Source organism: Halorubrum sp. Atlit-26R, from assembly GCF_003666015.1.
GTDB lineage: Archaea > Halobacteriota > Halobacteria > Halobacteriales > Haloferacaceae > Halorubrum.
On sequence record NZ_QPLT01000012.1, the window covers coordinates 54201 to 107978 of the forward strand.

Below are 53778 nucleotides of genomic sequence, written 5' to 3' on the forward strand. Positions count from 1 at the left end.
TCGCGGCTGGGGCTTTGGAAGCGTTCGGTGCTGATCTGCTATCAATCATTTATAAGCGAGCGGCTGGGGCTTTGGAAGTGTTCGGCGCGGATCCGCCATCAACCATTTATAACTGAGCGGCTGGGGCTTTGGCGGTGTTCGCCGCCGATCCGGAATCAACGACTTATAAGCGAGCGGCTGGGGGTTCGGGGGTGTTCTCAATCCGGGCCCGACCCTCTATTTATAAATAGCAACGACAATCGACGGGAAAAACGGAGTCACGTTCCTCGTATCACGCGTTCACGAACGGCTCCCACCCCTCCCAGCGCAGGAGCGTCTCCGCGCGGTCCGCGTCCGCCAACAGCACGTTCCGCCGGTCCGGGAGCGTCTCGTCGGCGAGTTCCTGAGGAATCGCGAGCGTGCCGCTGGGTACGTCGTCGTCGCCGCCGACCGGGATGTGGCCGCCGTCGACTTTCATCACGAGCGGGGCGTCGAGCCGCTCGACCCCCTCGCCGTCCGCGTACAGCTGCTCGTTGACGCGTTCGTGGTCCGCCCGCTGGATGACGGCGCGCTCGCCGTCGCGGGGTTCCACGTACAGTTCCCCCAGGTAGTAGCCGCTCGAGAATCGCTCGAACATTCTATGCGTGGTATCCTCTACCACGACCATACATAAGCCTTTCTCGGACGGGATCAACCGTGATAATCGGGGCAAGATACGGGCCCCAATGGAACATTCATTGGACGTCGCGTCCAATATTTCATCCGAATCAGCCGGGAGAACGAATCTACTTATAAATCGTAGATCAACACGGACACGTCCGAAGCCCTAGCCGCTCGCTTATAAATACTCGACCGGAGATCGACGGCGGACACCTCCAAAGCCCCAGCCGCGAGGACTCGGTGCGCTCGCTGCGCGCCTCAGTCGCTCACTCCGTTCGCTCCCTCGGTGCTTACGTCGCGCGCCTTCGCCCTCGCGGCTGCCCCTTTGAGTCCCGCCCTGCACGGCGACCGCGCCTCACGCCTCCCCAGCCTCGTCGGCCTCCCTCCGCTTCGCTCCGGTCGGCCGACTCCCTCGCGCGTGCTGACTCGCGCCCGAAGGGCGCTCGCAGGCACGCGCCACCGCACCGCGGATCGGTCGTCGCTTTCCCCGTATTGGGTTGATCTCGGTTCGGCGCGAGAGCCGTTCGGCGACGCCCACGTACGAGACCGATGCCACGTGGTCGCCGTCCGCCCGCCACCTGCCCTCAGTCGCCGTCTGACCGCCGCGCGACCTCGTGACGGCCGAACCCGTACCGGAGGCGGTTCGCGAGCCGCCGAGAGAAGCGGCCCTCGTTGCGGGAGTCGAACCGCTCCGCGAGCGCCTGATAAATGATCGGGACGGGCACCTCCTGTTCGAGCGCCTCCTGGACCGTCCACGTGCCCGTCGAACCGCCCGCGACGTGGTCCGCCACGTCGCCGAGGTCCGACCCCTCCTCGCGGAACGCCTCCTCGCAGAGCTCCAAGAGCCACGACCGGATCACGGCGCCGTTGTTCCACGTGCGCGCCACGGACTCGGTGTCGAGGTCGTAGCGCCCGTCGGTGAGCAGCTCGAACCCCTCGCCGTACGCCTGCATCAGCGCGTACTCGACGCCGTTGTGGACCATCTTCACGTAGTGGCCGGCGCCCGACTCGCCCATGCGATCGTGGCCGTCCGGCCCGGTCGCCACCGCGTCGAAGACGGGCACGAGCGCCTCGTAGGCCCACTCGGGGCCGCCGACCATCAGCGAGAACCCGGCCTCCGCGCTGGCGGGCCCGCCGGAGGTGCCGCAGTCGAGGTAGGCGGCGTCCGTCGCCTCGGCGCGGCGCACCGAATCCTCGAAGTGCGAGTTGCCGCCGTCGACGACGACGTCGTCGCCGTCGAGGTGCGGTTCGAGGTCAGCGAGCGTGGCGTCGACCGCGTCGCCCGCGGGCACCATCAGCCAGATCCGCTTTTCGCTCCCCAACCGGTCACAGAGGTCGCCCACCGAGTCGGCCGGCTCCGCGCCCGCCTCCGCCGCCTCCGCGGTCGCCTCCGCGGAGAGGTCGAACGCGACCACGTCGTGGCCCGCCTCCAGCGACCGGTTCGCGACGATCTGCCCCATCCGCCCGAGTCCGATGACGCCGAGTTCCATGCGCGAGGGGTGGCGACCCCCCGCCGTAGTGGTTCCGGTTCGGGGGCCGAGCCGCCACGCGACTACTCGCCGGCCTCTGCCTCGGCCTCCCGCTCGCCGAGGTGCGCCCGAAGCGCGTCCACGTCCTTGTTGCCGGCGCCGGTGTTCAGGAGGACGACGGTGTCGTCGGGGCCGAACTCGCCGGACTCCGCGAGCGCGAACGCGCCGGAGACGGCGGCCGCGCAGGTGGCGCCCACCTCAAGCCCCTCCTCGCGCGCGACCTCGATCGCGGCGTCGAGGATCTCCCGGTCCGTCGTCGCCACCGCGCCGCCGTCGGACTCGCGGATCGCCTCCAGGATGAGGTGGCTCGCGCCCGGGTCGGGGATCGCGATCCCGTTGCACGCCGTGTCGACCTCGTCGTCTGCGAGCGGCTCGTGGCGGTCGGCGCCCGACTCGTAGGCGCGGACGACCGGGGCGCAGCCCGCGGCCTGCGCGGCGTACATCGGGACCAGCTCGTCGGTCCACCCCAGCTCCCTCGCCTCCCGGGCGGCCTTGTGCATCCCGACCAGCCCGACGCCGCCGCCGGTCGGGTAGACGACGCCGTCGGGCGCCTCCCAGTCCAACTGCGCTAGCAGCTCCAGCGCCATCGTCTTCTTCCCCTCGTGGCGGTACGGCGTGACGAACGTCTTCGTCGAGTACCACTCCGGATGCTCCTCCATCGCCTCGGCGTACGCCTTCCCGGCGTCGCCGATCTGCGAGTTCCCGCCGACGGGGTCGGTGACGGTGAGGTCCGCGCCGTGAACCTCCGTCATCGCCTTCTGCGTGAACCCCGCCCGCGAGGGGAGGAAGACGTGCGCGTCGAGGTCCGCGCGGGCCGCGTACGCCGCGGCCGCCTGCCCCGCGTTGCCGGCGCTGTTGAGCGCGACCTCGCTCGCGCCGTGCTCGCGCGCGGCCGTCATCGCGGCCGCCTGCCCGCGGTCCTTGAACGTCCCCGTGGGGTTCGCGCCCTCGTCTTTCAGGAGAACGCGGCCGACGCCCATCGCGTCCGCCAGCGCCGGGCACTCGACGAGCGGCGTGGCGCCCTCGCCGAGCGACACCGCCGTCTCGGCGGGGAAGGGAAGTAGTTCGGCGTACCGCCACATCGACCCCTCCGGGCGCGCGTCGAGCGTCTCCGGCGTCAACTCGACTTGGTCGTAGTCGTACTCCGGGTCGAGGATGCCGCCGCAGTCGGGACACCGGTGCGTCGCCGTCTCCGCGTCGAACGTTTCCGCGCAGTCGACGCAGGCCAGGCCGACGAACGCTTCTGTCGTTTCCATGGGGCCTCGCTCGCGTGCCGGGAACTTCGGTGCTGCGGTCGCGGCGGGTACTTAGGGTCGAAACGTATGAAGGGGTACTCCGAGGGGGGCCGCGGTCGTAACAGCGAACGAGATGCTCGCTTCAGCGACCGCGTCCGATCCGCCGGGGGAACCGAGGTGGGACCGATGACCCGAACCGACCTGCGGTTGGACCTCCCGACCGGATCGTGGCTCGGGGACGTCTCCCGGCGCGTCCCCGCGGCGACGCTCCGGGTCGCGGAGACGATCGCGGTCGACGGCGACGACCGGCAGCCGACCGACGGGGATCCGGCGGTGGCCGCGACCGTCCGCGTCGGCGGCACCGACAGGGACCGCGTCGAGGCGGCGCTCCGCGACCACGAGCACGTCTCGCGCGCGACGGCGGTCGAGCGCCGCGGCGACGTCCGCACGCTCCGGGTGGTCGGCCGCGCCCCCGCGTACCTCCCCGCGGCGCGGGCGGTCGGCCTCCCGATCGAGTCGACGGTGGAGGTCGTCGACGGCCGCGCGGCGGTGACCGTCGTCGGCGACCGGGGCCGGATCGAGGCGTTCGGCCGCCGGCTCGCGGGCGACGGGATAACGGTCGGCGTCGCCGCCACCGGAGGGGACGACCCGGACCGGACGCTCACGGAGGCGCAGCGCGACCTCGTCTTCGAGGCGGTTCGGGCGGGGTACTACGACACGCCGCGCCGGTGTACGCTCACGGAGTTAGCCGAGGCGAACGGGATCGCGAAGTCGACGTGTAGCGAGACGCTCCACCGCGCCGAGGGACGGGTGATGCGCCGGTTCGTCGACGGAGAGGGGCCGTTCTCGGAGTCGAACGCCGGAGCGGGCCCGACCGGCGAGACCGGGCCCTCCGAGACGGCGGCGCTCGACGGCGAGGAGTTCGACGCGAACGAGCGCGACGCAGAACGGGCCGACGAGTTCGAGGCCGCCGACCGCGAGGAGCCGGTCCGGTCCGCGGCCACCGAGCCCTGACGCGGCCGGGCTCCGTTCCCAGACCCCCCGCTACTCCCCGTCGAGCGCCTGCCACGAGAGCCGCGGGTTCCGCGCGGCGCCGACCTGATCGATCCGGCCCGCGGCGGTCCGGTTCGGGGCCGCGTCGAGCGCCTCGTCGGTGTCGGCGTACGCGAGGTTGAACGCCTCCGCGAGGTCGTCGAGCGAGGACTGCCCCTCGATCTCGGTCGGCTCGGTCAGCATCGCCTCCGGCACCATCTCCGGCCACTTCGTCGTCGGCGGGTGGACGCCGAAGTCGAGCATGCGCTTGGCGACGTCGGCGGCGTCGCGGTCGCCCGCGGTCGCGGCGAACTCGTGGTGGAACGGACCGAACGGCACGTCGAGGTCGATCCGCTCGGCGAGGTAGTTCGCGTTGAGGACGGCCTTCGCGGCCGCGTCCGCGAGCCCCTCGTCGCCGAGGCGGGCGACGTACGCGTACGCCTTGATCGACACGAGCCAGTTGCCGGCGAACCCGTGGACCTTTCCGATCGTGTGGGCCGGCTCGAAGCGCTCGTACCCCGACCCCTCAGCCGCCTCGCGGACGCGGGGCGTCGGGAGGAACGGCGCCAGCTCGTCGACGACGCCGACCGGCCCGGCGCCGGGACCGCCGCCGCCGTGGGGCGTCGCGAACGTCTTGTGGACGTTGTAGTGCATCACGTCGAACCCCATGTCGCCGGGACGGCCGCGACCGAGCAGCGCGTTGAGGTTCGCGCCGTCGTAGTAGAGCAGCCCGCCGGCGTCGTGGACGACCTCGGCGATCTCGGTGATGTCGCGCTCGAAGAGGCCGACCGTGTTCGGGTTCGTGAGCATGAGGGCGGCGGTGTCGTCGCCGACGGCCGCCTCCAAGGCTTCGAGGTCGACCCGGCCGTCCTCGCCCGAGGGGAGCTCGACGACGTCGTAGCCCGCGGTCGCGGCGGTCGCGAAGTTCGTCCCGTGGGCCGACGCCGGGATCACGACCTCCGAGCGGTCGTTGCCGTGGTGTTCGTGGTACGCCTTCGCGACGAGGATCCCCGTCAGCTCGCCGGCGGCGCCCGCGGGCGGCTGGAGCGTGACGGCGTCCATCCCGCCGATCTCCGCGAGGACCTCCTGGAGCCGGTACTGGAGCTCCAAGTTCCCCTGCGCGGAGCGCGCGGAGCGGTCGGGGTGGATCGCCGCGTTCGGGTCCGCCGCCACGTCCTCGGTGAACTTGGGGTTGTACTTCATCGTACAGCTCCCCAGCGGGTACGGCCCCGCGTCGATCGCCCAGTTCATCTGCGAGAGCCGGGTGTAGTGGCGCGCCGTTTCCGGCTCCGAGGGGTTCGGGAGCGTCAGCTCCTCGCGGGTGAGGTCGTCGGGGAGCGGGGAGTCCTCGCGCACGTCGACGGTCTCTTGGCCCTTCTCCGAGAGCAGCGGCTCGCGGACGTCCTCTCCCTCTCGCTCGTAGTTCGCTTGGTCGTGGATCATCTCAGAGCACCTCCTCGAAGGCGGCGACGAGTCCGTCCGTCTCTCCCGCGTTGAGATCGGTGACGCACACCTGGAGCAGGTGGTCGTCGATCGCGTGGACCGCGAACCCCTCGCCTTCGAGGTCGGCCGCGATCGCCTCGGCCGGCTGGTCGACGCGCACCGCGAACTCGCGGAAGTGGTGGCGGTCGTGGACGGGCGCCGCGGCGCCGGAGAGGTCGTCGATCCGCTCTGCCAGCGCGGCCGCCTCCCGGACGGAGTCGTTCGCGAGGTCGACGAGCCCGTCGGGCCCGAGCGTCGCGGCGTGGATCGCCGCGCGAAGCGCGACCCATGCCTGGTTCGTACAGATGTTCGAGGTGGCGCGCTCCTTGCGGATGTGCTGTTCGCGGGTCTGGAGGGTCAGCGTGTACGCGCGGGCGCCGTCCGCGTCCTCGCTCGCGCCGACGAGCCGGCCGGGGACCTGCCGCAGGAACTCGTCGCTGCAGGCGAAGATCCCGAGTCCCATGCCGTAGGCTGTCGGCAGGCCGAGCGAGCCGGCCTCGCCGACGACGACGTCGGCGCCGACCGCGGCGGGCGATTCGAGCACCGACAGCGCGACGACGTCGGAGCCGAGCGCGAACAGCGCGTCCGTCTCGTCGGCGAGGTCGCCGATCGCCGCGAGCCGCTCCTCGATACAGCCGCGGACCGTCGGGCTCTCCGCGTACAGCATGACGACGTCCTCGCCCGCGCGGTCGGCGAGCGCGTCGACGTCGGCGGTGCCGTCGGCCATCGGGTACGTCTCGACGGTCAGGTCGGCGCCCGCACAGTAGTTCTCCAGGACGGCCCGCTTCCCCTCGCGGAGCTGCTCGGGGACGAGGACGGTGTCGCCCGCGGTCGACCGGACGCGGTCCGCGAGCGTCGCGGCCTCGCCGAGCGCGGTCGCGGCGTCGTACATCGAGCAGTTCGCGACGTCGAGCCCCGTCAGCTCGACCAGCATCGACTGGTACTCGAAGAGCGCCTGAAGGAACCCCTGCGAGACCTCCGGCTGGTACTGGGTGTAGCTCGTGAGGAACTCGGCGCGGTCGGCGAGGTGGTCGACGACGCTCGGCACGTAGTGGCCGTAGTGGCCCCGGCCGAGGAACTCCGTCAGGTCGTCGTTGCGCCCGAAGATCCGGGCGCACTCGTCGCGGATCTCGCGTTCGGTGCGCGGTTCGATACCGAACTCCCCGTCGAAGGCGACCGCCTCGGGGATGTCGAACAGGGCCTCCTCGTCGTCGACGCCGATCGCCGCCAGCATCGCCGCGGTCTCGTCGTCGGTGTGGGGCGCGTACGGCGTGCCGTTCGCCCGGCTCATCGGTGCGTCTCGCCTCGTCCGCGGCGGTTCGGTCGTCCGTCGGCGGCCCGTTCGGCCGCGGCTCGTCGGTTCGGGGGAGAAATGGCGTCGGAAGGTGGCGTGGTCATGGTCGTGTGTCGGATGGGTGTGTGGTCCGGTGTCCGCGGTCTGTGCCCGGGGAAACTCCCGGCTGTCACGCGATCTGGTGGTCGTACTCGTCGGCGTCGAGGAGCCTCTCGGCGTCGCCGCCGTCGGCGGGCTCGACCTCGAGCATCCAGCCGTCGCCGTACGGGTCCTCGTTGACGAGCTCCGGGCGGTCGAAGAGGTCCTCGTTGACCGCGACGACCTCGCCCGAGACGGGCGCGTACAGGTCAGAGACGGCCTTGATCGACTCGACGACGCCGAACGACTCGCCGCCCGCGATCTCGTCGCCGACCTCGGGGAGCTCGACGAACACCACGTCGCCGAGCTCGTCCTGCGCGAAGTCGGAGACGCCGATCCGAACCGTGTCGCCGCCGGTCGTCGCCCACTCGTGCGATTCCAGGTACCGTCTGTCGTCGGGAACGTCGAAGCTCATTGGTCAGGGTCGCCGCGGTCCGCTCGGGATCCGGCCCGCGACACGTGTGATTGACCCTTCCCACGACGAGGAAATAAAAGGTGTGTTCGCGGCGGTCTCGACGGCGGACGACCGTTCGACGCGCCCCGTCAGGTCCACCGGTCGAGCCCGGTCTGGACCTGCGACTCCGCGATGCGCTCGAACCCGCGCTCGACCTCGTCGGTGTCGACGCCCCACTCGTCGACGACGTACGCGCGGGCGGCCTCCACGTCGGGGTTCACGTCGGCGTCGACCGCGACGTCCTCGGCCGGGGGGTCCATGAACAGCTCGCGGATCGCCTCGGCGTTCGGGATCTCCGCGTCGCGGGCCTCCAGAACGCCCCACAGGTCGCCGTGTTCCTTCACCGCCGTCACCGCCGTCTTCGGCCCGATCCCGCGGACGCCCTCGTTGAAGTCGGTGCCGCAGAGCATCGCGACGTCGACGAGCCCCTGCCGGTCGAGGTCGAGGTCCGAAAGCGTCGCCGCGAGGTCCATCAGCTCCGGGTCGCCCTTGCTCGTCAGCTGGCGGAGCGTCGTCGGCGCGCCGAACAGCAGGGTGTCGTAGTCCTCGCTGCCCGCGTGGTCGACGCTCCCGGTCGCCGCCATGTGCGCGCACTGGGCCTCCCCCTCCGCGGGCGCCTCGACGATCGGCACGTCGAGCAGTTCCAACAGCTCGCGGGTCGTCTCCTGGATCGTGTCGGTGAGCCGCTGGGTGCGCGCCTCTAAGCGCGCGGCCTCGACCGCGTCGCCGCGCTCCTCGGCGGCGGCCCGCCGCTCCTCGGCCTGCTCGCGCTTCTCGCGCCGTTCGGCCACCTCGTCGGCCTTCAGGTCGGTGACGGCGCCGTCGAACACCATCACGGGGATCAGGTCGTGCTCGAAGAACTTCGGGAGCCCCTGAACGATCCCGATCAGGTTCGCGACCTCGACGCCGTCGGCGGTGGTGTACTTCTCGTCGCTCGTCCACTTGACCGTCGTCGTGAGGTAGCGGTACAGCCAGTTGTGCGCGTCGACGGCGACGACGCTCCCCTCTATCTCCTCGAAGGGGACGTCGCGGATCGACGCGAGGTCGCGCAGGTCGGCGTTTCCCATTACCGACCCGATCGAGGCGCGCCGTAATAAACGGTCCAGACCGACACCTCCGGAGCCGAGACGGACCTCCCGGAGGGTGGAGGCGGGCGACCCCGAGGGGCGAGACGAACGCCCGAACTCAGTCGGTCGACTCCTCGCCGCCGTCGGGCTGCCCCATCGGCGCCGGCTCGGGACCCGGCGCGCGGCCGGGGAGCCACTCGCCGATGTTGGCGGCGACGTAGTCGCGGCCGCCGAGGCCGAAGGCGATCCCGACGGCGAGCGCGATACCGGCGGCCAGCCCCCACGCCGCGGCCTGCGCGAACGTGTTGAGGATCTGAACGTCGACGCCCATGGTGCCCAGTCCGATGACGGTCACGACGAAGTAGAGGAACACGCGCAACCCGTCGGCGAAGATCTCCGTGTAGCCGGTGTCCGTGACGGTCTCCGTGTGCGCGGCGAGATCGCCGACGAAGTCCGCGAGCACGAACCCGACGACGATGATGAGGGCGCCGGCGACGAACGCCGGGAGGTAGGAGACGGCGGCGGCGATCCACTCGGACAGGAGTTCGACGGCGAGCGCGTCGGCCGCCGTGAGTATCGCCAACGCGAACACGAAGTAGCCCGCGACGCGCCCGAGCGTCCGTGAGATCGCCTTCTCGCTCCCGCCGAGCGTCCCGCCGAGCGGGGTGTTCATGACGAGCCGGTCCACGTCGGTCCGGTCGACGACGCGCCGGACGCCCCCCGCGACGAGGCGCCCGACCAGCCAGCCGACGAGCAGGATGACCGCGGCACCCAGGAGCCGCGGCAGGAAGGCGACGACTCCCGCCACGCTCTCTTGTAGATACTCCGGGATACCGATCTGAAGCACGGACGGCGCTTTGAGTACCATGATCTCACCGATGACGACCCGAGAGCCTTGTAATACGCAGCCTATCTCTCGGCGGCGAAGCTTACCGACGCCCCGCGGGACGCGGGCAGTCCGTTCCCCGAAATATGGTCGGCGTACCGATCGGGTCGTCGAGCCCTCTCCGGGTCGATCGGCCGGGCGTCGGTCCGGTTTCGACGGTGAGCCGAACCGGTCGTCGCCTCGCGGCGCGCCACTCCGCACCCGATACCGGCGAGACGGGAACGTAGTGGGACGTTTATGCCTCTCCTCCGGGTAAGGGACACACCGAATGGTCTCCCCGTTCGAGGTGTTGGAGGTCGACGAGGACGCCGACGACGAGGCCGTCGAGCGGGCCTACCGCGAGCGCGTGAAGCGCGCCCATCCCGACCAGGGCGGCTCTGTCGAGGAGTTCCAGCTCGTCCGCCGCGCCTATCGGGAGCTGGAGGCGCGCGACGAGAACGGCGACGGGGACGACGGCGAGGCGACCGCGGCCGCCGACATCGACCTCGGCGACGACGGCGAGGCCGCCGAGGTACAGCCGACCCGCGTCGAGTTCCTCGACTACGAGGCGATCGTCGACTACGGCTGGTCGCTCGACGACGACGACCTCTTCCGGAAGGCCTCCCACGCCGACCTCGCCCCGGACGCTCACGGCCGCCTGCTCGTCCAGCCCGACGAGAGCCTGCTGGAGGCCGCCGAGCGGAGCGGGTTCGCGTGGCCCTTCTCCTGTCGCGGCGGCGCCTGCGCGAACTGCGCGGTGTACCTCGCCGAGGGGGAGCTCTCGCAGCCGACCGACCACATCATGCCCGACGACCTCGCCGAGCGCGGGTTCCGCCTCTCCTGTAACGGCTACCCGCTGACCGACGAGCTGTCCGTCGTGTTCAACGTGAAACAGCGACCGGAGCTCGACGACCTCATCCTCCCGCCGGGGCCGTTCACGCGTCGCTGACCGGGTGACGAACGACGGAGATCGGAAACGATCCGGTCGGGACCGTCGGCCTCAGAACGACTCGGCGACGGCGGCGACGACGGCGTCCTCGACGGCGTCGCGTTCGCCCGAGAGGAACTCGATTTTCCCCTCTCGGACGCCCGCGGTGGCGACGTCCGCGTTCGGCGCGAGCTCGGCCGCGCGCTCGGCCACGTCGCGGACGGAGACGTCCGCGGTCGTGCGCACGTACAGCTCGTCGGTGCCGACGCCGACCGTCGCGAACGGCTCGCCGTCGGCGCGGCGCCGGTGGAGGTCGTCGAGCAGGAGCGGCGTCGGCGGGAAGTCGTACCGGTGGGTGTAGCCGTCGGTGTCGAGCAGCGCGAACTCGACGCCGTCGACCGCTTCGGTCACGACGTTCGCGTCCGCCGTCTCGATCTCGGTCTCCAACTTCTCGCGGAACTGCTCGGAGACGTGCGCCGCGAGGTTGCCGCCGTCGGAGAACAGCAGGTCAGCGATCAGCTCCCGCTTGTCCTGATACGACTGGTAGTACGCCTCGAGCGCGACCGCCTCGCGGAGCTCCGCGACGCGCTCGGCGTCGTAGCCCGCGTCGCGCGCGAGGTCGACGTACCGCTCGGGGGCGTCCGCCCAGTAGCTCACGGCCGGCAGGTGCCGGAGGTCCGCGCGGACCTCGTCGTTGATCGCGGACGCCAGCGAGGCGACGAGCGCGCCGGTCGAGAGCGTCTCGTCGCCGCCGACGTCTTCGAGCTCCGGCGAGACGAGGGTGTCGACCGCGTCCCGGGTCTCCGGGTCGGCGACCGCGGCGTCGACGACGACCGCGTCGACCCCGTACACCGACAGCAGGTCGATGCCGTCGGCGGATTCGGTCGTCGAGCCGGCGCCGACGAGCAGGAAGAGGGGGAGCTTCTCGTCGTGGCGGTCGCGGTCCTGGAGCATCCGCGTCGCGTCGTTGGTGGCCGCGTCCATCCCGTACACCGGCTCGTCGAGCGGGCGGCGGGTGAAGTAGTGGTACTCGGCGTCGCTCTTCGCGTGCTCGTCGCGGATCAGCGGGAGGACGGCGCGCTCGACCGCGGCGCCCGCGACGTAGCCGTCGGCGGTCGCCGGGTGGCGGACGACGATCGGCCGGGATTCGAGAATCGCGCGGCGGACCGCCTCGGCCGCGTCGAGCAGGCCGTCCGCGAGCTCGGCGACCGTCTCGTCGCCGCCGAGCGGCTGGAGCCCCTCGGGACGGGCCTCGTCGGTGAGCGCCTCGGCGATGCGGCGACGGACCGTCTCGGCCGCCTCGCCGTCGAGGAGGACCAGCGCCTCGGACTCCACCTGGACGTCGCCGCGGTGGCTCTCGACCTCGCCGTCGACCCGCACCGCGTCGCCGACCTCGACGTCCGGGTGCGCCCGGACGCCCGGCTCGACGAACGCGGCCACGTCGACGGCGCCCGTCTCGTCGCTGACCTCGAACACCGTCGGACCGCCGGTCTGGCGGACGCCGACGACCTCGCCCTCGATCCGGACCGACTCGCCGACCGCGTCTCCGAGCGTGGTGATCGACACGCGCTCGGGTTCCGCGTCGGACTCGTCACCCTCGGTCGCTTCGGGCTCCTCGGACGCCCCGACTTCCTCGTCGTCTCCGGGCGCGGCCGCTTCGCTCTCGGCGGGCTCGGACGCTTCGCCGTCGTTCCGAGCCGCTTCGGGCTCGTCGGTCTCCTCGACGTCGGCGGGCTCCGCGTCGACCGCGGCGGTCTCGTCCGCCGATTCCTCGGATTCCCCGTCGTCGTCGGTGTCCCGATGAGTCGATGGCTCGGGCTCGGCGGACGTCCCGCTCGCCGTCTCCTCGGGCTCGTCGGCGTCGTCCCCGCCCGGTTCCTCGTCGGGGAGGTGCTCGCCGTCGGACTCCTGGACGAGGACGCCGCGGAACTCGCGGCCGGCCTGTCGGATCGACCAGCCGAGGTCGACGTTGCCGTTGTCGCGGACGCCCTTCACCTGGACGAACACGTCGTCGCCCGGCTCCCAGTCGAGGCTGTCGAGGCGGCGGTCGAGCTCGGAGCGGTGGAGCAGTCCGGTGACGCCCGGCGCGAGGTCGACGAACACGCCGAACTCGGCGTACCCGTCGACGACGCCTCGGTAGAACCGGCTCGGAACAAGATCGTCGGGTGAGTCGCCGCGGAAGTCGAACACGACGTCCTCCTGGTGCGAGTCGCAGACGCGACCGCCCCCGACGTCGGTGCCACAGATGATACAGGATCCCATTTGAGTACACCGAGAGTCTCGGGCCTAAAACGGTTGTCGAAAGCCCGCTAGCCGATTCGACGAGAACGCGGCGAGCGCTCGGCCATCGCGCCACGAGCGCCCCGCGCGTCACGCGCCGAGAAGCGTCCGCGCCGCGGCCACGACGCGGTAGCCCACGCCGTAACCGAGGGCGGCCGGCGGGAGCGCGGCCGCGGCCGTCCGGACCGGTCCCAGCCCGTGAACCGCGCGGAGGCCGACGAACAGAAGGATTGCCGCGTACGCGCCGCAGGCGACCCTGAGTTCGGGGATCGCCGGCCCGCCGAGCGCCATCGGCGAGCTCGCGTACGCGACGGCCTGGACCGTCTCGCTCACCCCGCCGCGGTCGCGAAGCCCCAGCCCGCCGTCGAACTCGACGCTCGCCAGCACGACCGAGACGGTCGCGGCCGCGGCGGTCAGGTGGAGGCCGACCGGCGCCGCCAGCGCGACCACGACGAGGAACACCACGACCCCTGACAGCGCCCGCGAGGAGGGGACGACGACGGGCATCGCCGCGGGGTCAGAGGCGATCCACCCGAGCGTGAACGCCGCGGCGACCGCGACCGCGAACGTCAGCGCGGGCGCCTGGTCGCCGGGCGTTATCCCGTTCGCGAACGCCCGCCGCGGCCGGACGAGGACCTCGACCCACGTTCGCGCGATGCCGCGCGGACCGCGGGGGCGACCGCCTGCCGACTCGCTCATCCGAGACGTCACGGGCGGAGTTGGGCCGCGCGGAATAACCCGTTTCCGGTTCGGTGCGCGGGGGCCCGAACTCGGTCCGGTCGCTCGGCCCCGCCTTCCAAACTTATCAGCGCTGATACGCGGCGCGCAAACGCTTATATCGGTCCCGTCTGAGTGACGGTCGAATGGTTGGGTTCCGGAACGACGAGCGCGGGTTCACCCCGCTGGCCGGGACGGGGCTGCTCGTCGGCGTCGTCGTGTTACTGCTCGCGCTCGTCGGCGCGGCGGTGTTCGGGCTCATCGACGGCGTCGCCCCGCCGGACGCCGAGTTCGAGGGGCAACAGGAGGGCGGCGACCTCGTCGTCGTCGCGCTCGGCCCCGAGCCGGTCCCGGCCGAGGAGCTGTACGTCCGCGGCGAGGACCCGGACGGGAACGTCCAGTTCGGCGCGTGGCCGGGCGACGGCGTCGTCAGACCGGGCGATCAGGTCGTCGTGCCCAACGCCACCGGCAACGAGAACTTCGAGGTCGTCTGGGAGCCCGTCGCGTTCGACACTCGCGAGACGCTCGGCAGCTACGACGGCGAGGACTCCGCGATCCAGGAGTGGAGCGAGGAGAACGGCGGCGGCACCCCGGGCGGCGCCGTCGGCGTCTGAAGCCGGTCCGGGCGATAATCGGGGAACCGAACACGAACGCTCGCGAGCGTTCGCTCGGCCGCGACGCTACTCGACCGCCACCCACTCCCCGCGCTCGTCGGCGCGCTCGATCGCCGCGAGCGCGCGCTGGACCTCGTACCCGTCCTCGAACGACGGCTCGAACGACTCGCCCTCGGCGACCGCCGAGAGGAACTCGTAGTCCTCGTGGACGAACGTGTGCTCCCACCCGATCACGTGTCCGGGGGGCCACCAGCGGTCGACGTACGGGTCCGACTCCTCGGTCACCAGCACCGTCTCGTAGCCGCGGTTCCCCTCTCGGAGGACCTCCAGTTCGTTGAGGCGCTCCAAGGAGAACTTCAGGCTCCCCTTCGATCCGTGAACCGCGATCGTGTGGTCGTTCTTGTGCCCCTCGGCGACGCGGCTCGCCTCGAAGCTCCCGGTCGCGCCCGACTCGTAGGCGACCTGCGCGCCGTACGCGTCGTCGACCGTCACGTCGCGGTACTCCTCTATTTCCCCCTCGTCGTCGTAGACGGGCCGCTCGTCGACGAACGTCGTCAGCTGGCCCGAGACGCGGTCGATCCCGCCCACCCGGTCGCCGACGAGGAAGTTCGCGAGGTCGATCGTGTGCGCGCCGAGGTCGCCGAGCGCGCCCGACCCCGCCAGCTCGGCGTCCATCCGCCACGCCCACGGCGCCTCGGGGTCGACGAGCCAGTCCTGGAGGTACCGCCCGCGGACCTGCCGGATCTCGCCGAGCTCCCCGTCATCGATCAGCTCCTTCGCGTAGCGGATCGCGGGGACGAACCGGTAGTTGAACGCGGCCCCGGCCGTGACGCCCGTCGCGGCCGCCGCGTCACGCATCGCCGCCGCCTCCTCTAAGGTCGGCGCGAGCGGCTTCTCGCAGAGGACGGGGACCCCCGCTTCGAGGGCCGCGATCGACGGCTCCGCGTGGACGTGGTTCGGCCCGAGGTTGTAGAAGACGTCCACCTCGTCGAGGGCCGCCTCCCAGTCGGTCGCGGTGTGCGAGAAGCCGAACCGCTCGGCCGCGTCCGCGAGCGCCGCCTCGTCGCGCCCGACGAGCGTGTGGCGCTCGATCTCGGGCGCGTCCGGGAAGAACATCGGGAGGCGCGCCATCGCGTTCGCGTGCGCCTTGCCCATGAATCGATACCCCAGAACGCCGATCTTCAGTGGTTCGTCTGTCATTGTGGTGAAATCCGCGGTCGCCGCCGCCTCACTCCGCCCAGTACGCGTCGCCCGGTTCGGTCTCGAAGACCGCGCGGTCCAGCACGTCGACCGCCTTCTCTAACCCCTCCCGCGAGGAGGTGAGCGAGTCCTCGTGTTCGATGGAGAGCGCGCCCTCGTAGCCGACCATCCGGAGCGTCGAGACGACGTCCTTCCAGTGTCCCTCGTCGTGGCCGTAGCCGATCGAGCGGAACAGCCACGAGCGGTCGGCCTCCTCGGCGTAGCCCGTCGTGTCGAGGACGCCCTTCACGCGGGCCTTCGCGTCGTACACCTTCGTGTCCTTCGCGTGGACGTGGTGGATCGCGTCGCGCTCGCCGAGGAACCGGATCGCCTCCGTCACGTCGATCCCCTGCCAGTAGAGGTGCGAGGGGTCGAAGTTGGCGCCGATCCGCTCGTTCGTCGCCTCCCGGAGCGCGAGCATCCCGGTCGGCTCGTAGACGAGCATGTTTGGGTGCATCTCGATGGCCACGTCGACGCCGTGGTCCTCCGCGTGGCCCGCCAGGTCCCGCCAGTAGGGGATCGCCACTTCGTCCCACTGGTAGTCGAGCGCGTCGGCGTGTTCGGTCGGCCACGGCGCCGTGACCCAGTTCGGCGTCGAGTCGCCGGGCGCCCCGGCGGGGAGCCCGGAGAAGCAGGTCACCGCGTCGACGCCGAGCAGGTCGGCTAACTCGATCGCCTCGCGCAGCTCGCGGTCGGCCGCCGCGGCCCGCTCCTCGTCCGGGTGGAGCGGGTTGTTGTGCGTCGCCAGCGCGGAGATCCGGAGGTCGTGTTCGTCGAGCAGGGCGAGCAGTTCGTCGCGCGCGCCCGCGTCGTCGAGGAGTCGCTCGCGGTCGACGTGGTCCTCGCCGGGCCAGCCGCCGACGCCGAGTTCGACGGCGTCGACGCCGATCCCGTCGAGGTACGCGGCCGCGTCGTCGAGCGGTTCGTCGCCCAAGGGAACCGTTAACACGCCGAGGTCCATGCGCGGGGCTACACCGACGCGCCGCATAAGCCTTCAGGAAGCGTCGGCGTGGGCGCCGGTCGAATCGACTCGCGGACCCGAGACGCTCGTCCGCGACCGCGCGTTCCCGCCGCGAGCCGGGCCGCTCCGCGCCGCGAGCCGGGCCGCTCCGCGCCGCGAACCGCATGAGGTTTTAACGGGTGGAACGCGTACGACGTGGTATGGGAATCCTCTCGCGCGCCTCCTACGTCGTCCGCTCGAAGGTGAACGCCCTCCTCAACCGGGCCGAAGACCCGACGGAGTCGCTCGACTACTCGTACGAACAGATGCGCGACGAGCTCCAGGACGTCAAGCAGGGGATCGCGGACCTGACCACCCAGAAGAAGCGCCTGGAGATTCAGAAGCGCAAGCTCGAAGAGAACGTCGAGAAGCACAACCGCCAGGCCCGCGAGGCGGTCCAGCAGGACCGCGACGACCTCGCGCGGAAGGCCTTGGAGAAGAAGAAGTCGAAGATGACCCAGATCGAGGAGTTAGAGGGCCAGATCGCCGAGCTGAACAACACGCAGGAGCAGCTCGTCGAGAAGAAGAACAAGCTCCAGAACCGCATCGAGGAGTTCCGCACCAAGAAGGAGACGATGAAGGCCCGCTACGAGGCGGCCGAGGCGTCCTCCCGCGTCTCCGAGGCGATGACGGGCGTCGGCGACGAGATGGAGGACGTGAGCCGCTCGATCGAGCGCGCAGAGGAGCGGACCGAGGAGATGGAGGCGCGCTCCGAGGCGATGGACGAGCTGGAGGACTCCGGCGCGTTCGAGGACGCGCTCTCCGACAAGGACAACATCGACCGCGAGTTAGAGAGCCTCTCGACGGACAGCGAGGTCGACGCGGAGTTAGAGACGCTGAAGGGGGAGCTCGGGAAAGGCGAGTCGGCCGACGACGGCGACGCCGCCGTCAGCGACGAGGAGGTCGACGACGAACTGGCCGACATCGAGGCTGAGATCGACTCGGACGACCTCGAAGCCGACCTCGATGGTGACGGCGGTTCCGGGAACGCCGACCTCGACGAGGAGCTCGACGTCGAGCTCGAGGAGTCCGAGTCCGACGCGGACGAACAGCGGAACTGAGGTCCGTTCCGCCCCCCCGTTCGGTCCCCGCGGTTCCCGCCATTCCCGTTCCCGCTTTCGATCAGTTCACTCCGAAGTCCGATGCGCGCCGGTCCCCGCGCGGTCCTGCTCTGCCAGTCGAATCCGGCCGTCCGCGAGGTCGACGCCCTCGTACGGGTCCTCGGCGAGCAGCAGCGAGCCGTCGACGTCGGCGTAGTCCAGTAGGGGCGCGAGCTGCGCGGCCGCCGCGATGGAGGCGTTCGACTCGATCATGCAGCCGCACATCACCTCCAGCCCGTGCGACCGCGCGGCGGCGATCAGCCGTCTCGCCTCGGAGAGGCTCCCGGTCTTCATCAGCTTCAGGTTCGCGATGTCACAGCGGTCGGCGATCGCGGGCACGTCCGCCGCGGCCACGCAGGACTCGTCGGCGGCGATCGGTAGCGCGGACCGCTCGTAGACGTAGCGGAGCCCCTCGGGGTTCTCGGCGGGCACGGGCTGCTCGACGAACTCCACGTCGCGGTCGGCGAGCCACGCGCTCTTCGCCACGGCCTCCTTCGGCGTCCACGCCTCGTTGGCGTCGACGCGGAGCCGCGCGTCGGGCGCGGCCTCGCGGACCGCGTCGATCAGCTCCCGGTCGCGGTCGGTGCCGAGCTTGACCTTCAACACGTCGTAGCCCGCCTCGACGGCGTCGGCCGCCTTCTCGCGCACGCGCTCGGTCTCGTCGAGCCCGATCGTGAACGAGGTCTTCGGCGCGTCGCCCGGGTCGAGCCCCCACAGCCTGTACAGCGGGACGCCGAGCCGCTTCGCCGCGAGGTCGTGGACGGCGATCGAGACGGCGCAGCGGGCGGCGGGGTTACCGTTCACGACCCCCTTCAGTTCGGCCTCGATCGCGTGGAGCGCGTGGGGGTCCCCGACGCGCTCGACCGCGTCGAGGAGGGCCGGCATGACTGCGGCCACCGTGTCGGCCGTCTCGCCGTAGTGCGCCGACGGCGCCGCGCCCCCGATCCCGGTCATCCCCGCGTCGTCGGTGACGCGGACGATCACGTTCTCGGCCGCCGTCTGCGTGCCCCGCGAGATGGTGAAGGAATTTTCGAGGGGCAGCGAGACCCGCTCGAACTCGGTTTCGAGGCTCATTCGCCGCCCAGCCCCGCGTCGACGATCCCGTCCACGATTCGGTCCGCGCCGTCCCGGACCGGGTCGGCGGCCGGGACCCCGACCTCGTCGCCGAAGTCGGCCACGGCGTCCGCGGCGGCAGCGTCGTCGGCCACGTCCTTCGTGTTGAGCGCGCCGGCGACGACGCTCGTCTCCCGAACCGGCGCCGCCAGGTCCTCGTAGAGGTCGACGTAGTCGGCGAGCGGCGGGAGGTCGAACGACTCGTAGCCGTGGACGGCCTCGCGGCCCGCGGCGTGACAGAGGACGAGGCCGTCCGCCATCGACCCGTGGAGGATGCCGCAGGTGACCGCGGAGTAGGCGGGGTGGACGATGCTGCCCTGCCCCTCGACGACGAGGAGGTCGTGGTCGTCGCCGGCCTCGACGAGCATCTCCTCGACCGCGCCCGCCGCGAAGTCGGAGACGACGCGGTCGATCGGGTTCCCCCAGCCGGCGATCATGATCCCGGTCTGGCCGGTGGGGACGAACGCGGCGTCGATGCCGCGCTCGCGGGCGGCCGCGACGATCTCCAGCGAGGCCGTCATCTTCCCGACCGAGCAGTCCGTGCCGACCGTGAGCACCACGTCGGCGTCGACGTCGCCCGAGGCGCCCGTCGCGACGGTGAGGTCGTCGTCGGGCTTCCGGACGTCGACGAGGTCGACGCCGTGCTCGTCCGCCAGCGCGGCCAGCTCCTCGTCCTCGTTTAAGAAGTAGTGGAGGCCGCTCACCACGTCGCAGCCGGCCTCGATCGCGGCCTCGACGTCGGCGCGCCACGACTCGTCGAAGCCGCCGCCGATGGGCGCGATCCCGATATATAAGGCGTCGAGGTCGCCCGAGGCCGCCGCGAGCGCCTCGGCGAACGACTCGACGATGGGCGCGTCCGCCACGTCCGGGACGTGGTCACTCACTCGGTTACCGGCGCGGTCGCGGTCGAGGACGGCCCGGACGTCCTGGTCGCCGTAGCGCAGCACGCCGAGCGCGGTCTTCGCGCGGTCGGGGAACTTCTCGTGGGCGAGGACGGCGATCCGCTCGTGATCCATGGTGGGTCGCTCGCCCCGGGAGTTCTTAAATGAGTCGAGGGTCGGCCGAGCGGTCGACTCGACCGTGGCGGAATTTATAAACGAACTGCGGTGGCGCGTGCCTGTGAGCGGCCGCCTTCGGCGGCCGCGAGGAGCACGCGCGAGGGAGTCGGCCGGCCGGAGCGAAGCGGAGGCCGGCCGACGAGGCTGGGGAGGCGTGAGGTGCGGTCGCTGTGCGGGGCGGGACTCAAAGGGGCAGCCGGGAGGCGGTCGCAGGCGACGCAAGCACCGCAGGGAGCGGAGCGACCGAGGAGCGCAGCGAGCGTGCGGCCGCCTCCCGGCTGGGGCTTTGGAGGTGTTCGCTGTCGAATCGCCAGCAGCTGTTTATAAGTAACCGGCTGGGGCTTTGGAGGCGTTCGCCGTCGAATCGCCAGCAGATATTTATAAGTAAGCGGCTGAGGCTTTGGAGGCGTTCGCCGTCGAATCGCCAGCAGATATTTATAAGTAAGCGGCTGAGGCTTTGGAGGCGTTCGCCGTCGATCCGTCAGCAGCTATTTATAAGGGAGCAGCTGGAGCTTCCTCTAAAAGAACGATCTCGCGATCTGAAAGCGCGTATCAGGCGCTGCCGTCGACGAACTGGTCGGCGCCCTCGTAGAACCAGTAGCCGTTCTCGCGCATCGCCCGGCCGAGCTCTTGGTGGAACTCGACGAAGTCGGCGAACTCCTCCTGCTCGACGCCCTCGAAGATCTCCTCGACGGAGACGACCGTCTCGAAGTCGATCCGGATCGGGTGGTCGCCGTACTGCTCGACGTACTCCGCGGCCGTGAGCGGGAAGTCCTCCTCCTCGTCGATCTTCTTCGCGAGCACGGCGTGACCGTACTGCCGCATGCCCTCGCTCCCCTGCTCGCCGTCGGGGTCGTGTGGCCAGTCCATACCGGGGAATTCGCCGGATCGGGGATAGTGGTTTCGGATGCGGCGGTGGCGCCCGACCCCGCTCCGCGAACCGCTCGCCCCGCACCGCCGCCCTCTCTATCGGGCCCGCACAAGACACTTCACGACGCTCCGCGTCGCCCCCGGTATGCGCCGCAGAGCCCTCCTCGCGTCCGCGGCCGCCGTCTCGACCGCCTCGATCGCCGGCTGTCCGACGCCGCCGTGGACCGACGACCCCACGGAGATCGACGGCGCCGAGGTGACGTTCCGCCGCGAGTACGACGGCGACCTCGACGTCGCCGGGTCCGGCGGGAACGACGTCGCCGAGGTGCGCCGCCGCCTCGACGAGGATCCGCCGCGAATAGTCGTGGCGGGATCGCTCCTCGACGGTCCCCGCCGCTGTGAACGCGTCGCGCTGTTCGAGGCGGCGCTCGACGACGGGACGCTCCGCCTCCGAATCGTCTCCGAGGACGATCCCGACTCGGACGTCGACCGCTGTTCGGACGTCGCCCAACCGCACCCGTACTCGGTCGCCGTCGCGTTCGCCGACGCCTCCGTCCCTGACCGTGTCGTCGTCCGCCACGGGAATGAGATGGTCCTCGAAGAGAGCGTATAAAAGAGCCGACGGCGCTCAGTCGTCCGCCGAAGCCGGCGAGTCGTCGCCCGCGGCCTCGATGCCGACCTCGATTTCGGCGGCCGCGGCCTTGTACTCCGGAATCTTGGCGCGCTCGTCGAGCACGTCGTTGGTGAGGCGGTTCGCGGAGGCGGCCGCGAAGTGCGGCGTGGTCCAGACGACGCCCTCCTTGATGTCCTCGGTGACGTCGGCGCGGACGGTGATCTCGCCGCGGCGCGACTTCAGCGTCACGTCGTCGCCGTCCTCGATGCCGTAGCGCTCGGCGTCGTTCGGGTGGACGTCGACGAAGTTCTCCGGGTGCTGCTTCGAGAGCGTCGGCGAGCGCCGGCTCATCGTCCCGGTGTTGTAGTGCTCCTCGAGCCGCGCGGTGGTCAACACGAGCGGGTACTCCTCGTCCGGGACCTCCTTCGGCTCCTGGTGGACGACCCCCTCGATGCGCCCGAGGCCGTCGTCGGTCTCGAACTCGTCCTCGTAGAGGAACGAGTCGCCCTCGTCGCCCTCCTCGTAGCAGGGCCAGTGGATCCCCGTCTCGCCGAGCGCGTCGTAGGTCATCCCGTGCATGATCGGGCACACCTCGCGCAGCTCCTCGAACACGTCCTCCGGCCCCTCAAAGTCGAACTCGTCCCCGTCGAACAGTCGCGTCCCCACCTCACAGAGGATGTCGAGGTCGTGGCGCGTGTTCTCGTGGACCTTGTGGACGCCGCGCATGCGCTGGACGCGGCGGTCGGTGTTGGTGACGGTGCCGTCGCGCTCGGCCCACGTCGTCGCCGGGAGGACCACGTCCGCGAGCTCGGCGGTCTCGGTCATGAAGATGTCCTGGACCACCATGAAGTCGAGCTCCTCGCGGAACCGCTTCTCGGTCTCGTTGCCGTCGGGCTCGCTCATGATCGGGTTCTCGCCCATGACGTAGAGGCCGTGGACGGTGTCGCCGATCGCGTGGGAGATCTCGACGTTCGTCAGCCCTGGCTCGTCGGGGATCTCGAAGCCCCACACGTCCTCGACGCTCTCGCGCGCCTCGTCGTCGTCGACGAGCTGGTACCCCGGGAGGACGTTCGGCATCGCGCCCACGTCGCAGGTGCCCTGAACGTTGTTCTGCCCGCGCAGGGGGTTGACGCCGGTCCCGGGGCGGCCGAGGTTCCCGGTGATCAGCGCGAGGTTGATCTCGTTTTGCACGTTGTCGACGCCGCAGGTGTGCTGGCTCATCCCCATGCCGGTGAAGATGGCAGCGTCGTTCGCCATCGCGTACTTCTCGGCGGCGAGTTCGATGTCTTCGAGGGGAACGCCGCACTCCTCGGCGGCCGCCTCCTTATCGAAGTCCGCGAGGGTCTCCTTCAGGTGGTCGAACCCCTTCGTGCGCTCCTCGACGAACGCCTCGTCGATCCAGCCCGCGTCCGGCTCTTCCTCGTGCCGCTCTAAGATCGTCTTGAGAACGATATTAAGCAGCGGGATGTCCGTGCCGGGCTTCAGCTGGAGGTGCATGTGCCGGTCGGTGTCGTCGATCTCGAACGACCGGGTGGTCTTGTTCGCGTGCGGGTCGACCTGGATGACCGTCGCGCCCTCCAGCACGGCCTGTCGGAAGTACTGGCTGTTGGCGATCGGATGCTGCTCGCCCGGGTTCGCGCCCTGGATCCACAGCACGTCCGCGGAGTCCTCCAAGTCGGCCATGCTGTTCGTCATCGCGCCCATCCCGAGGCTGGTCCGCAGCGCCCAGACGGTGGAGGCGTGACACATCCGCGTGCAGTTGTCGACCTGATTGGTGCCGTACCGGCGCGCTAACTTCTGGATGAGGTAGTTCTCCTCGTTGAACGTCTTCGAGGAGCCGAAGAATCCCATCCCGTCCGGGCCGTGTTGCTCGCGGATCGACCCCATCTCGTCGACGACGCGGTCGAGCGCCTCCTCCCACGTCGCCTCGCGGAACTCCCCGTCCTCTTTGATCAGGGGCTCGGTCAGCCGGTCCTCGTGGTCGACGACCTGCGTCGCCGCGCCGCCCTTGATACAGACGCTCCCCTCGTTCACCGGCGCGTCAGCCCACGGCATGAAGCGCATCTCGCCGGGCTCGCCGCCTTCGAGCACGCGGATCCCGCAGCCGACGCCGCAGTACGGACAGATCGTCTTCGTCGCGTCGTCCGGCTCACTGGACATCGGTCTCACCGTCCTCGCTTGCGTACATGTGTCACGATTCATCGTCGCAATTCATGAGTGTGTCGGTGAACCGACCGAGGAGCGGCCGTGCGGGTCGCTCCTCCGAGGCGAACTGTCGATTAACAAAAACAAGCAAACACATATTAAGCGTAAAATATAATGGAAAAACATTTACTATGGATTGTTAACACGATACAATCGGAATCAGCATGAGAGCAGTTGTTTATCAAGGCCCGTACGAAGTGGCCGTCGAAGACGTGGACGAACCGGAGATCGAACACCCGAACGACGTCGTGGTCGACATCACGACCTCGTGTATCTGTGGCTCCGACCTCCACATGTACGAAGGGCGGACCGCGGCCGAGGAGGGGATCGTCTTCGGTCACGAGAACATGGGGATCGTCAGCGAGGTGGGCGAGGCCGTATCGACGTTGGAGGAGGGCGACCGCGTCGTCATGCCGTTCAACGTCTCCTGCGGGTTCTGTCAGAACTGCGAGGAGGGATTCACCGGCTTCTGTACCAACGTCAACCCCGGCTTCGCGGGCGGCGCGTACGGTTACGTGGCCATGGGCCCGTATCCGGGCGGACAGGCCGAGAAGCTCCGCGTGCCGTACGCCGACCACAACGCGCTGAAACTGCCCGAGGGACGCGAACACGAGGACGCGTTCTCGCTGCTCGCGGACATCTTCCCGACGGGATGGCACGGCACCGAACTCGCCGACCTCCAGCCCGGCGAGTCAGTCGCCATCTTCGGCGCCGGTCCGGTCGGCCTGATGGCCGCCTACAGCGCGAAGATCAAAGGCGCGGCCGAGATCTACGTCGTCGATCAGGTACCGAGCCGACTGGAGCTCGCGGAGGAGCACTGCGACGCGCACGCCATCGACTTCTCCGAGGGAGACCCGGTCGACCAGATCATCGAGACGCACGGCGGGATGGTCGACAAGGGCGTCGACGCGGTCGGCTACCAGGCGACCGACCCCGACGACGTCGACCAGGACACGGAGGACTACTCCTACCAGCCGGCCAAGGAGAACCCGGCGGTCGTCCTCAACAACCTGATCCGGGTCGTCCGGCCGACCGGCCAGCTCGGCGTCCCCGGGCTGTACGTCCCCGAGGACCCGGGCGCGCCCGACGACATGGCCGCGCAGGGGCGGCTCGGCATCGACTTCGGGAAGTTCTTCGAGAAGGGGCTCAAGTGCGGGACCGGTCAGTGTAACGTGAAAGAGTACAACCGGTACCTGCGCGACATGATCATCGAGGGTCGCGCCGATCCGAGCTGGGTCGTCTCCCACCGGGTCGACTTAGAGGAGGCGCCCGACATGTACGAGGCGTTCGACGCCCGCGAGGAGGGCGTCACGAAGGTCCTGCTAGAGCCGTAGACCGACCGCGTCGCGCCCCGAGAACCCCGATTTTTCGTCGCTCGCCGTCACGCCCGCAGCCACGCCTTCGGGTGGTCGCTCCGGAGGTGGGTCTGATAGCGTCTGATGAGCTTCGGGTACGAGTCGGCCACGCAGTGCCACTCGCACAGGTCGCACTCCCGCTCCACGCCGTCGTCGCCGCCCCGCACGTGTCCGCCGCGTCTGTAGGTCGTCATTTATCTGTCGGCGGGGCCGCTCCCGCGTCTACTCCGTGTAAACGCCCCACACGGTTGAGGATGTCGGCGGCGTCGCGTCGCTCGATACTCGGCGGATGCCCGCGCTCTTCCCCGCGCGTCTCGGCGCGCCGAAACCGGTATGTCACTGCGGGGCGTGGTCTCGGGCATGTGTCAGTACTGTAACTGGGCCTTCCACGACGGGTGGGGGGAGCTGCTGAAGTACGACGAGACGTACCAGTCGGCGGTCGGCGCGGAGACGGAGTCGACGCACGGGTTCCACGACGAGTGGGACGACCTCCGGAGCGAACTCGGTATCTAAATCGGGAACACCGCGTCCGGGTCGGCCGTCGGTCCGTCCTCGTCCGCCGCGAGCCCGGCCAGCTCCTCGCGAATCCCCGCCTCGTCGAGGTCCTCGCCGATGAACACCAGCCGCGTCCGGCGGTCGTCCTCGGGCCCCCACTCGCCGATCGGTCCGGCCTGGACCGACGGCCCGGCCTGGCTCACCCCGATCACGTCGTCGGTGCCCGCCACCCGGACCACCCCCTTCGCGCGGATTATCGACCCGTCCCAGTCGTCGAGCCACTCGGCGAGCGCGCCCGGGTCGAGCCGGTCGCTCGACCGGTAGACGAACGATCCCACCCCGTGGGCGGCGGCCGCTCCTTCCGGGTGCGCGTGGTCGTGGCCGCCGTCCCCATCGCCGTCGTGGTCGTGGCCGCCGTCCCCATCGCCGTCGTGGTCGTGACCGCCGTCCCCGTCGTGGCCGCCGCCCTCCTCGTCGGCGATGGCGCGCTTCCAGCCCGCCGACCCCTTCGCCGCCGCGAAGTCGAACCGGCCGGTGTCGAGCACCTCGTCGGGATCGACCGCGGAGTGGGTGGTCCGGATCCGCTTCGCCCTCGGCCCCAACCGCTCCGCGACCGACTCGATACGGTCGAGCACGTCGTCGGGCACCATGTCGGTCTTGTTCACGAGGAGGACGTCGCAGAACTCGATCCCCTCGACGAGCACGTCCGCGAGCGGGCGGTCCGTCTCCGGCTCGGCCCCGCCCGGCAGGCTCTCGCCCGCGTCGAACTCCTTCCAGAAGCCGTAGGCGTCGAGGACGGTCACCATCGTGTCCAGTCGGAACCGCTCCCGGGGGTCGACGTCGCTGTCGTCGGTGCCCTCAGTGAACGCCCGCGCGATCGGTACCGGCTCCGAGATGCCCGACGACTCCACGAGGAGGTAGTCGAACTCCCGGGAGTCCGCCAGCGCCGCCGCCTCCGAGAGCAGGTCGTCCTGGAGCCGACAGCAGATACAGCCGTTCGAGAGGTCGATCACCCCCTCCTCGTCGTTCTCGCGCGCGATCTTCTCGGCGTCGACGTTCACCTCGCCCATGTCGTTCAAGATGACGGCGATCCGCCGGTCGCCCGGGTTCGCGAGCAGGTGGTTCACGAGCGTCGTCTTCCCGGCGCCGAGGTAGCCGCTGAGGACGGTGACCGGGATGCGGCCGTCTGTCATGTGTGCTATCTGTAACCACGACTGTATGAAACGATCGATCGGGACGGTCGAGACGAACGTTCATCCGTTCCACCCCCGTACCGCGAGGCGATGGACCTGAGCGAGTCGACGATCCGGGACCGCGCCCGGGCGTACGCCGAGGCGGAACCGCTGTACGACGTGGAGCGCCAGCACGTCGAGACGGTCCCGAAGACGTTCGCGGGCGACGAGTACGGGCGCCGGGACGCCCAGTGGATCGTCCGGTGGTACTTCCGACGGTACCTCGGCGAGTACCCCGACCGGGAGCGCCGTGAGCGCGAGGCGGCGTTCCGCGACAACGAGTTCGGCGACGTGATCGACGCCCTCGACGACGCCGTCGACGCGGTGGGCGTAAAAGACGACGACTCAGCGAACGTCGCCGGCGCCCTCGACGCGCTCACCGCGCTCGACGGGGTCGACGTCGCGGTCGCGTCCGGATTCCTTCAGTTCCTCGCCCCGTCGCGGTTCGTCGCGATCGACCGCCGGACCTGGGCGGTGCTGGCCGCGGCCGGCGAACTCGACCACCCGTACCCCGACCCGCCGACGGCCGCCGACTACCGGCGGTTCGACGAGGCCTGCCGGGCCGTGATGGATCGGACCGACGTCGACGCGTGGACGCTGTACCGGGCGCTGTGGCGGTCGTTTTCGGAGCTTCCGGGGGAGGACTCGTAGGGGATCTACTCGACGACCTCGACGACCGGATCGTCCGCGATCAGGCGTGTGAGAATGACGCGCGGCACGTTCGCGCGGAAGAGGATCTCACCGGCGACCGCCCGGGCGGCGGCGGCGTCCGCCTCGTCGTCGACCTTGTTCACGACCGGGATCGCGGTCGCGTCGCCGGGGACGCCCTTCAGCCCGCCCGCGGGGCTCGCGAGGACCGTCGCGACGTCCACGGGCCGGATTTCGTCCCCGATATCTCGACCGGTGATCGCGGCGACCTCCTCCGGCCGGTGGACGAGCTCCTCGGTGAGGGGTTCGCCGACGACGTGCGCGCTCGCGATCGGGACGACGACGTCCGCGTTCGCCGGGATCTGGGGTTCGTGGTCACCGGGCGCCTTGAACTCCCGCAGGCGCGCCCCGTCCGCCTTCACGAGCGTCGCGCCGGGCGCGGCGTCGGCGATCTCGGCGACGGTGTCGACGTCGTACCCGAGGTACCGGTCCGACCGCTCGCGTTCGGGGACCAGCCCGAGCGGCCAGTCGCCCTCGGCCGCCTCGTCGAGCGCGGCCACCGGGTCCCGGGTCACGCGCACCGCGGCGACCCGGTCATCGAAGATCGGTATCCGCACGCTCGCTGTCACGACCGACCGGTCGAGCCGGTCGGCGAGCGCGAACAGCGTCGACTTCTTGCCGCCCGCGCCGACGACGCAGACCGTCGCGTCGCGGGCGTCGAGCGCGGTCGTGAGGTCCATGTCTGAGCGTTTGCCCGCGGGCGGCCTCACTCTAACGGTCGGGTCCACCGGCGGCGGGAGCACCGCGCGGGCGTCGACCTCCGCGGCGAACAGATTGATACGTCCTCGCCGCGCAGGGCATCCAAATGAGTCGGCGCCGCACCCACGTCCTCCGCGTCGACCTCTCGACGGGCGAGACCGCCCGCGAGCGCGTCCCCCGCGACTGGCGACGCGACTACGTCGGCGGGAAGGGGCTCGGGGCGCGCTACCTCTACGAGGAGCTGTCGCCGGGAACGGACCCGACGGGGCCCGAGAACCTCCTCGCGCTCCTCGTCGGGCCGCTCGCGGGCTACCTCCCCGGCGAGACGCGCTACGCCGCGGTGACGAAGTCCCCGCTCACCGGCGGCTTCCTCGACTCGTACGCCGGCGGCGACTTCGCCGACCGGCTCGTGGGGTCGCTCGGCGACTGCCTCGGCCTTCTCGTGACGGGCGCCGCCGAGCGCCCGGTCCGGATCGAGATCGAGGGGGGCCGCGCCCGGATCGAGGCGAGCGACGCGTGGGGCGCCGACGCCGCCGAGACGGCCGCGCGGTTCCCGGACGCCGGCGTCGCCTGCGTCGGCCCGGCGGGCGAGCGCGAGGCGGCGTACGCGACGGTCGCGAGCGACGGCGGCGACCACCACGCCGGCCGCGGCGGCGCCGGCGCGGTGATGGGCGCGAAACGACTGAAGGCGGTCGTCGCGCGCGACCCGCCGCCGACGGTCCCGGACGATCTCGCCGCGCTCCGCGACCGCGACGCGGCGGCCTACGGCCGAGACCCGACCGGCGAGTGGCAGGCCGCGGGCGAGACGGTCGAGACGGTCGACTACGCGAACGAGGTCGGAATCCTCGCGTCGGAGGGGTGGACGGGGACGGGCTTCGACGGCGCCGACGACATCGGCGTCGAGGCCGCGCTGGAGCGCGCGACGGGGCGGGAGGGGGTCGGCGAGGCCGACGAAGGGGACGACTCGACCGTCCCCGGCGGCTTCCGGATCGACACGTCGGACGGGGAGGTGGTCCCCCGCGGTGCGGCGCCGATCACGCTCGGCGCCGGGCTCGGGGTAGACGACTTCGACCGCGTCGTCGAGCTCTGCGGCGTCTGCGACCGGCTCGGCCTCGACGTGATCGGCGCGGGCAACGCGGTCGCGTGGGCGATCCGCGCGGGGGAGGCCGGAGTCGTCGACTGTCCGGTCTCGTTCGGGGACGCCGACGGCGCCGAGCGCCTCGTAGAAGCGATCGCGGCCCGCGAGGCGCCGCCGGACCTCGACGTCGACCCCGACCTGCCGGACGCGCTCGCCGACGGGGTCGACGCCGCGGCGGCGCGGTTCGGCGGCGCGGAGCTCGTGCCCACGGTGAAGTCGATGGCGCTGCCCGGCTTCGACCCGCGCGCGGCGGTCGGCGTCGCGCTCGCGTACGCGACGAGCGACCGCGGCGCGTGCCACCGCCGCGCGCGACCGCAGGACACCGAGCCCCTCGCTCGGCCGGACCGGTCCCCGGCCGACCGGGTACGCGACGTGGTCGGTGAGCAGAACGCGCGGTCCGTGCTGTGGAGCCTCGTCGTCGACGACTTCGTCGGCGAGGCGGTCTGGGCCGACCTCGGCGCGGAGTGGCTCGCGGCGGTCGATCACCCCGCGGTCGACGTCGCCGACCGCGGCGACGACTCCGTCGGGTCGGACGACTCGGTCGCCGCGCTCGCGACCACCGGCGAGCGGATCTGGACGCTCACCCGGCTGTTCAACGCCCGCGAGGGGTTCGACCGCGCGCACGACGCGCTCCCCGAGCCGCTCCGCACCCCCGCGGCGGACGGGACGCCGGGGGTCGACGTGGACGCGTTCGACCGCCTGCTGGACCGCTACTACGCGGCGCGGGGGTGGGGCGACCGCGGCCTCCCGACGCCGGCGACGCTCGACCGGCTCGGCCTCGCGGACGTCGTCGACGACGCCACACCGATCGACGAGCGGCCGATCGACCCGAGGACGGCCGACTCGGACGACTGAGCGGGACAGAGGAGATCCGGCCTCGCCGTCGCCGCCTCAGCGGCGCAGTCCGCCCTCCGACTTGATCCGCATGATGTGCCGGACGTTGAGGTAAATCTCCTCCGGCGACGTCTCCTCGTCCGGGTCGTACAGGTCCGAGACCCGGTAGAGGACCGCCGAGAGCTGCTTGCTCTCTGAGCTGTTCCCCCGAACGTCCTCGGCCACGTCCCGGAGGAACTCGCGGACCTCGTCGTCCGCGGCGAACGCCTCCTCGGCCGCGTCGGTCGCCGACTCGGGCACGACCGGATCGACGCCGGCGGCGGCGAGGGGGTCCTCGCGGTCGTCGCTCGCGGCGCCTCCCGCGTCGCCACTTCCCTCGGCCCCTCGGTCCTCGTCCCCCCCGGTCATCGCCCCTCGCTCACCCCCCGGCGGCGGACGACGCCGGCGTTGTTCGCGACGTTCTCGACGAGCACCTTGAACGCGTCCGCGGTCTCGCCGTCCTCCAAAACGACGGGCTCACCGTCGTCGCCGCCGGTGCGAACGTCGGGGTCGAGCGGGATCCCCCCGAGGAACGGCAGGTCGTGGTCCGCGGCGAGCGCCTTCCCGCCCCCGGAGCCGAATATCTCGTGGAAGCCGCCGCAGTCGGGACAGCGGAACCCGGCCATGTTCTCGGCGATGCCGAGGACGTTCGTGTCGTGTTTGCCGAACATCCGGAGCCCCTTCACCGCGTCGTCGAGCGCCACCTCCTGCGGCGTCGTGACGATGACGGCGCCCGTCAGCGGGAGCGTCTGGAGGATGGTGAGTTGGGTGTCGCCGGTTCCCGGCGGGAGGTCCATCACGAGGTAGTCGAGCTCGCCCCACTCCACGTCCTCGACGAGCTGGGTGATGATCTTGTGGACCATCGGGCCGCGCCAGATGACGGGGTCGTCCTCGCCGGTGAGGAAGTCCATGCTCATCAGTTTCACCCCGAACCGCTCGGGAGGAACGATCGTCTCGCCGTCGGTCTCGGGCCGCTCCTCGGCCGACACCATCCGCGGCACGTTCGGCCCGTACACGTCGGCGTCGAAGAGGCCGACGCGCGCACCGAGCTGGGAGAGCCCGGCGGCGACGTTGACGGCCATCGTCGACTTCCCGACGCCGCCCTTGCCGGAGGCGACCGCGATCACGTTCTGGACGCCGGGGAGGACCTGCTCGTCCGCCGAGAGATCGTCCGGAATCGACGCCGACAGCTCCACGTCGAGGCCGGTGTCCGCGAGCGTCTCGCGCACGTCGTCCGCGATGGCCGACTCGTTCGGCGAGAAAGGAGCGCCGAGCGCGAGCGACACGCGAACGATTCCGGCGGCCTCGTCGACCTCGACGTCGTTCACTAAGCCGAGCGAGACGATGTCGCCGCCGAGGTCGGGGTCGCGCACGTCCGCGAGCCGCTCCCGCACGTCCGATTCGTTCATGTCCGAGGGGAGGGCCGTGGGTCGAATAAGGGTTCTGTACGGGCCCGAACGCGCGTCGTTACCCCCCGCCAGCTCGGGCTCTCGCGCTCAGTCGATCCGGGTCCCGGCGCCCTCCCCGCGCAGGAACGGCGCCAGCCCCTCGGCGCCGAACACGTACGCCGGGGCGTCGAGCGCGAGCAGCTCCCGCACCTTCGCGGCCATGCCGCCGGAGACGTCCGTCGCGTCGCTCGCGCCGAGCGCGTCCGCAACCGCCTCGAACGCGTCGATCTCGGCGATCACGTCGCCGTCGCCGTCGAGGACGCCGGGGACCGTCGAGCAGACGCCGACGCGGCGCGCGCCGAGTCCCGCCGCGAGTTCGACGACCAGCTCGTCGCCCGAGACGACCGTGACGCCGCTCCCGGCGGTCGCCACGCCGTCGCCGTGGAGCACCGGGACGAACTCCTCCCCGAGCAGCGTCGCCGTCGACCCGAGCGGGAGGTCGAGCCCGCCGTCCGCCCCCTCCGCCCGCGCCGCGAGCGACAGCGGGTGGACGGGGACCGCGGGCACGCCGCGCTCGCGGAGCCGCTCTAACACGTGCGCGTTCAGCCGCTTCATCGCGCCGTGGACCGCGGCCACTGCGTTCGCGTCGCGCGTCCCGTCGGTCGTCGAGACCCCGTGTTCGCTGGCGTGGTGGTGCCCGAAGCTCCCGCCGCCGTGGACGACGACGAGCCGGTCGACGTCGCCCGCCGCGAGCGCCTCGGCGACCGCGTCGCAGGCGGCGTCGAGCGCGTCGTCGTCGAGCGTCTCGGGGCTGTCCTTCTCGGTGATCAGGCTCCCGCCGAGCTTGAGGACGACGGGGGGTGCGGCGTCGTCAGCGGCGTCGGCGTCGGGGGCGGCCTCGTCGCCGTCCGTACCGGCGTCCGCCGCGCCGGGGCCCGTCACGGCTCCACCACCCGGACGCCCTCGGTCGCCAGCTCGGCGCGGAACGCCTCCTCGCAGCCCTGCGTGAACGAGAGGGCCGTCTCCGTCGCGTCGCTCTCGTCGAGGGCGACGATACAGCCGCCGCCGCCCGCGCCGGTGAGCTTGGCGCCGTGTGCGCCCGCGTCCCGCGCGGCCCAGACCATCGCGTCGAGCGACCGGGCTGAGACCCCCAGCGCCGCGAGCAACCCGTGGTTGAAGTCCATCAGCTCGCCTAACTCCGCGAGCAGCTCCGGCTCCGGGTCGCTCTCGGGGTCGGCGTCCGCGAGCAGCCCCTCGCCCGTCCGGACGAGGTCGCCGACGGACTCGACGGTGTCCGCCGCGAACTCGTGTTCCTCGCGCAGCGCGCGGACGCCGGCGACCAATTCGCCGGTGTCGCCCGCGCCGCCGTCGAAGCCGACGACGAACGGGAGGTTCGGCGCGTCGATCGGCTCGCAGTCGTCGCCCTCGACGCGGACCGCGCCGCCCATCGTCGAGCAGAAGGTGTCGGCGCGGGAGGCCTGCCCGTCCTGTACTTCGAACTCGGCCCGGTACGCCCGGTCGGCGAGTTCGCGGCGGTCGAGCGGCTCGCCGAGCGCGCGCGTCGCGGCGTCGATGCCGGCGACGACCACCGCCGCGGACGACCCGAGCCCCGCGCCCAGCGGGATGTCGCTCTCCACGGTGATGTCGAAGCCGGCGTCGGGGGCGTCGGCCGCGTCCCGCGCCTGCTCGACGGCGGCGTCGACGTACCCCATCGCGGCCTCGACGAGCGGGGTCGGCACGTCGACGTCGGGGCGGTCGCCGGTGCTTCCGGCGTACTCCACCGTGAACCCGTCCAGGGAGAGGTCCTCGGCCTCGACGCGAACGTGGTCATCCTCGCGCGGCTCGGCGGTCACCGCCGCGCGTCGCTCGATGGCTGCGGGCACGGCCGGCTCGCCGTAGACGACGGCGTGTTCGCCGAAGAGGTACACCTTCCCCGGCGCCTCGCAAACGGTCATACGAGTCACCTCTCTCCGCGCGCTTACAGGCGTTGCGCTTGCCGGGTCCGGACGCGACCCGACGGCTACTCGTTCGTCCGGCTCGGCTCGCGGTCGCGTATCGTCTCGCGGCACCGGACCGCTCGGCGCAGCCCGATCTCCGCCACGTCTCCACCACACTCCGCTGTTCGCCGCAGCCCGCGCGCGGCGCGACGGAGCTCGACCGCGCCCTCGGCCGCGCCGTCCAGCTGCCGGTCGAGCGCGTCGAGCTCGTCGCGGGTCCGGCGCAGCTCGCCGACCGCGCTCCGAGCGACGTCGGCGCCCTCGTCGCCGAGGGCGACGCTCACCCCGTCGGAGACGACCTCCCGGACCGCACGGCCGACATCGCGGCACGTCGCCAGTCGCGCGGCCGACGGCGGGCGGTCGAGGGCCGCCGCGGCGTCCCCGATGTCCGCCGCCGCGTCGCGGAAGCGGCACAGCTCCCGCATCGCAGTCCACGACTCGAACAGCTCCGGGCGGGTCGTGCCGAGCGCGTCGACCTCGTCCAGGTCCGTCATGCCGCGGGAGACGGACCGGTCGATCATCGAGGCGAGGCGGTCGACCTGCCCGTCGCGCGAGCCGATCGGCGACGCGTCCGGCGGCGCCGCCAGGGCCTCCACCGCGTCGCGGTGTATCGAGCGCACGGTGAACGCCAGCTGTCGGAGCGACTGGCTCACCGACACCTCCGTCGAGTCCAGCATGATCTGGGCCGTCGTTGCGGTCTCCGACTCCGCGGCCACCGACATCCCGACCCGGTTGCGGGCGACCCGCTCGACGACGCGCCGCTGGTCAGGGGTGAGCGGCTCGTCCCGTTCGAGCGTGACCTCGCGCGCGCCGGCGGCGTAGGCCGCCCACAACGCCCGCTCGATCACCTCCGGGTCGGCCGACTCGATCCGTGCGACCGGAGGGTCCACGCCGTCGCCGTTCCCGGTCTGGACCGCCAGCACGCCGTCGATGTGGTCGTGGAGCGTCACGGTGTCGCCGGACGAGACGCCCTGCGACTCCGCCCACTCCTTCGGGAGCGAGACGGTGTACGTTCCGTTGCCGACGGTCTGTACTTTTCGTGACTCCATTTCAGTAGAGCAGCTCCGGGTCGTTCTCGACCATGTAGAGGGTCCGCGCCGCGATGTTCACGGCGTGATCCGCGACCCGTTCGAGGTCTCGGATCGTCAACAGAACCCGCGATACGTCGTCCAACACCCGCTCGGCCTCCCAACCGTCCCCGTCGCTCCCGGCGATCAGGTCGCGGGTAACGCTCTCGCTCGCCCGCTGACACAGCGCGTCGACCTCGTCGTCGTCGGCCGCGACCGCCCGGCACGCGGCCGCGTCCTCGGCCTGGTACGCGGCGAGGCTTCGTTCGAGGAGCACGCGCGCCGCCTCGCCGATGTCGGCGAGCCGCACCTCCGGGGAGAGCGTCCGCGTCGCCGTCCGGAGGTAGTTCGCGAGGTTGACCGCGAGGTCGCCGATCCGTTCGAGGTCCGTGATGATTTTGAACGAGGCGGTGACGAACCGGAGGTCGCCCGCGACCGGCTGCTGGAGCGCGAACAGGTCCACGCAGCGGTCCTCCAAGCGCAGGTACGTCTCGTTCACCGCGGCGTCGCGGTCGACGACCGACTGGGCGAGCGACTCGTCGCGGCGCTCGACGGCGTCGAGGCTCCGTTCGACCTGAGCGATCACCCGGTCGCCCATCGCGAGTACGTCGGACCGGAGCTCGTCGAGCGAGTCCTGATACTGTTCCCGGGGCATGGGGTCACCCGAACTTGCCGGTGATGTAGTCCTCGACGCGCTCGCTGTGGGGGTTTTCGAACACCTGATCGGTGTCGCCGTACTCGACGAGCTCGCCGCCCGTGAGGAACACCGCCGTCTGGTCCGAGATGCGCGCGGCCTGTTGCATGTTGTGCGTGACGATAACGACCGTGTACTCCTCGGAGAGGTCGTCGATCAGGTCCTCGATCTTCGCGGTGGCGATGGGGTCGAGCGCGGAGGCCGGCTCGTCCATCAGGATGACCTCGGGATCGACGGAGAGGCAGCGCGCGATACAGAGGCGCTGCTGTTGCCCGCCCGAGAGTCCGAGCGCGTTGTCGTCGAGCCGGTCGCTCACCTCGTCCCACAGCGCCGCGTCGCGGAGGCAGCGCTCGACGAGATCGTCGCGCTCGTCGGCGTCGCTCCGGTTCAGTAGTCGGGCGAGGAGCCCGGTGTCGAGGTCGCCGTGCTTCTTCGGGCCGTAGGCGATGTTCTCGCGGATCGTCTTCGGGAACGGGTTCGGCGACTGGAACACCATCCCGACCCGCTTCCGGAGCTCCACGAGGTTGACGCCGTCCTGGTAGATCTCTCGGCCGTCGAGCTTCACCGAGCCGTCGATCCGGGCGGAGCTGACCCGGTCGTTCATCCGGTTGAGACACCGGAGGTACGTCGACTTCCCGCAGCCGGAGGGGCCGATGAGCGCGGTGACGCTCTCCTCGGGGATCTCCATCGAGACGCCCTTCAGGGCGTGGTCGTCGCCGTAGTGGACGTCGAGGTCCTCGACGGCCATCTTCGCCTCGCCCCGGAACTCGTAGTCCGTCCACTCGTCGCGGGTCTGCTCGACGGTCTCGCCCGTCGTCGTGGTCGGTGAGGGATCGGCGTCTGTCTGTGCGGTCTGCGTCTGTGGGGTAGTGGTGGTGTTCTCGCTCATCGGATTCAGGTGTGCTTGAGCCGCCGCCGGAAGTAGTAGCGCGTCGCGATGCCGATCGCGTAGAAGGAGAGGACGACGACGAGCAGCACGAGCGCCGTCGCCCAGCGGAACTCGTCCGCGTTGCCGACGTTGCTGCTCGCGCCGACGCCGGCCGTGATCAGCGCGTACAGCTGGTACGGGAGCGCCGAGGTGGCCTGGAGGAGCTCCGGGTTCGCGACGAACGGCGGCGCCGACGTGAACTGAAAACCGCCGATGACGTCGGCCGTCTGGGAGCCCGGGACGAACGTCCCGCCGGCCATCGTCAGCAGGATCGGCGCCGTCTCGCCGGCGATCCGACCGACGCCGAGGATGACGCCGGTGACGACGCCCGGCAGCGCCGCCGGGAGGACGACGCTCCGGATCGTCTGCCACTTCGAGACGCCGAGGGCGGCGCTCGCGTCGCGGTACTCGTCGGGAACGGAGAGCATCGCCTCGCGGGACGTGATCACCACGAGCGGCAGCAGCATGAAGCCGAGCGTGATCATTCCGGAGAGCAGCGACTTCCCGTTGCCGAACCGCGGGATGAGGAAGGCGAACCCGAACAGCCCGAACACGATGCTCGGGGTGCTCCACAGCCCGTTCGTCGCGACCTCGACGACCTGCGTGAACCGCCCGCGGTCGGCGTACTCGGTGAGGAACAGCGCCGCGCCGACGCCCAGCGGGACCGCCAGCACGACCGCGCCGACGACGAGCCAAACCGTGCCGACGATCGCCGGCAGCACGCCTTGGAAGTCGTTGAACAGGGCGACGCCGTTCATGAGGAACGGAACCGAGACCGGGAGCGCGACCGACACGCCGAAGACCGACGTCGTCGGTCCGGTCCCGAATCCGAACTCGGTGCCGTTCAGCAGGCCGGGGATCCCCTGAACGACCACGAAGGCGACGAGGATGAACAGGAAGGCGACGATGGAGAGCGCGTTCACGTAGACGAGCACGTACGCGCCCATGTGTCGCCCGCGGGCACCGAAGCCGCCGTACGCCTTCGCCGAGGCCCAGCCGCCGTACAGCGCGCTGAACAGCGTCGAAACGGGGATGAGGAACTCCGCGGTGACCGCGGCCTGCTGGGCCCAGCCGAGCTCCCACACCCACGTCGGGCCGATGACGCCGGTGAGGAAGACGAGCCCCGTCACCCCGAGGAGGGCGCCGAGCGGGACGGTCGATCCGAGGTCCTCGCGCGGGAGGACGCTGGCCGCGAACGCGACGGCGCCGGTAGCGACCCCGGCGACGGCGCCGACTCCCACGCCGAGGCCGAGCGTCTGGCTCGCGACGCTGCCCCCGATCAGGACCCACGGGACGGCGGCGCCGAAGCCAGCGATGAGCCCGGCGCTCGGGTCCGGATTCGTCTCGACGTAGCCGAACCGCGACCCGACGCCGAAGGCGATCACCGCGACGCCGAGCGCGGTCAGGAGGCCGCCGAGCAGCGTCACGGTCGGGACGCCGAACAGCGAGCCGGTGAGGCTGACGCGCTCGAACAGCGCAGCGACGGCGAGCGCGAACAGGACCGCCGAGAGGCCGACGGCGACGCCCGCGACGGCGTCCGTCTCCGTGGTCTCCGATTCGACCAGCCGCGTGTCGGTCCGGCCCGCTCCCGCCATCAGATCTCACCCCCGAGCCGCTCGTGCATCCGCCATTCGATGTACTGCGCGCCGATCGAGATGACGAGGACGGTGACGAACAGGATCACGCCCGCGACGAACAGGGCGTCCATCTGGAGCCCGTCCGCCTCGCCGTAGTTCCGCGCGATGATCGACGTCAGCGTCTCCTGTCCGTAGAAGACGTTGACGAGCGGCTCCGTCAGCCGCGGCACGCCGCGGAGCATCACCGTGGCGGCCATCGTCTCGCCGATGGCGCGACCGACGCCGAGCAGAACCGCCGCGGAGACGCCGGAGAACGCGGCCGGCAGCGTGATCGAGGTCATCGTCTGCCAGTCCGTCGTCCCCATCGCCAACGAGCCGCTCTTCATCGACTCCGGGACGCTGCTCAGGGCGTCTTCGGCCACGGAGACGACGGTCGGGAGCGCCATCAGCCCGACGACGATGCCGACGAACAGGTACGACCCCTGCCCGGTCGTCTGGAACTGGTCGGAGGCCCACGGGCCGAGCACGGTGAACCCGATGAACCCGTAGACGATCGAGGGGATCCCGGCGAGGATCTCGACGCCGGGTTTGACGACCTCGCGGACGGTCGCGGGGGCGATCTCCGAGAGGAAGAGCGCCGCGGAGACGCCGAGCGGCGCGGCGACGGCCGACGCGATGAGCGTGACCATCACCGTCCCGTGGATCATCGGCACCATCGAGTACCGGATCGGCGGCGAGACGGCGTCCCACTCAGGCTGGATGAACATCCGGATCCCAGGGACCGTGATCCCGAACACCGTCGCGCTCTCGTACCGGATCACCGGGATCGACTCCCGGAAGATGAACACGACGATCAGCCCGAGGATGAGGATCGTCGACACCGTCATCATCAGCGCGATGACGTACGCCGTCTCCTCCTGATAGCGGACCCAGCCGACCGCCGAGGACCCGAGGAAGGCGGCGAAGGGGACGATAGTCCAGTCCGAGACGGCGAGGAACCCGACGAGCGCGCCGAAAAGCGACAGCGCCATCACCGCGATGATCGCCAGCGCGGCCGGCTCGGTCTCGTCGACGAACCGCCTGGTCCGCCGGACCTGCTCGCCGACCGCGTTCCGGATCCGTCCGCTCCGGGAGTCTGTTACCTGTGCCATGGATTTGGTATGAGTGGCATTTGTGTTCCGTGTGTCGTAGAAACGCTCTCTCCTCGAAACCGGGTTCCGAACGCCTTAGCGGCGCAGACGTCGGAGGGAAAGCGACCCCCGGCGCGACGGTTCCGTCGCGGCGTGTAACGGGGACCGATCCGGTTCGGACTACGGCGCCAGCAGGTCCTCGGTGGCGACCGACGACACCTGCTCTTTCATCGATTCGAGGTCGCTCGTCGGCAGCGGAATGTAGTTGTTCCCCTCGACGAAGACGCTCTGACCGAACTCGTTGAGGAACATGTTGACGAACGCCGCCTCGCGCCGGTCGTAGCCGCCGCCGTCGGGATTGTTCTCCTCGATGAGGGTGTACATGTGGAGGTCGCGGTTGAGCGGGTACTCGCTGTCGAAGATCGTGTTCTCCGCGTCGCGGCTGGTCTCGTACAGCGTCCCGTCGAAGTCGATGGAGATCGGAGTGACCGTCTCGCTGGTGAACGCGAGCGCCATGTACGCGATCGAGCCTTCGTTCTGGGAGACGGCCTGCGCGACCTGCTGGTTCTGCCCGAAGCGGGTGTCGACGCCGGGCATCGCGGCGTCGGCGCCGCCGAGCATGTTCAGGCGGAACGAGGTGTCGGTGCCGGACCCTTCGGCGCGACCGATGGCGTAGATCTCCTGGTCGTAGTCGATGCCGTCGATCTGGTTCCAGTTGGTGATCTCGTCCTGGTAGATCCCGCGGACGTCCTCGCCCGTCAGCTGGCTGACGCCGGCGTCCGCGACGTCGGAGCTGACGACGACCGGCTGTCCGTCGCGGCCGACGACGTTGTCGACGACCCTGTTCTGGGCCTCCTCCTCGCTCCAGCCGAGCTCGGCGGTGATCGGGCCGGAGGAGTTCCCGATGTCGACGAGCCCCTCGGTGACGGCCTCGCAGCCGGTCCCCGAGTGGCTCAGGCCGACCGTCGTCGGGAACGGCGGCGAGGAGCGCTGGTCGGTCGGCTCGAAGCCGAACTTCGAGGCGAAGTAGTCGGCGATGAGCATGTCGCCCGCGCCGTCGTCGGCGAGCTGATCCCAGCCGGGGACGGAGGTCTTGTCGTTCGCGCCCCAGTACTCGCCGTCGCTCGGCGGCGCGTTGGAGTTCCAGTACGAGCTCCCCGTGTTCGAGATGGGGTACACCGTCGAGGAGCCCTCGGCGTTGAGCAGCGCCGTGCTCTGCCCGCCGTCGCCACCGTCACCGCCGGATCCGCCGGATCCGCCGTCGCCGCCGTCGCCACCGTCGCCGCCGGATCCGCTGTCGCCGCCGTCGCCGCCGTCGCTGCTTCCGCTACAGCCCGCCAACCCGGCGGTTCCGAGCGCTCCGGACGTGATGAGAACTTTCCGCCGCGACACGCCGCCGTCGACCCAGTTCCGGTCTGACATCGAATAGAGACACAGCGTGGTCTATTAAACTGGTTTATATTTCTGATATGTCTCTATCCGTGGCCGGCGATAGCGGTCAGTAGTTCCCGTATCTCTAATAGCGAGATAAATAGAATACATAGCACAGTATAGCACTTTAATGGCCTCTATCGCAGAAAAAAGCGGTCTGACCGAAGGTATAACACCGCGGCGTCGAATACGACTGGACATGGCCCGACCCGCGACGGAAGACGTTTCAGTCGACGTAGTTGTCGACGAGGTCGCCGACCGAGCGGACGCGGATCCGGAGTCGATCCGCCGTCGACTCGATCCCGTCACCGACGATGGAACCGTGACGGCCGCGGCGTTCGAGTCGACCGTCACCGACGTAGCACAGATCCTCGCCACCGCCGAGACGCGGGTCGACCTCGCGACGCGCGCCCACGAGGAGGCGACCGACGCCGCCGCCGAGGCGCCCGACCTCGACGTCGTCGACGTCCGCAGGCGGGCGTTCGAGGCGCGGCTCGGCGACCTCCGAGCGGAGGTCGAAGCGCTCGGCGACGATCTGGGGGCGGCTAGGGCGGACCGAGAGTCGCCGACGGACGTGTACCGCGCCGCGGTCGACCTCCACGAGGTGACGACCGGCGCACAGGAGGTCGTCCGGATCGCCCACGACCTCGAGACGGAACTCGAAGCGTTCGAGGCGTGGCTCTCCTCCGCGAACCGCCGCCACGACGGCCTCGTCGACGAGATCGAGGCCGCCGAGGAGTCCGCTGAGTCCCTCGCGGAGACCGTCGACGCGCTCCGGGTCGCCGAGGAGCCCGACCGGGAACGGCGGTTCGACGCCGCCGTCCAGACGCGCGTCCTCGACCTCGTCGTCGCCGACCTCCGCGCCGAGGCGGACGACCTCCGCGCGTGGGCCGACCGCGACGACCGATCCTTCCCGGATGACGTCGGTGCGCGGCTCGACGAGCTTGAAACCGAGGTGGCCGCACACGGCGCGGCGCTCGCCGACGGCCCAGACTGGGGTGACCTGTTCGGCGAACGGCTCGACGCGCTCGACACGGAGCTCGAGGCGGTCGAGCCGCCCGTGGCGTGGGCGCGCGTGGACGACACCGTCGCGGAGGCTCGGTCGGCGCTGTCCGGGGCGCCCGCCGACGAGACCGCGGATTCGGGGCGCCCGTAGCGTCATCACCGCGAGACCACGAGTGAGAGACGTGTCTCAGCGGGTCCGCGCCGCGGCCGCGGTCGCCCTCCTCATCCTGCTCGCGGGGTGCGGCGGCTTCGTTCCGGGCGGACCGGCGCCGTCCGACGCCGCGCCGCCCGACTCTCAGCCGCCCGAGCATCGCTCGAACGCGACCGCCGACGCCGGCGGGCGTCTCGGCGATGTCTCGTTTCCGGACGGGTTCTCCCGGACGGGGATCGACATCGCGACGGCGCGCGAGCGGTCCGTGGCCTTCCTCCGAACGGAGCCGGTGACGGGGGTCGCGGTCGAGCGCTTCCGCGCCGGGGCGTACGCCGACTACGAGTACGACGCGACCTCGGAGCGGACCCGGTTCCGACTCGACGTTCACAACGGGTACGTCGACGTCACGCGCAGCGAGGTGTACGTCGACGGCGGCGTCCGGTACAGCCGGAGCGCACGGAACAGGGACATCTCCTTCGATGCGTCCAACGGGTCGGTGGCGGCGACCAGGTACCGCGCGGCCGACTCGATGTGGGCGGTCGCCTCCCGGGTCCTGACGGTCGCGGAGTTCCGCGCGGTCCGGACCGTCGACCAGGACGGCGAACGGCTGATCCGGTACGCCGCGACGGCCGTCGCGGTCCGGAACGCGACCGAGGTAGACGGCTACCTGACCGTCGACCGAGACGGCGTCATCCGGGAGGCCAGGCTCGCGTACGCTCAAGCGGGCGAGTCCAAGCAGTTCGAGTACGTGGTCGCGCCCCGGTCCCCGGGTAGCGAGGTCGCGCCGCCGGCGTGGCTCCCCGCCGCGAGCGCGAACGCCACGGCCGAGGCGGGGACGGCCGGAGGCGGACCTGTCTGTTAAGTTACTACACGGAGTACGTCGCGCCGACACCCTCCACGACTCGCCGTGCGTTCGTCACCGGAGCGTCGGCCGCCCTCCTCGCCGTCAGCGGATGTACGACGCTCGACACCGCCCCGTCCCCCGCCCACTGGGTGGCGGTCTACTTGGGGGACCGCGAGGAGACCCACGACGTGCCCGAGGAGGCGGCGGCCGGCGCAGAAGATGCGACGGCCGTCGACGAGCCGTCGTCGGGCGACTGAACGCGGGTAGAGGCGGACGACCGGGACCCGGAACCGACCCGTCCTCCCAAAGCTTATCAATCCGCTCCGAATTCTCACTCCCGTTATGTCAACCACCGCAACCGAGACCGGCGGCGGGCGCGTCGAGGGCGACACGACGCTGGCAGCCTTGGCGCACGCGTCGGCGCTCTTCGCGTCGTTCCTCGGCCCGATCCTGTTCCTGATCCTCGCGGACGACGACGACGAACTCGTCAAGCGGAACGCGAAGAACTCGCTGAACTTCCAGATAGTGATCTTCGCCGCGCTCATGCTCGCCGCCGTCCTGAGCTTCGTGTTCATCGGGCTCCTGCTGTTCCCGATCATCGGGATCGTCGACCTCGTCTTGGTCCTCGTGGCCACGGTGAAGGCCAACGACGGACAGGTGTACTCGTACCCGTTCACGCCGGACATCGTCTGAGCGCACCGCCCTCCGAATCGCGGTACCGACGGCTCGTCGGTGAGAGAGGCGAAACGAAAGTGAACTCGGAAAACGACCGCGTTAGAGTTCGTCCTCGAAGTCCTCGAGGGCGAACACGGTGTCGGCGCCGCGGCGGTCGAGCGTCTCGTTGGCGAGGAGCCAGTAGACGACCGACAGCGCGCGGCGACCCTTGTTGTTCGTCGGGATGACGAGGTCGACGTTCGACAGCTGGTTGTTGGAGTCGCACATCGCGATCACGGGGATGCCGACGGTGATGGCCTCCTTGACGGCCTGCGCGTCGCCGATCGGGTCGGTCACCACGACGACGTCCGGCTCGATGTAGCCGGCGTAGTCGGGGTTCGTCAGCGTGCCCGGGATGAAGCGCCCGGTGCGGGCGCGGGCGCCGATGGCGTCCGCGAACTTCTCGGCCGGGAACCGGCCGTACTGCCGCGAGGACGTGACCAGGATCTGCTCGGGGTCGTAGTTCTCGAGGAAGTCCGCGGCCGTTCGGATCCGCTGGTCGGTGAGGCTCACGTCGAGGACGTACAGCCCGTCGTCGCGGACGCGGTGGATGAACCGCTCCATGTCGGCCGTCTTCTGCTGGGTCCCGATGTGGACCCCGGCGGAGAGGTAGTCCTCGACGGGGATCAGCAGGTCGACGTCGTCGTCGGGCATGACGTCGTCGTCGAACGGGGAGGCCGCTTCCTCCTCGTCGGCGTCGTCGTCGACACCCTCGTCGACGTCGGCCGCGGGCTCGCTCGTCTCGGCCGTCGCCTCGTCGGACTCGGCGGCGGCGGTCGGTTCCTCGGTCGTGTCGGCCTCCTCCTCGACCGCCGCGTCGACCGCCTCGGTCTCCGCGTCGTCGTCGAGTTCGACCGCGTCGTTGTCTTCGCTCATGCGTGGTGTGGGCCCGTCATACCGCGTCGTCCGCGATGCGGACCAGTTCGTTCAGCTTGGCGGTGCGCTCGCCGCCGACCGTGCCGGTCTTGATGTAGCCGGCGTCGGTCGCCACGGCGAGGTGTGCGATGGTGGTGTCCTCGGTCTCGCCCGAACGGTGGGAGATGACCGTCTCGTACCCGTTGCGGGCGGCGAGCTCGACCGCGTCGAACGCGTCCGACAGCGTCCCGATCTGGTTCGGCTTGATCAGGATGCTGTTGGCCGCGCCCGCGTCGATCCCGTCCTGGAGCCGCTCGACGTTGGTGACGAACAGGTCGTCGCCGCAGATCAGCGTCCGGTCGCCGACCCGGTCGGTCAGCTCCGCGAACGCCTCGTAGTCGTTCTCGTCGAGCGGGTCCTCGACGTACGCGAGGTCGTACTCGTCGACGAGGCCGGCGACGTACTCGATCTGCTCGTCGGCCGACTTCGTCTCGTCGCCGTAGACGTACGCCTCGGCGTCGTCGTCGTACAGTTCGGCGGCGGCCATGTCGAGCCCGAAGCGGATCTCGAACCCGACTTCTGCCTCGACGCGGTCGACCGCCTCGTCGACGACCTCGAACGCGTCCGCGTCCGAGATCGGGGGCGCCCACGCGCCCTCGTCGCCCTTCGCCGCGGGCACGCCGCGCTCGTCGAGCACGTCCGCGACCGCCGCGTGGACCGCGGCGTTCGCGAAGACGGCCTCCGAGACGCTGGGCGCCCCGACGGGGGCCGCGAGGAACTCCTGGATGTGGGTCGCCTCCTTGGCGTGCTCCCCGCCGCCGACGACGTTGCCGAGCGGGATCGGGAAGTTCTCGCCGCGGAACGCGCCGCCGAGGTGCTGGTACAGCGGCGCGCCCAGCACGTCGGCGGCCGCCTTCGCCGCCGCCATCGAGACCGCGACCGCGCTGTTGGCGCCGATGGCGGAGAAGTCGTCCGTCCCGTCGGCGGCGCGCAGCGCGTTGTCGACCGCGCGCTGGTCGCCCGCGTAGACGCCTTCGAGGCGCGGCACCGCGTGTTCGCGGGCTTTCGCGATCGACTCGCTCGCGGGCAGTTCGATCGCCTCGTACTCGCCCGTCGAGGCCCCGCTGGGGGCCGCCCCGCGGCCGAAGCCGCCGGACTCGGTGAGCACGTCGGCCTCGACCGTCGGATTCCCGCGCGAGTCGAGGACGCGACGCAGCGAGACGCTGGTGATCCGCGTCATCAGCTCTCCCTCCGGACCGTGAACGGGAGCGCGCCCGCGTCGTACTCCTCCGCGGCGACGAGGATCGGCTCCGTCTGGTCCGTGTCGATCAGCACGGGCGCCCCGTAGGACACCTGCAGCGCTCGCGCGCCGAGGATGCGTGCCTTCTCGTACCGATTGTATCGCTGTTCTGACATGGTTACTGGTACGGCGAGACGACGTCGACGAGGTCGCGGTGGCTCACCAGCATGCGCCGGCAGCAGTGCCGGTCGACCCCGAGGTCGTCGAGCACCTCGCCGGGGTCCTCGTCGCCCTCGCGAGCCCGCTCTTTGAACTCTTCCCAGTGTTCACCCACGACGTTGCCGCACGTGAAACACCGGACGGGGATCATCATGACTGGATCACCTCAGCGGTAGGACTTCTGGTAGCGAGCGCGCGCGCCGGGTCCGCCCCACTTCTTGGGTTCGGACTGGCGCACGTCGTTGACCAGCAGGGTGCGGTCGAAGTTCATGTACGCGTCGCGCAGCTCGGCGTCGCCGAGGTGCTGGACCAGGCCGCGGGCGATGGCGGTCCGCGTCGCGTCCGCCTGCCCGCTGAAGCCGCCGCCCTCGACGTCGATGTCGATGTCGACGCCGTCGCGGAGCTCCTCGCCCGCGATGCGGAACGGCTCCAGCATCTTGAGCCGCGCCTGCTCCGGTTCGACCAGCTCGACTGGCTGGGAGTTGATGCGCACGCGGCCCTCGCCCTCGCGCACGGTGGCGCGGGCGACGGCCGTCTTCTTCTTGCCTGAGGTGTTCGTTACCATGTGACGTTGGCTCCCAGAGACTCGGAGATCTCCCCGAGCGTGGTGAATTTGATGTTCGAGAGGCGGTCGAGCGAGGTGCCGTCGAGGACGACGCTGTCGACGTCCTCGTCGCGCTCGTAGGGGTTCCCGACGTACACGCGCACGTTCGAGAACGCCTCGCGGCCGTCCTCCGACTTGTACGGCAGCATGCCGCGGATGGCGCGCTTGAAGATCCGGTCCGGACGCTTGGGGTAGTAGGGCCCGCTGTCCGAGCCGAGCTCCGCGCGCTTGTGGTACGTCTCCATCGTCGCCTCCTCGTTGCCGGTGATGACGGCGCGCTCGGCGTTGACGACGGCGACGGTCTCCCCGGCGAGGACGCGCTGCGCGACCTCGGAGGAGACGCGACCGAGGATGCAGTCGCGGGCGTCGACGACGACGTCCGCGTCTATCTTCGCGAGACTCATCGGATCACCCGCACGTTGCTTCCTTCGGGGTTCTGTTCGACGTACTGTTCCAGCGTCACCGCTTCGCCGGCCTGGTCGATCTTCGTCCGGGCGGTCCCGGAGAAGTCGACGGCGGCGACGGTGACGTTCGTTTCGAGCACACCGCTGCCCAGCACCTTGCCGGGGACGACGACCGTCTCGTCTTCCTGAGCGTACCGCTCGATTCGGCCCAGGTTGACCTCAGCGTGCGTGCGCCGTGGCTTCTCTAATCGGTCGGCGACGTCCTGCCACACGTTGGCACCGGAGTCGCGCGAGACCGACTTCAGATCGGCGATGAGGTTCTGTAGTTTCGGATTCGTCTTGCTACTCATAGCTGTCCCTCCTGAGTGGAGAGTTCGTGGAAAACGGAGTGCAGGGAGCAGGATTTGAACCTGCGGACCTCTACAGGACAGCGCCCTGAACGCTGCGCCGTTGGCCTGACTTGGCTATCCCTGCGTGCACTCCACCGTATTCCGGCTCCCTTCAAACCACTTTCGGTCCCGGCGTCCCCGCGGTCGGTCGCGGGCGCTCCGGCGGTCGGAGCGGCGCCGCGGCTGCGGGCGGGGGCGACGGTCAGGGGGATGGTTCGAAGGGCCGTCATTTCCTTAGACTGCGACTTTCGTCTGTAGTTCGTCCGCGCGCTCCTCGATGGTGTCGATGGCGCGGAGCAGCAGTTCCTCGACGTCGAACGAGCCGTCCGTCTCGATGTGGAAGACGAAGGCTCCGGGGACGTCCTCGACCGCGACCTCCTTCCCGGGGAACCGTTCCGAGAGGTCGTTGTCGAACTCGTCCGTGAGCTCGACGTCGCCCTCCGGCGTCTCGATGACGCCGCGGAGGATGTTCGGCTCGTCGTCGTCGAACTCGCCGCGGTCGCCCTCGACCGAGACGCGCTGGAGGTGGCGGTAGCCGACGGAGACGCCGCCCTGGTGTTTGGCGTGCTCCTTGCCGGTGTCGAGGACCGCGTCGGCCTCGAACTCCAACCGCTGACCCTCCTTCAGCTCGATGATCGGGACGTTCTCGTCGGCGACCTCGACGAGCGGATCGCTGCTCTCGATGTCGCCGGAGTACGCCGTCGCCGGGCCTTCGACGTCGAGCGCGAGGGTGACCTCGTCGCCGAGTTCGAAGTCGTCGAGCGGCGTCGTCAGGGGCACGAGCCCCAGACGTAGGCCGATCATCTCGTCGAACATGACCGAGGAGTTCTCGACGAACCGGACGGTGTCGATCGAGAACGTCGGGACGTCGGCGATCATCGCGCGGCGGATGCCGTTGGCGAACGCCGGCGTGAGCCCGCGGATCAGCACCCGCGCGCTGCGATCGTCCCGTTCGACGTACTGGACGTCGAATTCGTCTTCGGTCATGTCAGACTCGCTTGTTCTTCGGCGCCTTCGTCCCGTCGTGCGGGATCGGCGTGACGTCCTCGATGCGCCCGATCTCGACGCCCGCACGCGAGAGCGCGCGGATCGTCGCCTGCGCACCGGGACCGGTGGACTTGTTGAGGTTGCCGCCGGGGCCGCGCACGCGAACGTGCACGCCCTCTAAGCCGGCGTCCTTGACGCGCTCGGCGACGACCTCCGCCATCTGCATGGCGGCGTACGGCGACGCCTCGTCGCGGTTCTGCTTCACCACGGTGCCGCCGGACGACTTGGCGATCGTCTCGGCGCCCGTCTCGTCGGTGACCGTGATGAGCGTGTTGTTGAACGACGCGTACACGTGGGCGATGCCCCACTTTCCTCCGTCTTCGGATTCACTCATGGATGGTTACTCCTGTGACTCCGCGCGCTCGGGGTGGAGATCGTCCGCGAGCGGGCTCGTCTCGTCGAAGGCGATGGCGCCCTCGTCGTCGACGTCCACCTTCACCGACGGGCGCGTGACGCGGGCGCCGTTGACGGTGATGTGGCCGTGGACGATGAACTGGCGGGCCTGCTGGGTCGAGGAGGCGAAGCCCTGTCGGTAGACGACCGTCTGGAGGCGACGCTCCAGCAGGTCGGTCACGTCGAGCGACAGGACCGTCGAGATGTCGTCGTTGTCGCCGAGGATGCCGATGCGGCGGAGTCGGGTAACGAACTCCGCGCCGGCGTCCTGAGCGGCCTCGACGTCGCCCTGCGCCTCGCCGAGCAGGCGTCGGGCCTCCCGACGCATGTTACGCAGCTCGGACTGGGCGCGCCAGAACTCCTCTTTGTTCTTCAGGCCGTACCGCGAGAGGAGGTCGGACTCCTCGGCGATGCGCTCGCCCTGGTACGGGTGGTTCGGCGTCTCGTAGCCCTTGGTGTTCTTTCCGGTGCTCATTCCTCGTCACCGCCTTCTTCGTCCGCCATCTCCTCGCGGATCTCCTCGACGTTGACCCCGATGGTCCCCTCCGAGCGACCCGTGGACTTGGTGCGCTGGCCGCGGACCTTCTGCCCGCGCTTGTGGCGCACGCCCTTGTACGATTCGATGATCTTCATGCGGTTGATGTCGTGACGGCGCTTCTCGTCGACGTCCGTGCCGACGAGGTGCGTCGTCTCCCCGCTGAAGAAGTCGTTCTGTCGGTTCGTCATCCACGACGGGACGTGGTCTTCGAGGTTCTCGGCGATGTCGACCACCGCGTCGATGTCATCCTCGTCGAGGAGCCCGAACGTGGCGTTTCTGTCCACGTCGGCCTTCTCGGCGACCAGCCGCGCCGTGCGCGTGCCGATGCCGTCGAGTTCGGACAGGCTTCGCTCGACCGTCTTCGTCCCGTCGAGGTCCGCGCCCCCGATCCGAACGAAGTACTGGAGGTCTTCCTCCTCCTCCGGCGAGTCGTCCTGTGATTCTTCCGTGCTCATGTGTTGGTTGTGGTGAGCCCTACCGGCGCGAATCCGGCGGTACTCGTCCGTTCGAGCGTTGCGGCGGGGATTCGAACCCCGGAGGCAGTGACGCCACAGAGTTAGCAACCCTGCGCCTTGGGCCAGGCTTGGCTACCGCAACCCGCGTTGTATCATCGCCCTCTCGGACTCGGGGCCCGACGCCCCTGCAGTTCGTGCGTTCGTATGCTCCCGCTTTCGGTACTTAAACATCACGAAACGGCCGGGTCGCTGTGGAGGTCTCGCACGGTCGTCGCGTCGGGAGTATTTTTCAACATCAGTTCTAGATTCGAACTCTCGACTACATTGAACGCTTAGTACCTCGACTATACTGACCGCCTGAGAATTCTAATAGAGTATATATTTCAGATATCACATGAATGGACGTTCTCCAAGGTTCCAACCATTGTTTATAAATAATAAACCGCAGATTAGTTGTAGAAACCTCCAAAGCCCCAGTCGCGAGGCCGCAGTACGCTCGCTGCGCGCTTCAGTCGCTCACTCCGTTCGCTCCTTCCAGTGCTTACGTCGCCTCCTGCGGCCTCGCGACTGCCCCTTTGAGTCCCGCCCCGCCCCGCACAGCCCCGCACCTCACGCCTCCCCAGCCTCGCCGCTCACGCCCTTCGGGCGTTCGCGGCGTCCCTCGCGCGTGCGACTCGCGGCCTGTCGGCCGCTCGTCGGCACGCGCCACCGCACTGTCACTTATAAATAATCGCTGCCGTCGAGGCGCGCCGTCCGTTTCCGCGAGGCGAACTGTTTCCGTGAGGCGTACTGTTTAGTGGGTCCCGCGGGAGGGTCCGCGTATGCAAGCCGTTCAGTTCGCCGACCACGGCGACCGCGACGTGATCGAGTACGGCAAGTTCCCCGACCCCGAGCCCGACCGCGGCGAGGTGCTCGTCGACGTCAAGGCCGGCGCGCTCAACCACCTCGACATCTGGACGCGACGCGGGATGCCCGGCATCGACCTGGAGATGCCGCACATCCCGGGCAGCGACGCGGCGGGCGTCGTCGAGGCCGTCGGCGAGGGCGTGACGCGGTTCGAGCCGGGCGATCACGTCGCCGTGAGCGCGGGCGTCTCCTGTGGCAACTGCGAGTTCTGTCGCAACGGCGAGGAGTCGCTGTGCGTCTCCTTCCACATCATCGGCGAACACGTCCGCGGCGTCCACGCCGAGAAGGCCGCGGTCCCCGCCGAGAACCTCGTCCCGGTCCCGGACCATGTCGACTGGGAGGTCGCCGGCTCCGCGTCGCTCGTCTTCCAGACCGCGTGGCGCATGCTCCAGACGCGCGCCGACATCGAGGCGGGCGAGAAGGTGCTCGTCCTCGGCGCCTCCGGCGGCGTCGGCCACGCCGCGGTCCAGATCGCCGACCACGCGGGCTGTGAGGTGTTCGCGACCGCCTCCACCGAGGAGAAGCTCTCGCACGCCGAAGAGTGCGGCGCCGACCACGTCATCGACTACGAGGCGAACGACTTCGCCGAGGAGATCGGCGCGCTCACCGGCAAGCGCGGCGTCGACGTCGTCGTCGACCACGTCGGCGAGGCCACCTACCCGAACTCGCTGAAGTCGATGGCGAAGGGCGGCCGGCTCGTCACCTGCGGCGCGACCACGGGGCCGAACCCGGGCGCCGGGCTCAACCGCATCTTCTGGAACCAGCTCTCGGTCATCGGCTCGACGATGGCGACGCCGGGCGAGGTCGACGACGTCCTCGAACTCGTCTGGGACGGTACCTTCGAACCGCGCGTCCGCGAGGTCCTCCCGATGAGCGAGGCCGCGCGCGCACACGAGATGATAGAAAACCGTGAGGGCTTTGGCAAAGTGGTGGTTAAACCCGACAGTGAGCTCTGAGACCGACGCGGCCGCCGACGATGCGTCCGCCCGCGACGCGGACGCGACCGCCGACGGCACCACCGACGGCGGCTACGTCCACGTCCCCGGCACCGACGACGGCGCCGACGCGACCGACAGCGGCGGTGACGGCTCGCGGGACCCGCCTGCCGCCGCCGACGAGCCGGCCGCCGACGGCTTCGGTCGGAAGGGGTGGGCGCTGACGGCGGCGATATTCGTCTGCGCCCTCGTCATCCCGGGGATCATCTACGTCTACCCGTACGCCGCGGGCTGGTTCGGGCTCCCCTTCTTCGCGACGTACCTCGCGCTCCCCCTCGTCCCCGCGCTCCTCCTCGGCCTCGTCGCGGTCTGGTCGATGACGGCCGCGACGGCCGACGACGAGCCCTGACTGGGCGGCGGTGCGGTCTAAGGAGCAGACGCTCGACGCGAGCGAACGACAACCGTTTTGAACGACACCCGCGCAGTGGTGATATGTTGATCACCGTCTCCGGCCCGCCCGGCAGCGGGAAGAGCACCAACGCCGTCCAGCTGGCGGACGCGCTCGGCCTCGGGCACGTCTCCGGCGGCGACATCTTCCGCGAGATGGCGGCCGAACGCGACATGACGCCCGTCGAGTTCAACGAGTTCGCCGAGGAGGACCCCCAGATCGACCGCGACCTCGACCGCCGGCTCCGCGAGATCGCCGTCGAGCGCGACGACGTCGTCCTCGAATCCCGGCTCGCCGGGTGGCTCGCCGCCGATCACGCCGACTTCCGCTTCTGGTTCGACGCGCCGCTGTCGGTCCGCGCGGAGCGGATCGCGGAGCGCGAATCGAAGGACGTCGACCGCGCGCGAACGGAGACGGAGCGCCGCGAGGCCTCCGAGGGCAAGCGGTACGAGGAGTACTACAACATCGACATCGAGGACCTGTCGATCTACGACGCCGCGTACAACACCGCTCGCTGGGGGCCCGAGCGCTTCCTCGACGTCCTCGTCGCCACCGTCGAGGCGTACGACCCCGACGACGACGAGGGGAAAGCGCCCGTCGAGGGCGTCGTCTACGACTTCTGACTCCCCCACCGACCGCTCCGCATGACTGACGCTTCCGACGCCGACGCTGACGCCGACGAACGCGCCGACGGCGAGAACCTTCTCAGAGCCCCGCCGGTAGAGCGTTCGGTACCCGAACTGCTCCGGTTCGGCGTCGTCAACCTCGACAAGCCGGCCGGCCCCTCCTCGCATCAGGTCTCTGCGTGGGTGCGGGACGCGATAGACGAGACGCTCGCGGCGCTCGATCCCGAAGGTCCCGCGACCGGCGGCGTCGCCCACTCGGGTACGCTCGACCCGAAGGTCACCGGCTGCCTCCCCACTTTGACCGGCGACGCGACGCGCATGGCGCAGGTGTTCTTGGAGGGCACCAAGGAGTACGTCGCGGTGCTGGAGCTCCACGGTTCGGCTCCGGCCGACTTCCGGGAGGTCGTCGCCGAATTCGAGAGCGAGATCTACCAGAAGCCGCCGCGGAAGAGCGCCGTGAGCCGTCGTCTCCGGACGCGGACGATCCACGACCTCGACGTGCTGGAGCTCGACGACCGGCAGGCGCTCCTCCGGATCCGCTGCGAGTCGGGGACGTACGTCCGGAAGCTGTGTCACGACGTCGGGCTCGCGACGGGGGTCGGCGCGCACATGGGCCACCTCCGCCGGACCGCCACCGACCCGTTCGACGACCGCAACCTCCACACGCTTCAGGACCTCGTGGACGCGCTCGCGTGGGCCGAGGACGGCGACGACGCGCTCCTCCGCGAAGTGGTCCGCCCGGCCGAGGACGGCGACGACGCGCTCCTCCGCGAAGTGGTCCGCCCGGCCGAGGACGCCCTGACGCACCTCCCCGCGGTGACGGTCGCGCGGTCCGCCGCGCGCAGCGTCGCGACCGGCGCGCCGGTGTACGCGCCCGGCGTGATCGACGTCGACGACGCGGCGGTCCCGACCGGGGACGACGACGCGTTCGACGGCGACGCCGACCCCGAAGACGCCGAATCGCCGCTCGTCGCGTGTTTCACGCCTGACGGCGTCGCGGTCTGTCTCGGTCGTGTCGTCGGCGACCCCGAGGCGGATAGCGGGACGGTGGTCGAGTTAGAGCGCGTTCTTTTATAATCCCGCCTTACCCGAACTCGGGTATGGACGAGTCGGACGCGGACGGGGACGCGGGCGGACGGATAACGCTGGGGAGCGCGAGCGCGGCGCCGGGAACGCTCGACCGCGGCCGGCTCTCCGTCGCGAAGCTCCCGACGGGTGGCTCGGAACGCCTCCCGGTCGTCGTCGCGAACGGGGCCGCCGACGGGCCCACGCTGTGGCTCACGGGCGGCGTCCACGGCGACGAGGCGACGGGTGTCGCGGTCGTTCAGGACGCCGTCGCGGCCTTCGACGACTGCCTCGCCGACCTCGCGGGCGCGGTCGTCGCGGTGCCGGTCGTCTCCCCCGCCGGACTGCGCCGGAACGCGCGGGAGACGTACTACGCCGACGAGGACCCGAACCGCCACTTCCCCGACGTCGACGCGGAGTCGGCGCGCCCGCCGAAGCTCCAAGAGCGGATCGACGCCCGCCTGTACGCCGCGATCACGGGCGAGATGCCGGCCGACGCGGACGAGTCAGCGGACGATTCGAGCGAGTTCGCCGTCGAGACGGTCGGGACGAACGCGGCCGCGGACGCGCTGATCGACTGCCACACCGCCGGCGTCGGCAGCGAGCCCTTCGCCATCCGCGACCGCGTCCTCTACGGCGACCGGCGAAGCGAGTCGGAGGCGGCCGCGCTCTCCGAGGAGCTCGGCCGGCTGGTCGACGCGTTCGGCCTCCCGGTGATTCGGGAGTACCCCGCGGCCGAGTACGTCGAGGAGAACC

General features: G+C 70.3%; 57 protein-coding genes and 2 tRNA genes (1 of these 59 cut by a window edge). 17 read left to right on the plus strand and 42 right to left on the minus strand.

All coding sequences use genetic code 11. From position 1 onward, the window contains the following. Positions 1 to 271: 271 nt before the first annotated feature. From DVK07_RS13590 to DVK07_RS13600, 3 genes are all read right to left on the minus strand, one after another. The gene (locus DVK07_RS13590; RefSeq protein WP_121597563.1) at positions 272 to 616 is read right to left on the minus strand and encodes a DUF5802 family protein; all 345 of its coding nucleotides are present in this window, start codon (positions 614 to 616) and stop codon (positions 272 to 274) included. 607 nt (positions 617 to 1223) lie between these two features. Beyond that, positions 1224 to 2129: a phosphogluconate dehydrogenase (NAD(+)-dependent, decarboxylating) gene (gene gnd / locus DVK07_RS13595; RefSeq protein ID WP_121597564.1), complete on the minus strand. Its 906-nt coding sequence runs from the start codon at positions 2127 to 2129 to the stop codon at positions 1224 to 1226. Between the two features lie 62 nt (positions 2130 to 2191). Then, positions 2192 to 3424 (minus strand): threonine synthase, encoded by a 1233-nt coding sequence (locus DVK07_RS13600; protein ID WP_121597565.1) that lies wholly within the window; start codon positions 3422 to 3424, stop codon positions 2192 to 2194. A gap of 165 nt (positions 3425 to 3589) precedes the next feature. Here DVK07_RS13600 and DVK07_RS13605 point away from each other — a divergent pair, with 165 nt between their 5' ends. Next, on the plus strand, positions 3590 to 4417 hold the full coding sequence (locus DVK07_RS13605) for a helix-turn-helix domain-containing protein (protein WP_121597566.1): 828 nt from the start codon (positions 3590 to 3592) through the stop codon (positions 4415 to 4417). A gap of 30 nt (positions 4418 to 4447) precedes the next feature. On the opposite strand, the gene gcvPB is transcribed toward DVK07_RS13605, so the two are convergent. The 5 genes from gcvPB to DVK07_RS13630 all read right to left on the minus strand — a co-directional run bounded on the left by gcvPB (position 4448) and on the right by DVK07_RS13630 (position 9738). Then, positions 4448 to 5878, minus strand: a complete 1431-nt coding sequence (gene gcvPB / locus DVK07_RS13610; RefSeq protein WP_121597567.1) for an aminomethyl-transferring glycine dehydrogenase subunit GcvPB — start codon at positions 5876 to 5878, stop codon at positions 4448 to 4450. A 1-nt stretch (position 5879) separates the two neighbouring features. Further along, positions 5880 to 7208 (minus strand): aminomethyl-transferring glycine dehydrogenase subunit GcvPA, encoded by a 1329-nt coding sequence (gene gcvPA, locus DVK07_RS13615; RefSeq protein ID WP_121597568.1) that lies wholly within the window; start codon positions 7206 to 7208, stop codon positions 5880 to 5882. A 172-nt stretch (positions 7209 to 7380) separates the two neighbouring features. Beyond that, positions 7381 to 7764, minus strand: coding sequence for a glycine cleavage system protein GcvH (gene gcvH / locus DVK07_RS13620; RefSeq protein WP_121597569.1), 384 nt, complete (start codon positions 7762 to 7764; stop codon positions 7381 to 7383). 128 nt (positions 7765 to 7892) lie between these two features. Continuing rightward, on the minus strand, positions 7893 to 8870 hold the full coding sequence (gene fen / locus DVK07_RS13625) for a flap endonuclease-1 (protein WP_121597570.1): 978 nt from the start codon (positions 8868 to 8870) through the stop codon (positions 7893 to 7895). Positions 8871 to 8988: 118 nt separating this feature from the next. Further along, entirely contained in the window at positions 8989 to 9738 is a 750-nt protein-coding gene (locus DVK07_RS13630; RefSeq protein ID WP_121597571.1) for a hypothetical protein, read from the minus strand. A gap of 286 nt (positions 9739 to 10024) precedes the next feature. Between DVK07_RS13630 and fer the strand changes: the two genes are divergently transcribed. After that, positions 10025 to 10684 (plus strand): ferredoxin Fer, encoded by a 660-nt coding sequence (gene fer / locus DVK07_RS13635; RefSeq protein ID WP_121597572.1) that lies wholly within the window; start codon positions 10025 to 10027, stop codon positions 10682 to 10684. A gap of 51 nt (positions 10685 to 10735) precedes the next feature. Here the strand turns inward: fer and DVK07_RS13640 are convergent, their stop codons facing one another. Beyond that, positions 10736 to 12925: an OB-fold nucleic acid binding domain-containing protein gene (locus DVK07_RS13640; protein WP_121597573.1), complete on the minus strand. Its 2190-nt coding sequence runs from the start codon at positions 12923 to 12925 to the stop codon at positions 10736 to 10738. 108 nt (positions 12926 to 13033) lie between these two features. Continuing rightward, positions 13034 to 13642 (minus strand): YIP1 family protein, encoded by a 609-nt coding sequence (locus DVK07_RS13645; RefSeq protein ID WP_121597574.1) that lies wholly within the window; start codon positions 13640 to 13642, stop codon positions 13034 to 13036. 164 nt (positions 13643 to 13806) lie between these two features. On the opposite strand from DVK07_RS13645, the gene DVK07_RS13650 reads away from it, so the two are divergent. Continuing rightward, the gene (locus DVK07_RS13650) at positions 13807 to 14274 is read left to right on the plus strand and encodes a type IV pilin (protein WP_121597575.1); all 468 of its coding nucleotides are present in this window, start codon (positions 13807 to 13809) and stop codon (positions 14272 to 14274) included. Between the two features lie 66 nt (positions 14275 to 14340). Here DVK07_RS13650 and DVK07_RS13655 read toward each other — a convergent pair whose 3' ends face one another. Together DVK07_RS13655 and DVK07_RS13660 are read right to left on the minus strand one after the other, a co-directional pair. After that, positions 14341 to 15474 (minus strand): Gfo/Idh/MocA family protein, encoded by a 1134-nt coding sequence (locus DVK07_RS13655; RefSeq protein ID WP_121597576.1) that lies wholly within the window; start codon positions 15472 to 15474, stop codon positions 14341 to 14343. Between the two features lie 28 nt (positions 15475 to 15502). Beyond that, entirely contained in the window at positions 15503 to 16474 is a 972-nt protein-coding gene (locus DVK07_RS13660) for a sugar phosphate isomerase/epimerase (protein WP_121597577.1), read from the minus strand. 200 nt (positions 16475 to 16674) lie between these two features. Here DVK07_RS13660 and DVK07_RS13665 point away from each other — a divergent pair, with 200 nt between their 5' ends. After that, on the plus strand, positions 16675 to 17574 hold the full coding sequence (locus DVK07_RS13665) for a PspA/IM30 family protein (protein WP_121597578.1): 900 nt from the start codon (positions 16675 to 16677) through the stop codon (positions 17572 to 17574). A gap of 66 nt (positions 17575 to 17640) precedes the next feature. On the opposite strand, the gene DVK07_RS13670 is transcribed toward DVK07_RS13665, so the two are convergent. The 3 genes from DVK07_RS13670 to DVK07_RS13680 form a co-directional block, all read right to left on the minus strand. Beyond that, the gene (locus DVK07_RS13670; protein ID WP_121597579.1) at positions 17641 to 18687 is read right to left on the minus strand and encodes a dipeptide epimerase; all 1047 of its coding nucleotides are present in this window, start codon (positions 18685 to 18687) and stop codon (positions 17641 to 17643) included. Next, a complete protein-coding gene (locus DVK07_RS13675; RefSeq protein ID WP_121597580.1) occupies positions 18684 to 19742 on the minus strand; it encodes a DUF1611 domain-containing protein in 1059 nt (352 codons plus the stop codon). Before DVK07_RS13675 ends, DVK07_RS13670 begins: the two co-directional genes overlap by 4 nt. 594 nt (positions 19743 to 20336) lie before the next feature. Continuing rightward, positions 20337 to 20654: a DUF5785 family protein gene (locus DVK07_RS13680; protein ID WP_092920405.1), complete on the minus strand. Its 318-nt coding sequence runs from the start codon at positions 20652 to 20654 to the stop codon at positions 20337 to 20339. A 145-nt stretch (positions 20655 to 20799) separates the two neighbouring features. Between DVK07_RS13680 and DVK07_RS13685 the strand changes: the two genes are divergently transcribed. Further along, positions 20800 to 21267, plus strand: a complete 468-nt coding sequence (locus tag DVK07_RS13685) for a hypothetical protein (protein WP_121597581.1) — start codon at positions 20800 to 20802, stop codon at positions 21265 to 21267. A 15-nt stretch (positions 21268 to 21282) separates the two neighbouring features. Here DVK07_RS13685 and fdhF read toward each other — a convergent pair whose 3' ends face one another. Next, positions 21283 to 23427, minus strand: coding sequence for a formate dehydrogenase subunit alpha (gene fdhF / locus DVK07_RS13690; RefSeq protein ID WP_121597582.1), 2145 nt, complete (start codon positions 23425 to 23427; stop codon positions 21283 to 21285). Between the two features lie 209 nt (positions 23428 to 23636). Between fdhF and DVK07_RS13695 the strand changes: the two genes are divergently transcribed. After that, on the plus strand, positions 23637 to 24806 hold the full coding sequence (locus DVK07_RS13695) for a glutathione-independent formaldehyde dehydrogenase (protein WP_121597583.1): 1170 nt from the start codon (positions 23637 to 23639) through the stop codon (positions 24804 to 24806). 47 nt (positions 24807 to 24853) lie between these two features. On the opposite strand, the gene DVK07_RS23355 is transcribed toward DVK07_RS13695, so the two are convergent. Beyond that, positions 24854 to 25021 (minus strand): hypothetical protein, encoded by a 168-nt coding sequence (locus tag DVK07_RS23355; protein WP_199719518.1) that lies wholly within the window; start codon positions 25019 to 25021, stop codon positions 24854 to 24856. Positions 25022 to 25187: 166 nt separating this feature from the next. Here DVK07_RS23355 and DVK07_RS23360 point away from each other — a divergent pair, with 166 nt between their 5' ends. Next, positions 25188 to 25340, plus strand: coding sequence for a hypothetical protein (locus tag DVK07_RS23360; RefSeq protein WP_166377178.1), 153 nt, complete (start codon positions 25188 to 25190; stop codon positions 25338 to 25340). Here DVK07_RS23360 and DVK07_RS13700 read toward each other — a convergent pair. Then, positions 25337 to 26515, minus strand: a complete 1179-nt coding sequence (locus DVK07_RS13700; protein ID WP_121597584.1) for a GTP-binding protein — start codon at positions 26513 to 26515, stop codon at positions 25337 to 25339. The genes DVK07_RS23360 and DVK07_RS13700 overlap by 4 nt on opposite strands. Before the next feature lie 90 nt (positions 26516 to 26605). On the opposite strand from DVK07_RS13700, the gene DVK07_RS13705 reads away from it, so the two are divergent. Beyond that, positions 26606 to 27205, plus strand: a complete 600-nt coding sequence (locus DVK07_RS13705; RefSeq protein WP_121597585.1) for a hypothetical protein — start codon at positions 26606 to 26608, stop codon at positions 27203 to 27205. Between the two features lie 5 nt (positions 27206 to 27210). Here the strand turns inward: DVK07_RS13705 and yqeC are convergent, their stop codons facing one another. Then, positions 27211 to 27942 carry a selenium cofactor biosynthesis protein YqeC gene (yqeC, locus tag DVK07_RS13710; RefSeq protein WP_121597586.1) on the minus strand — a complete coding sequence of 244 codons (732 nt, stop codon included), beginning with the start codon at positions 27940 to 27942 and terminating at the stop codon, positions 27211 to 27213. A 125-nt stretch (positions 27943 to 28067) separates the two neighbouring features. Here yqeC and DVK07_RS13715 point away from each other — a divergent pair, with 125 nt between their 5' ends. Further along, positions 28068 to 29954 carry an aldehyde ferredoxin oxidoreductase family protein gene (locus DVK07_RS13715; RefSeq protein ID WP_121597587.1) on the plus strand — a complete coding sequence of 629 codons (1887 nt, stop codon included), beginning with the start codon at positions 28068 to 28070 and terminating at the stop codon, positions 29952 to 29954. A gap of 36 nt (positions 29955 to 29990) precedes the next feature. On the opposite strand, the gene DVK07_RS13720 is transcribed toward DVK07_RS13715, so the two are convergent. From DVK07_RS13720 to DVK07_RS13765, 10 genes are all read right to left on the minus strand, one after another. Beyond that, entirely contained in the window at positions 29991 to 30341 is a 351-nt protein-coding gene (locus tag DVK07_RS13720; RefSeq protein WP_121597588.1) for a hypothetical protein, read from the minus strand. Further along, on the minus strand, positions 30338 to 31381 hold the full coding sequence (locus DVK07_RS13725) for an Mrp/NBP35 family ATP-binding protein (protein WP_121597589.1): 1044 nt from the start codon (positions 31379 to 31381) through the stop codon (positions 30338 to 30340). Before DVK07_RS13725 ends, DVK07_RS13720 begins: the two co-directional genes overlap by 4 nt. Before the next feature lie 87 nt (positions 31382 to 31468). Further along, on the minus strand, positions 31469 to 32302 hold the full coding sequence (locus DVK07_RS13730) for an isopentenyl phosphate kinase (RefSeq protein ID WP_121597590.1): 834 nt from the start codon (positions 32300 to 32302) through the stop codon (positions 31469 to 31471). Further along, positions 32299 to 33315: a mevalonate kinase gene (gene mvk, locus DVK07_RS13735; protein ID WP_121597591.1), complete on the minus strand. Its 1017-nt coding sequence runs from the start codon at positions 33313 to 33315 to the stop codon at positions 32299 to 32301. Before mvk ends, DVK07_RS13730 begins: the two co-directional genes overlap by 4 nt. Before the next feature lie 65 nt (positions 33316 to 33380). After that, complete coding sequence (locus DVK07_RS13740; RefSeq protein ID WP_121597592.1) at positions 33381 to 34406, minus strand: AbrB/MazE/SpoVT family DNA-binding domain-containing protein; 1026 nt, start codon at positions 34404 to 34406, stop codon at positions 33381 to 33383. A 1-nt stretch (position 34407) separates the two neighbouring features. After that, positions 34408 to 35079, minus strand: coding sequence for a phosphate signaling complex protein PhoU (gene phoU / locus DVK07_RS13745; protein WP_121597593.1), 672 nt, complete (start codon positions 35077 to 35079; stop codon positions 34408 to 34410). Between the two features lie 4 nt (positions 35080 to 35083). Next, positions 35084 to 36007: a phosphate ABC transporter ATP-binding protein PstB gene (gene pstB, locus DVK07_RS13750; RefSeq protein WP_121597594.1), complete on the minus strand. Its 924-nt coding sequence runs from the start codon at positions 36005 to 36007 to the stop codon at positions 35084 to 35086. 5 nt (positions 36008 to 36012) lie between these two features. Next, entirely contained in the window at positions 36013 to 37641 is a 1629-nt protein-coding gene (gene pstA, locus DVK07_RS13755; protein WP_121597595.1) for a phosphate ABC transporter permease PstA, read from the minus strand. Further along, positions 37641 to 38774, minus strand: a complete 1134-nt coding sequence (gene pstC / locus DVK07_RS13760) for a phosphate ABC transporter permease subunit PstC (protein ID WP_121597596.1) — start codon at positions 38772 to 38774, stop codon at positions 37641 to 37643. The genes pstA and pstC overlap by 1 nt, the downstream gene beginning before the upstream one ends. Positions 38775 to 38933: 159 nt before the next feature. Beyond that, the gene (locus tag DVK07_RS13765) at positions 38934 to 40175 is read right to left on the minus strand and encodes a PstS family phosphate ABC transporter substrate-binding protein (RefSeq protein WP_121597597.1); all 1242 of its coding nucleotides are present in this window, start codon (positions 40173 to 40175) and stop codon (positions 38934 to 38936) included. 208 nt (positions 40176 to 40383) lie between these two features. Here DVK07_RS13765 and DVK07_RS13770 point away from each other — a divergent pair, with 208 nt between their 5' ends. From DVK07_RS13770 to DVK07_RS13780, 3 genes are all read left to right on the plus strand, one after another. Further along, positions 40384 to 41340: a halo transducer protein gene (locus DVK07_RS13770; RefSeq protein ID WP_121597598.1), complete on the plus strand. Its 957-nt coding sequence runs from the start codon at positions 40384 to 40386 to the stop codon at positions 41338 to 41340. Positions 41341 to 41362: 22 nt separating this feature from the next. After that, a complete protein-coding gene (locus DVK07_RS13775) occupies positions 41363 to 42202 on the plus strand; it encodes a hypothetical protein (RefSeq protein ID WP_233565426.1) in 840 nt (279 codons plus the stop codon). 324 nt (positions 42203 to 42526) lie between these two features. Further along, complete coding sequence (locus DVK07_RS13780) at positions 42527 to 42877, plus strand: DUF4870 domain-containing protein (protein WP_121597600.1); 351 nt, start codon at positions 42527 to 42529, stop codon at positions 42875 to 42877. Positions 42878 to 42958: 81 nt separating this feature from the next. Here DVK07_RS13780 and rpsB read toward each other — a convergent pair whose 3' ends face one another. From rpsB to DVK07_RS13845, 13 genes are all read right to left on the minus strand, one after another. Further along, entirely contained in the window at positions 42959 to 43774 is an 816-nt protein-coding gene (rpsB, locus tag DVK07_RS13785; RefSeq protein WP_121597601.1) for a 30S ribosomal protein S2, read from the minus strand. 16 nt (positions 43775 to 43790) lie between these two features. Beyond that, the gene (gene eno, locus DVK07_RS13790; RefSeq protein ID WP_121597602.1) at positions 43791 to 44993 is read right to left on the minus strand and encodes a phosphopyruvate hydratase; all 1203 of its coding nucleotides are present in this window, start codon (positions 44991 to 44993) and stop codon (positions 43791 to 43793) included. Beyond that, complete coding sequence (locus DVK07_RS13795) at positions 44993 to 45169, minus strand: DNA-directed RNA polymerase subunit K (protein ID WP_004595260.1); 177 nt, start codon at positions 45167 to 45169, stop codon at positions 44993 to 44995. Before DVK07_RS13795 ends, eno begins: the two co-directional genes overlap by 1 nt. A gap of 2 nt (positions 45170 to 45171) precedes the next feature. Further along, positions 45172 to 45366: a DNA-directed RNA polymerase subunit N gene (locus DVK07_RS13800; RefSeq protein WP_006628058.1), complete on the minus strand. Its 195-nt coding sequence runs from the start codon at positions 45364 to 45366 to the stop codon at positions 45172 to 45174. Positions 45367 to 45378: 12 nt separating this feature from the next. Next, positions 45379 to 45777: a 30S ribosomal protein S9 gene (locus tag DVK07_RS13805; protein WP_004595258.1), complete on the minus strand. Its 399-nt coding sequence runs from the start codon at positions 45775 to 45777 to the stop codon at positions 45379 to 45381. Next, positions 45771 to 46220, minus strand: coding sequence for a 50S ribosomal protein L13 (locus DVK07_RS13810; protein ID WP_017344393.1), 450 nt, complete (start codon positions 46218 to 46220; stop codon positions 45771 to 45773). Before DVK07_RS13810 ends, DVK07_RS13805 begins: the two co-directional genes overlap by 7 nt. Further along, positions 46217 to 46570, minus strand: a complete 354-nt coding sequence (locus DVK07_RS13815) for a 50S ribosomal protein L18e (protein WP_004595256.1) — start codon at positions 46568 to 46570, stop codon at positions 46217 to 46219. The genes DVK07_RS13810 and DVK07_RS13815 overlap by 4 nt, the downstream gene beginning before the upstream one ends. 39 nt (positions 46571 to 46609) lie before the next feature. After that, positions 46610 to 46694, minus strand: a tRNA-Leu gene (locus tag DVK07_RS13820). Between the two features lie 149 nt (positions 46695 to 46843). Further along, positions 46844 to 47596, minus strand: a complete 753-nt coding sequence (locus DVK07_RS13825; protein ID WP_121597603.1) for a DNA-directed RNA polymerase subunit D — start codon at positions 47594 to 47596, stop codon at positions 46844 to 46846. 1 nt (position 47597) lies between these two features. Then, positions 47598 to 47990: a 30S ribosomal protein S11 gene (locus tag DVK07_RS13830; RefSeq protein ID WP_004595254.1), complete on the minus strand. Its 393-nt coding sequence runs from the start codon at positions 47988 to 47990 to the stop codon at positions 47598 to 47600. Between the two features lie 6 nt (positions 47991 to 47996). Next, positions 47997 to 48524, minus strand: coding sequence for a 30S ribosomal protein S4 (locus DVK07_RS13835; protein ID WP_121562527.1), 528 nt, complete (start codon positions 48522 to 48524; stop codon positions 47997 to 47999). After that, on the minus strand, positions 48521 to 49042 hold the full coding sequence (locus DVK07_RS13840) for a 30S ribosomal protein S13 (protein WP_121597604.1): 522 nt from the start codon (positions 49040 to 49042) through the stop codon (positions 48521 to 48523). The genes DVK07_RS13835 and DVK07_RS13840 overlap by 4 nt, the downstream gene beginning before the upstream one ends. Before the next feature lie 56 nt (positions 49043 to 49098). Next, a tRNA-Ser gene (locus DVK07_RS13845) sits at positions 49099 to 49184 on the minus strand. 679 nt (positions 49185 to 49863) lie between these two features. Here DVK07_RS13845 and DVK07_RS13850 point away from each other — a divergent pair. The 5 genes from DVK07_RS13850 to DVK07_RS13870 all read left to right on the plus strand — a co-directional run. Continuing rightward, on the plus strand, positions 49864 to 50904 hold the full coding sequence (locus tag DVK07_RS13850; protein WP_121597605.1) for a zinc-binding dehydrogenase: 1041 nt from the start codon (positions 49864 to 49866) through the stop codon (positions 50902 to 50904). Further along, a complete protein-coding gene (locus DVK07_RS13855) occupies positions 50894 to 51292 on the plus strand; it encodes a hypothetical protein (RefSeq protein ID WP_121597606.1) in 399 nt (132 codons plus the stop codon). The genes DVK07_RS13850 and DVK07_RS13855 overlap by 11 nt, the downstream gene beginning before the upstream one ends. An 83-nt stretch (positions 51293 to 51375) precedes the next feature. Continuing rightward, complete coding sequence (cmk, locus tag DVK07_RS13860; RefSeq protein WP_121597607.1) at positions 51376 to 51954, plus strand: (d)CMP kinase; 579 nt, start codon at positions 51376 to 51378, stop codon at positions 51952 to 51954. 21 nt (positions 51955 to 51975) lie between these two features. Continuing rightward, positions 51976 to 53034, plus strand: coding sequence for an RNA-guided pseudouridylation complex pseudouridine synthase subunit Cbf5 (locus tag DVK07_RS13865; protein WP_121597608.1), 1059 nt, complete (start codon positions 51976 to 51978; stop codon positions 53032 to 53034). A 23-nt stretch (positions 53035 to 53057) separates the two neighbouring features. After that, positions 53058 to 53778, plus strand: partial view of a succinylglutamate desuccinylase/aspartoacylase family protein gene (locus tag DVK07_RS13870; RefSeq protein WP_121597609.1) — the 5' portion only. The gene runs 488 nt beyond the window's last position; 721 of the gene's 1209 nt are visible here — the first part of the coding sequence; its start codon is at positions 53058 to 53060; the stop codon falls past the right edge of the window.

What these genes read in the sequence shown, in the direction of transcription:
- DVK07_RS13825 (WP_121597603.1), bottom strand. Translation starts at nt 47,596, where the DNA reads ATGACCGAAGACGAATTCGACGTCCAGTACGTCGAACGGGACGATCGC.
- cmk (WP_121597607.1), top strand. Translation starts at nt 51,376, where the DNA reads ATGTTGATCACCGTCTCCGGCCCGCCCGGCAGCGGGAAGAGCACCAAC.
- DVK07_RS13695 (WP_121597583.1), top strand. Translation starts at nt 23,637, where the DNA reads ATGAGAGCAGTTGTTTATCAAGGCCCGTACGAAGTGGCCGTCGAAGAC.
- DVK07_RS23355 (WP_199719518.1), bottom strand. Translation starts at nt 25,021, where the DNA reads ATGACGACCTACAGACGCGGCGGACACGTGCGGGGCGGCGACGACGGC.
- gcvPB (WP_121597567.1), bottom strand. Translation starts at nt 5,878, where the DNA reads ATGATCCACGACCAAGCGAACTACGAGCGAGAGGGAGAGGACGTCCGC.
- DVK07_RS13740 (WP_121597592.1), bottom strand. Translation starts at nt 34,406, where the DNA reads ATGGAGTCACGAAAAGTACAGACCGTCGGCAACGGAACGTACACCGTC.
- DVK07_RS13685 (WP_121597581.1), top strand. Translation starts at nt 20,800, where the DNA reads ATGCGCCGCAGAGCCCTCCTCGCGTCCGCGGCCGCCGTCTCGACCGCC.
- fer (WP_121597572.1), top strand. Translation starts at nt 10,025, where the DNA reads ATGGTCTCCCCGTTCGAGGTGTTGGAGGTCGACGAGGACGCCGACGAC.
- DVK07_RS23360 (WP_166377178.1), top strand. Translation starts at nt 25,188, where the DNA reads ATGTGTCAGTACTGTAACTGGGCCTTCCACGACGGGTGGGGGGAGCTG.
- DVK07_RS13590 (WP_121597563.1), bottom strand. Translation starts at nt 616, where the DNA reads ATGTTCGAGCGATTCTCGAGCGGCTACTACCTGGGGGAACTGTACGTG.
- DVK07_RS13645 (WP_121597574.1), bottom strand. Translation starts at nt 13,642, where the DNA reads ATGAGCGAGTCGGCAGGCGGTCGCCCCCGCGGTCCGCGCGGCATCGCG.
- DVK07_RS13815 (WP_004595256.1), bottom strand. Translation starts at nt 46,570, where the DNA reads ATGAGTAGCAAGACGAATCCGAAACTACAGAACCTCATCGCCGATCTG.
- mvk (WP_121597591.1), bottom strand. Translation starts at nt 33,315, where the DNA reads ATGACCGTTTGCGAGGCGCCGGGGAAGGTGTACCTCTTCGGCGAACAC.
- fen (WP_121597570.1), bottom strand. Translation starts at nt 8,870, where the DNA reads ATGGGAAACGCCGACCTGCGCGACCTCGCGTCGATCCGCGACGTCCCC.
- DVK07_RS13805 (WP_004595258.1), bottom strand. Translation starts at nt 45,777, where the DNA reads ATGGTAACGAACACCTCAGGCAAGAAGAAGACGGCCGTCGCCCGCGCC.
- DVK07_RS13670 (WP_121597579.1), bottom strand. Translation starts at nt 18,687, where the DNA reads ATGAGCCTCGAAACCGAGTTCGAGCGGGTCTCGCTGCCCCTCGAAAAT.
- DVK07_RS13675 (WP_121597580.1), bottom strand. Translation starts at nt 19,742, where the DNA reads ATGGATCACGAGCGGATCGCCGTCCTCGCCCACGAGAAGTTCCCCGAC.
- DVK07_RS13770 (WP_121597598.1), top strand. Translation starts at nt 40,384, where the DNA reads ATGGCCCGACCCGCGACGGAAGACGTTTCAGTCGACGTAGTTGTCGAC.
- DVK07_RS13830 (WP_004595254.1), bottom strand. Translation starts at nt 47,990, where the DNA reads ATGAGTGAATCCGAAGACGGAGGAAAGTGGGGCATCGCCCACGTGTAC.
- DVK07_RS13865 (WP_121597608.1), top strand. Translation starts at nt 51,976, where the DNA reads ATGACTGACGCTTCCGACGCCGACGCTGACGCCGACGAACGCGCCGAC.
- DVK07_RS13650 (WP_121597575.1), top strand. Translation starts at nt 13,807, where the DNA reads ATGGTTGGGTTCCGGAACGACGAGCGCGGGTTCACCCCGCTGGCCGGG.
- DVK07_RS13680 (WP_092920405.1), bottom strand. Translation starts at nt 20,654, where the DNA reads ATGGACTGGCCACACGACCCCGACGGCGAGCAGGGGAGCGAGGGCATG.
- fdhF (WP_121597582.1), bottom strand. Translation starts at nt 23,427, where the DNA reads ATGTCCAGTGAGCCGGACGACGCGACGAAGACGATCTGTCCGTACTGC.
- DVK07_RS13655 (WP_121597576.1), bottom strand. Translation starts at nt 15,474, where the DNA reads ATGACAGACGAACCACTGAAGATCGGCGTTCTGGGGTATCGATTCATG.
- DVK07_RS13720 (WP_121597588.1), bottom strand. Translation starts at nt 30,341, where the DNA reads ATGACCGGGGGGGACGAGGACCGAGGGGCCGAGGGAAGTGGCGACGCG.
- pstC (WP_121597596.1), bottom strand. Translation starts at nt 38,774, where the DNA reads ATGGCACAGGTAACAGACTCCCGGAGCGGACGGATCCGGAACGCGGTC.
- DVK07_RS13780 (WP_121597600.1), top strand. Translation starts at nt 42,527, where the DNA reads ATGTCAACCACCGCAACCGAGACCGGCGGCGGGCGCGTCGAGGGCGAC.
- DVK07_RS13665 (WP_121597578.1), top strand. Translation starts at nt 16,675, where the DNA reads ATGGGAATCCTCTCGCGCGCCTCCTACGTCGTCCGCTCGAAGGTGAAC.
- DVK07_RS13850 (WP_121597605.1), top strand. Translation starts at nt 49,864, where the DNA reads ATGCAAGCCGTTCAGTTCGCCGACCACGGCGACCGCGACGTGATCGAG.
- DVK07_RS13810 (WP_017344393.1), bottom strand. Translation starts at nt 46,220, where the DNA reads ATGAGTCTCGCGAAGATAGACGCGGACGTCGTCGTCGACGCCCGCGAC.
- rpsB (WP_121597601.1), bottom strand. Translation starts at nt 43,774, where the DNA reads ATGAGCGAAGACAACGACGCGGTCGAACTCGACGACGACGCGGAGACC.
- DVK07_RS13705 (WP_121597585.1), top strand. Translation starts at nt 26,606, where the DNA reads ATGGACCTGAGCGAGTCGACGATCCGGGACCGCGCCCGGGCGTACGCC.
- DVK07_RS13600 (WP_121597565.1), bottom strand. Translation starts at nt 3,424, where the DNA reads ATGGAAACGACAGAAGCGTTCGTCGGCCTGGCCTGCGTCGACTGCGCG.
- DVK07_RS13795 (WP_004595260.1), bottom strand. Translation starts at nt 45,169, where the DNA reads ATGTCAGAACAGCGATACAATCGGTACGAGAAGGCACGCATCCTCGGC.
- phoU (WP_121597593.1), bottom strand. Translation starts at nt 35,079, where the DNA reads ATGCCCCGGGAACAGTATCAGGACTCGCTCGACGAGCTCCGGTCCGAC.
- pstA (WP_121597595.1), bottom strand. Translation starts at nt 37,641, where the DNA reads ATGGCGGGAGCGGGCCGGACCGACACGCGGCTGGTCGAATCGGAGACC.
- gcvH (WP_121597569.1), bottom strand. Translation starts at nt 7,764, where the DNA reads ATGAGCTTCGACGTTCCCGACGACAGACGGTACCTGGAATCGCACGAG.
- gnd (WP_121597564.1), bottom strand. Translation starts at nt 2,129, where the DNA reads ATGGAACTCGGCGTCATCGGACTCGGGCGGATGGGGCAGATCGTCGCG.
- DVK07_RS13700 (WP_121597584.1), bottom strand. Translation starts at nt 26,515, where the DNA reads ATGACAGACGGCCGCATCCCGGTCACCGTCCTCAGCGGCTACCTCGGC.
- eno (WP_121597602.1), bottom strand. Translation starts at nt 44,993, where the DNA reads ATGACGCGGATCACCAGCGTCTCGCTGCGTCGCGTCCTCGACTCGCGC.
- DVK07_RS13640 (WP_121597573.1), bottom strand. Translation starts at nt 12,925, where the DNA reads ATGGGATCCTGTATCATCTGTGGCACCGACGTCGGGGGCGGTCGCGTC.
- DVK07_RS13840 (WP_121597604.1), bottom strand. Translation starts at nt 49,042, where the DNA reads ATGAGCACGGAAGAATCACAGGACGACTCGCCGGAGGAGGAGGAAGAC.
- DVK07_RS13660 (WP_121597577.1), bottom strand. Translation starts at nt 16,474, where the DNA reads ATGGACCTCGGCGTGTTAACGGTTCCCTTGGGCGACGAACCGCTCGAC.
- DVK07_RS13725 (WP_121597589.1), bottom strand. Translation starts at nt 31,381, where the DNA reads ATGAACGAATCGGACGTGCGGGAGCGGCTCGCGGACGTGCGCGACCCC.
- DVK07_RS13715 (WP_121597587.1), top strand. Translation starts at nt 28,068, where the DNA reads ATGAGTCGGCGCCGCACCCACGTCCTCCGCGTCGACCTCTCGACGGGC.
- DVK07_RS13630 (WP_121597571.1), bottom strand. Translation starts at nt 9,738, where the DNA reads ATGGTACTCAAAGCGCCGTCCGTGCTTCAGATCGGTATCCCGGAGTAT.
- DVK07_RS13605 (WP_121597566.1), top strand. Translation starts at nt 3,590, where the DNA reads ATGACCCGAACCGACCTGCGGTTGGACCTCCCGACCGGATCGTGGCTC.
- DVK07_RS13835 (WP_121562527.1), bottom strand. Translation starts at nt 48,524, where the DNA reads ATGAGCACCGGAAAGAACACCAAGGGCTACGAGACGCCGAACCACCCG.
- DVK07_RS13765 (WP_121597597.1), bottom strand. Translation starts at nt 40,175, where the DNA reads ATGTCAGACCGGAACTGGGTCGACGGCGGCGTGTCGCGGCGGAAAGTT.
- pstB (WP_121597594.1), bottom strand. Translation starts at nt 36,007, where the DNA reads ATGAGCGAGAACACCACCACTACCCCACAGACGCAGACCGCACAGACA.
- yqeC (WP_121597586.1), bottom strand. Translation starts at nt 27,942, where the DNA reads ATGGACCTCACGACCGCGCTCGACGCCCGCGACGCGACGGTCTGCGTC.
- gcvPA (WP_121597568.1), bottom strand. Translation starts at nt 7,208, where the DNA reads ATGAGCCGGGCGAACGGCACGCCGTACGCGCCCCACACCGACGACGAG.
- DVK07_RS13800 (WP_006628058.1), bottom strand. Translation starts at nt 45,366, where the DNA reads ATGATGATCCCCGTCCGGTGTTTCACGTGCGGCAACGTCGTGGGTGAA.